Annotated in this window: 57 protein-coding genes, 1 pseudogene and 1 riboswitch (1 of these 59 running past the window's edge); of the genes and pseudogenes, 14 read left to right on the top strand and 44 right to left on the bottom strand. The window is 37.3% G+C overall.

What is annotated here, in order from left to right; all coding sequences use genetic code 11:
* Positions 1-120: 120 nt before the first annotated feature.
* The 3 genes from HNQ85_RS15035 to HNQ85_RS15025 all read right to left on the bottom strand — a co-directional run bounded on the left by HNQ85_RS15035 (position 121) and on the right by HNQ85_RS15025 (position 3,250).
* The gene (locus HNQ85_RS15035; RefSeq protein WP_181538548.1) at positions 121-1,026 is read right to left on the bottom strand and encodes a chemotaxis protein; all 906 of its coding nucleotides are present in this window, start codon (positions 1,024-1,026) and stop codon (positions 121-123) included.
* A 159-nt stretch (positions 1,027-1,185) separates the two neighbouring features.
* Positions 1,186-1,836 carry a glycoside hydrolase domain-containing protein gene (locus tag HNQ85_RS15030; protein ID WP_181538542.1) on the bottom strand — a complete coding sequence of 217 codons (651 nt, stop codon included), beginning with the start codon at positions 1,834-1,836 and terminating at the stop codon, positions 1,186-1,188.
* Between the two features lie 73 nt (positions 1,837-1,909).
* A complete protein-coding gene (locus tag HNQ85_RS15025) occupies positions 1,910-3,250 on the bottom strand; it encodes an MFS transporter (RefSeq protein ID WP_181538541.1) in 1,341 nt (446 codons plus the stop codon).
* A 164-nt stretch (positions 3,251-3,414) separates the two neighbouring features.
* Here HNQ85_RS15025 and HNQ85_RS15020 point away from each other — a divergent pair, with 164 nt between their 5' ends.
* Positions 3,415-4,005 (top strand): TetR/AcrR family transcriptional regulator, encoded by a 591-nt coding sequence (locus HNQ85_RS15020; protein ID WP_181538540.1) that lies wholly within the window; start codon positions 3,415-3,417, stop codon positions 4,003-4,005.
* A 151-nt stretch (positions 4,006-4,156) separates the two neighbouring features.
* Here HNQ85_RS15020 and HNQ85_RS15015 read toward each other — a convergent pair whose 3' ends face one another.
* Positions 4,157-4,633 (bottom strand): GNAT family N-acetyltransferase, encoded by a 477-nt coding sequence (locus HNQ85_RS15015; protein WP_181538539.1) that lies wholly within the window; start codon positions 4,631-4,633, stop codon positions 4,157-4,159.
* 153 nt (positions 4,634-4,786) lie between these two features.
* Positions 4,787-5,269 (bottom strand): DinB family protein, encoded by a 483-nt coding sequence (locus HNQ85_RS15010; protein WP_181538538.1) that lies wholly within the window; start codon positions 5,267-5,269, stop codon positions 4,787-4,789.
* Between the two features lie 186 nt (positions 5,270-5,455).
* Between HNQ85_RS15010 and HNQ85_RS15005 the strand changes: the two genes are divergently transcribed.
* The 3 genes from HNQ85_RS15005 to HNQ85_RS14995 all read left to right on the top strand — a co-directional run bounded on the left by HNQ85_RS15005 (position 5,456) and on the right by HNQ85_RS14995 (position 7,285).
* Entirely contained in the window at positions 5,456-5,713 is a 258-nt protein-coding gene (locus tag HNQ85_RS15005; RefSeq protein ID WP_181538537.1) for an IDEAL domain-containing protein, read from the top strand.
* A complete protein-coding gene (locus tag HNQ85_RS15000) occupies positions 5,710-5,961 on the top strand; it encodes an IDEAL domain-containing protein (RefSeq protein WP_181538536.1) in 252 nt (83 codons plus the stop codon). The genes HNQ85_RS15005 and HNQ85_RS15000 overlap by 4 nt, the downstream gene beginning before the upstream one ends.
* A 169-nt stretch (positions 5,962-6,130) precedes the next feature.
* Positions 6,131-7,285, top strand: a complete 1,155-nt coding sequence (locus tag HNQ85_RS14995) for an aminotransferase A (protein ID WP_181538535.1) — start codon at positions 6,131-6,133, stop codon at positions 7,283-7,285.
* Positions 7,286-7,401: 116 nt separating this feature from the next.
* On the opposite strand, the gene HNQ85_RS14990 is transcribed toward HNQ85_RS14995, so the two are convergent.
* From HNQ85_RS14990 to HNQ85_RS14925, 14 genes and pseudogenes are all read right to left on the bottom strand, one after another.
* Positions 7,402-7,578 (bottom strand): hypothetical protein, encoded by a 177-nt coding sequence (locus HNQ85_RS14990; protein ID WP_181538534.1) that lies wholly within the window; start codon positions 7,576-7,578, stop codon positions 7,402-7,404.
* 64 nt (positions 7,579-7,642) lie between these two features.
* On the bottom strand, positions 7,643-8,632 hold the full coding sequence (locus HNQ85_RS14985; protein ID WP_181538533.1) for a quinone oxidoreductase family protein: 990 nt from the start codon (positions 8,630-8,632) through the stop codon (positions 7,643-7,645).
* Positions 8,633-8,649: 17 nt separating this feature from the next.
* A pseudogene (locus HNQ85_RS14980) lies at positions 8,650-8,856 on the bottom strand (SDR family oxidoreductase); the annotation flags it as partial.
* Between the two features lie 82 nt (positions 8,857-8,938).
* On the bottom strand, positions 8,939-9,697 hold the full coding sequence (locus HNQ85_RS14975; RefSeq protein ID WP_181538531.1) for a 2-phosphosulfolactate phosphatase: 759 nt from the start codon (positions 9,695-9,697) through the stop codon (positions 8,939-8,941).
* A gap of 9 nt (positions 9,698-9,706) precedes the next feature.
* Positions 9,707-10,762, bottom strand: a complete 1,056-nt coding sequence (locus HNQ85_RS14970; protein WP_181538530.1) for a phosphotransferase family protein — start codon at positions 10,760-10,762, stop codon at positions 9,707-9,709.
* 230 nt (positions 10,763-10,992) lie between these two features.
* Positions 10,993-11,214: a hypothetical protein gene (locus HNQ85_RS14965; RefSeq protein WP_220129252.1), complete on the bottom strand. Its 222-nt coding sequence runs from the start codon at positions 11,212-11,214 to the stop codon at positions 10,993-10,995.
* Entirely contained in the window at positions 11,186-11,962 is a 777-nt protein-coding gene (locus HNQ85_RS14960) for an SDR family oxidoreductase (protein WP_181538528.1), read from the bottom strand. Before HNQ85_RS14960 ends, HNQ85_RS14965 begins: the two co-directional genes overlap by 29 nt.
* Before the next feature lie 22 nt (positions 11,963-11,984).
* Positions 11,985-13,190, bottom strand: coding sequence for an acyl-CoA dehydrogenase family protein (locus HNQ85_RS14955; protein WP_181538527.1), 1,206 nt, complete (start codon positions 13,188-13,190; stop codon positions 11,985-11,987).
* A 232-nt stretch (positions 13,191-13,422) separates the two neighbouring features.
* Positions 13,423-14,292, bottom strand: a complete 870-nt coding sequence (locus tag HNQ85_RS14950) for an NAD(P)-dependent oxidoreductase (RefSeq protein ID WP_409994144.1) — start codon at positions 14,290-14,292, stop codon at positions 13,423-13,425.
* Positions 14,293-14,375: 83 nt separating this feature from the next.
* A complete protein-coding gene (locus tag HNQ85_RS14945; RefSeq protein WP_181538525.1) occupies positions 14,376-14,591 on the bottom strand; it encodes a TM2 domain-containing protein in 216 nt (71 codons plus the stop codon).
* A gap of 76 nt (positions 14,592-14,667) precedes the next feature.
* On the bottom strand, positions 14,668-15,453 hold the full coding sequence (locus HNQ85_RS14940) for an SDR family oxidoreductase (protein ID WP_181538524.1): 786 nt from the start codon (positions 15,451-15,453) through the stop codon (positions 14,668-14,670).
* 103 nt (positions 15,454-15,556) lie between these two features.
* Positions 15,557-16,060: a mismatch-specific DNA-glycosylase gene (locus HNQ85_RS14935; protein ID WP_181538523.1), complete on the bottom strand. Its 504-nt coding sequence runs from the start codon at positions 16,058-16,060 to the stop codon at positions 15,557-15,559.
* An 81-nt stretch (positions 16,061-16,141) separates the two neighbouring features.
* Positions 16,142-16,369, bottom strand: coding sequence for a hypothetical protein (locus HNQ85_RS14930; RefSeq protein ID WP_181538522.1), 228 nt, complete (start codon positions 16,367-16,369; stop codon positions 16,142-16,144).
* A 92-nt stretch (positions 16,370-16,461) separates the two neighbouring features.
* Positions 16,462-18,441, bottom strand: coding sequence for a methyl-accepting chemotaxis protein (locus HNQ85_RS14925; RefSeq protein WP_181538521.1), 1,980 nt, complete (start codon positions 18,439-18,441; stop codon positions 16,462-16,464).
* 170 nt (positions 18,442-18,611) lie between these two features.
* Here HNQ85_RS14925 and HNQ85_RS14920 point away from each other — a divergent pair, with 170 nt between their 5' ends.
* Together HNQ85_RS14920 and HNQ85_RS14915 are read left to right on the top strand one after the other, a co-directional pair.
* Positions 18,612-18,728, top strand: a complete 117-nt coding sequence (locus HNQ85_RS14920; protein ID WP_409994143.1) for a DUF5370 family protein — start codon at positions 18,612-18,614, stop codon at positions 18,726-18,728.
* Between the two features lie 163 nt (positions 18,729-18,891).
* The gene (locus tag HNQ85_RS14915) at positions 18,892-19,581 is read left to right on the top strand and encodes a GNAT family N-acetyltransferase (RefSeq protein ID WP_181538519.1); all 690 of its coding nucleotides are present in this window, start codon (positions 18,892-18,894) and stop codon (positions 19,579-19,581) included.
* Between the two features lie 55 nt (positions 19,582-19,636).
* Here the strand turns inward: HNQ85_RS14915 and ptsP are convergent, their stop codons facing one another.
* From ptsP to glcT, 4 genes are all read right to left on the bottom strand, one after another.
* Positions 19,637-21,358 carry a phosphoenolpyruvate--protein phosphotransferase gene (ptsP, locus tag HNQ85_RS14910; RefSeq protein ID WP_181538518.1) on the bottom strand — a complete coding sequence of 574 codons (1,722 nt, stop codon included), beginning with the start codon at positions 21,356-21,358 and terminating at the stop codon, positions 19,637-19,639.
* Positions 21,358-21,624: a phosphocarrier protein HPr gene (locus HNQ85_RS14905; protein WP_181538517.1), complete on the bottom strand. Its 267-nt coding sequence runs from the start codon at positions 21,622-21,624 to the stop codon at positions 21,358-21,360. The genes ptsP and HNQ85_RS14905 overlap by 1 nt, the downstream gene beginning before the upstream one ends.
* A gap of 109 nt (positions 21,625-21,733) precedes the next feature.
* A complete protein-coding gene (gene ptsG / locus HNQ85_RS14900; protein WP_281363476.1) occupies positions 21,734-23,758 on the bottom strand; it encodes a glucose-specific PTS transporter subunit IIBC in 2,025 nt (674 codons plus the stop codon).
* Positions 23,759-24,041: 283 nt separating this feature from the next.
* A complete protein-coding gene (gene glcT, locus HNQ85_RS14895; protein WP_181538515.1) occupies positions 24,042-24,887 on the bottom strand; it encodes a glucose PTS transporter transcription antiterminator GlcT in 846 nt (281 codons plus the stop codon).
* A 179-nt stretch (positions 24,888-25,066) separates the two neighbouring features.
* Here glcT and HNQ85_RS14890 point away from each other — a divergent pair, with 179 nt between their 5' ends.
* Both HNQ85_RS14890 and HNQ85_RS14885 read left to right on the top strand, forming a co-directional pair.
* Positions 25,067-25,831: an alpha/beta fold hydrolase gene (locus HNQ85_RS14890; protein ID WP_181538514.1), complete on the top strand. Its 765-nt coding sequence runs from the start codon at positions 25,067-25,069 to the stop codon at positions 25,829-25,831.
* A 55-nt stretch (positions 25,832-25,886) separates the two neighbouring features.
* A complete protein-coding gene (locus HNQ85_RS14885) occupies positions 25,887-26,024 on the top strand; it encodes a hypothetical protein (protein WP_181538549.1) in 138 nt (45 codons plus the stop codon).
* A gap of 85 nt (positions 26,025-26,109) precedes the next feature.
* Here the strand turns inward: HNQ85_RS14885 and HNQ85_RS14880 are convergent, their stop codons facing one another.
* The 7 genes from HNQ85_RS14880 to HNQ85_RS14850 all read right to left on the bottom strand — a co-directional run bounded on the left by HNQ85_RS14880 (position 26,110) and on the right by HNQ85_RS14850 (position 33,379).
* Positions 26,110-27,258, bottom strand: a complete 1,149-nt coding sequence (locus tag HNQ85_RS14880) for a monovalent cation:proton antiporter-2 (CPA2) family protein (protein WP_181538513.1) — start codon at positions 27,256-27,258, stop codon at positions 26,110-26,112.
* A 159-nt stretch (positions 27,259-27,417) separates the two neighbouring features.
* Complete coding sequence (locus tag HNQ85_RS14875; RefSeq protein ID WP_181538512.1) at positions 27,418-29,853, bottom strand: EAL domain-containing protein; 2,436 nt, start codon at positions 29,851-29,853, stop codon at positions 27,418-27,420.
* Positions 29,854-30,838: 985 nt separating this feature from the next.
* Positions 30,839-30,994 (bottom strand): YvrJ family protein, encoded by a 156-nt coding sequence (locus HNQ85_RS14870; protein ID WP_181538511.1) that lies wholly within the window; start codon positions 30,992-30,994, stop codon positions 30,839-30,841.
* 135 nt (positions 30,995-31,129) lie between these two features.
* Entirely contained in the window at positions 31,130-31,351 is a 222-nt protein-coding gene (locus tag HNQ85_RS14865; protein ID WP_181538510.1) for a DUF2922 domain-containing protein, read from the bottom strand.
* 20 nt (positions 31,352-31,371) lie between these two features.
* Positions 31,372-31,590: a DUF1659 domain-containing protein gene (locus tag HNQ85_RS14860; RefSeq protein ID WP_181538509.1), complete on the bottom strand. Its 219-nt coding sequence runs from the start codon at positions 31,588-31,590 to the stop codon at positions 31,372-31,374.
* Positions 31,591-31,730: 140 nt separating this feature from the next.
* Positions 31,731-32,996: an ATP-binding protein gene (locus HNQ85_RS14855; protein WP_220129251.1), complete on the bottom strand. Its 1,266-nt coding sequence runs from the start codon at positions 32,994-32,996 to the stop codon at positions 31,731-31,733.
* Between the two features lie 137 nt (positions 32,997-33,133).
* Positions 33,134-33,379, bottom strand: a complete 246-nt coding sequence (locus HNQ85_RS14850) for a YueH family protein (RefSeq protein ID WP_181538508.1) — start codon at positions 33,377-33,379, stop codon at positions 33,134-33,136.
* A gap of 224 nt (positions 33,380-33,603) precedes the next feature.
* Between HNQ85_RS14850 and HNQ85_RS17885 the strand changes: the two genes are divergently transcribed.
* Positions 33,604-33,732, top strand: a complete 129-nt coding sequence (locus tag HNQ85_RS17885; RefSeq protein ID WP_281363475.1) for a hypothetical protein — start codon at positions 33,604-33,606, stop codon at positions 33,730-33,732.
* A gap of 136 nt (positions 33,733-33,868) precedes the next feature.
* Here HNQ85_RS17885 and folE read toward each other — a convergent pair whose 3' ends face one another.
* Together folE and HNQ85_RS14840 are read right to left on the bottom strand one after the other, a co-directional pair.
* On the bottom strand, positions 33,869-34,468 hold the full coding sequence (folE, locus tag HNQ85_RS14845; RefSeq protein ID WP_181538507.1) for a GTP cyclohydrolase I FolE: 600 nt from the start codon (positions 34,466-34,468) through the stop codon (positions 33,869-33,871).
* 184 nt (positions 34,469-34,652) lie between these two features.
* Positions 34,653-35,246, bottom strand: coding sequence for a cell wall hydrolase (locus HNQ85_RS14840; protein ID WP_181538506.1), 594 nt, complete (start codon positions 35,244-35,246; stop codon positions 34,653-34,655).
* A gap of 332 nt (positions 35,247-35,578) precedes the next feature.
* Between HNQ85_RS14840 and HNQ85_RS14835 the strand changes: the two genes are divergently transcribed.
* A complete protein-coding gene (locus tag HNQ85_RS14835; RefSeq protein ID WP_181538505.1) occupies positions 35,579-36,088 on the top strand; it encodes a sigma-70 family RNA polymerase sigma factor in 510 nt (169 codons plus the stop codon).
* Between the two features lie 92 nt (positions 36,089-36,180).
* On the opposite strand, the gene HNQ85_RS14830 is transcribed toward HNQ85_RS14835, so the two are convergent.
* Together HNQ85_RS14830 and HNQ85_RS14825 are read right to left on the bottom strand one after the other, a co-directional pair.
* Positions 36,181-36,375 carry a hypothetical protein gene (locus HNQ85_RS14830; RefSeq protein ID WP_181538504.1) on the bottom strand — a complete coding sequence of 65 codons (195 nt, stop codon included), beginning with the start codon at positions 36,373-36,375 and terminating at the stop codon, positions 36,181-36,183.
* A gap of 15 nt (positions 36,376-36,390) precedes the next feature.
* Entirely contained in the window at positions 36,391-37,845 is a 1,455-nt protein-coding gene (locus tag HNQ85_RS14825; RefSeq protein WP_181538503.1) for an ATP-binding protein, read from the bottom strand.
* A 386-nt stretch (positions 37,846-38,231) separates the two neighbouring features.
* Between HNQ85_RS14825 and HNQ85_RS14820 the strand changes: the two genes are divergently transcribed.
* Together HNQ85_RS14820 and HNQ85_RS14815 are read left to right on the top strand one after the other, a co-directional pair.
* Positions 38,232-38,756 carry a hypothetical protein gene (locus HNQ85_RS14820; protein WP_181538502.1) on the top strand — a complete coding sequence of 175 codons (525 nt, stop codon included), beginning with the start codon at positions 38,232-38,234 and terminating at the stop codon, positions 38,754-38,756.
* A 256-nt stretch (positions 38,757-39,012) separates the two neighbouring features.
* A complete protein-coding gene (locus tag HNQ85_RS14815) occupies positions 39,013-39,189 on the top strand; it encodes a YkvS family protein (protein ID WP_111643501.1) in 177 nt (58 codons plus the stop codon).
* A gap of 168 nt (positions 39,190-39,357) precedes the next feature.
* On the opposite strand, the gene queF is transcribed toward HNQ85_RS14815, so the two are convergent.
* Genes queF through queC form a run of 4 tightly spaced genes read right to left on the bottom strand, consistent with a single transcriptional unit; the run spans position 39,358 to position 41,715 of the window.
* Positions 39,358-39,855, bottom strand: a complete 498-nt coding sequence (gene queF / locus HNQ85_RS14810) for a preQ(1) synthase (protein WP_181538501.1) — start codon at positions 39,853-39,855, stop codon at positions 39,358-39,360.
* 29 nt (positions 39,856-39,884) lie between these two features.
* Positions 39,885-40,616 carry a 7-carboxy-7-deazaguanine synthase QueE gene (gene queE, locus HNQ85_RS14805; protein WP_181538500.1) on the bottom strand — a complete coding sequence of 244 codons (732 nt, stop codon included), beginning with the start codon at positions 40,614-40,616 and terminating at the stop codon, positions 39,885-39,887.
* Positions 40,616-41,053, bottom strand: a complete 438-nt coding sequence (gene queD / locus HNQ85_RS14800; protein ID WP_181538499.1) for a 6-carboxytetrahydropterin synthase QueD — start codon at positions 41,051-41,053, stop codon at positions 40,616-40,618. Before queD ends, queE begins: the two co-directional genes overlap by 1 nt.
* The gene (gene queC / locus HNQ85_RS14795) at positions 41,053-41,715 is read right to left on the bottom strand and encodes a 7-cyano-7-deazaguanine synthase QueC (protein ID WP_181538498.1); all 663 of its coding nucleotides are present in this window, start codon (positions 41,713-41,715) and stop codon (positions 41,053-41,055) included. The genes queD and queC overlap by 1 nt, the downstream gene beginning before the upstream one ends.
* 80 nt (positions 41,716-41,795) lie before the next feature.
* Positions 41,796-41,840: riboswitch (PreQ1 riboswitch) on the bottom strand.
* 418 nt (positions 41,841-42,258) lie between these two features.
* On the opposite strand from queC, the gene phoU reads away from it, so the two are divergent.
* Positions 42,259-42,918, top strand: a complete 660-nt coding sequence (gene phoU / locus HNQ85_RS14790; protein ID WP_181538497.1) for a phosphate signaling complex protein PhoU — start codon at positions 42,259-42,261, stop codon at positions 42,916-42,918.
* 38 nt (positions 42,919-42,956) lie between these two features.
* Here phoU and HNQ85_RS14785 read toward each other — a convergent pair whose 3' ends face one another.
* From HNQ85_RS14785 to HNQ85_RS14770, 5 genes are all read right to left on the bottom strand, one after another.
* The gene (locus HNQ85_RS14785) at positions 42,957-43,451 is read right to left on the bottom strand and encodes a ferritin family protein (protein WP_181538496.1); all 495 of its coding nucleotides are present in this window, start codon (positions 43,449-43,451) and stop codon (positions 42,957-42,959) included.
* Positions 43,452-43,682: 231 nt separating this feature from the next.
* Positions 43,683-43,811: a DUF6254 family protein gene (locus HNQ85_RS17455; protein ID WP_220129250.1), complete on the bottom strand. Its 129-nt coding sequence runs from the start codon at positions 43,809-43,811 to the stop codon at positions 43,683-43,685.
* Between the two features lie 261 nt (positions 43,812-44,072).
* On the bottom strand, positions 44,073-44,564 hold the full coding sequence (locus HNQ85_RS17450; RefSeq protein WP_220129249.1) for a LiaI-LiaF-like domain-containing protein: 492 nt from the start codon (positions 44,562-44,564) through the stop codon (positions 44,073-44,075).
* Between the two features lie 246 nt (positions 44,565-44,810).
* On the bottom strand, positions 44,811-45,887 hold the full coding sequence (locus HNQ85_RS14775) for a YkvI family membrane protein (protein ID WP_181538494.1): 1,077 nt from the start codon (positions 45,885-45,887) through the stop codon (positions 44,811-44,813).
* A 154-nt stretch (positions 45,888-46,041) separates the two neighbouring features.
* On the bottom strand, positions 46,042-46,806 hold the full coding sequence (locus HNQ85_RS14770; RefSeq protein ID WP_343046535.1) for a FixH family protein: 765 nt from the start codon (positions 46,804-46,806) through the stop codon (positions 46,042-46,044).
* 208 nt (positions 46,807-47,014) lie between these two features.
* Between HNQ85_RS14770 and HNQ85_RS14765 the strand changes: the two genes are divergently transcribed.
* The gene (locus tag HNQ85_RS14765) at positions 47,015-49,141 is read left to right on the top strand and encodes an ATP-dependent Clp protease ATP-binding subunit (protein WP_181538493.1); all 2,127 of its coding nucleotides are present in this window, start codon (positions 47,015-47,017) and stop codon (positions 49,139-49,141) included.
* 37 nt (positions 49,142-49,178) lie between these two features.
* Here HNQ85_RS14765 and HNQ85_RS14760 read toward each other — a convergent pair whose 3' ends face one another.
* Positions 49,179-49,885, bottom strand: the 3' portion of a protein-coding gene (locus HNQ85_RS14760; RefSeq protein WP_181538492.1) for a GGDEF domain-containing protein. It continues 394 nt past the right edge of the window; 707 of the gene's 1,101 nt are visible here — the last part of the coding sequence; the start codon falls outside the window, past its right edge; the stop codon is at positions 49,179-49,181.

The raw sequence follows: 49,885 nt of genomic DNA, 5'->3' as shown, positions 1-49,885 counted from the left end.
TCCAGAAGAAATTGAACAACCTTTCTCCGGTGGAATATCGGAGAAAGGTTGCATAGACTTTCTTTTATTCTGTCTACTTGACAGGGGTAAGACCAAAGTGGTCAGCCTCTCGATTTTCTTCTATAAAATATTCTCATCAATCGTTTTAACAAGCTCACCGATTTCTGGTTTGCTTACTTGAGCAGTTGCTCCAACCATGTCTCCTCTATGGCGCAAATCATCTGTGATTAACGACGAAAAAATAATCACTGGAAGTTTGTTTAAACGGTCGTCTTCGCGAATGCGTTTTGTTAAATGATGGCCATCCATTTGCGGCATTTCGATATCCGTTATAACAAGCTGAACATCGCTCTCAATACTTCTCCCTGTTTCAACGATGGATTGCAAATAGCGAAGCGCGTCTTCCCCATTTTCAAAAAATTCGACATGCTCATATCCTGCTTCGATCAAAGTATCATGCAGTAATTTTCTTAGTAACGGAGAATCTTCTGCCACAACAAGCTTTTTATTGGACCGCTCACGCTGCCCTAATTTTTTTACTTGGCTAACATTAATTCCAGATTCCGGATTAATATCGAAAATCATTTTTTCAAAGTCTAATAAAAGAATCATTTGGCCATTTAATTTAACGACACCAATAATTTGGCTTTCAAGACCTTGATACATTTGTGAAGGCTTTTCAATTTGCTTCCAAGAAATGCGATGAATTTGCGTCACAGCATGTACATGAAACACAATTTTTTGTTGATTAAACTCCGTTACAATAAACTTATCACCCGCTGGATGATCAGAAGGCGGGAAACTAAGAGCCTTAGCTACATCGACAACCGGAAGAACTTCACCACGCAACTCGATAATTCCCTCAATATAATGATGCGAATGAGGGACCTTTGTTACAGGAAGCGGGTTAATAATTTCTTTTACTTTAATGACATTGATTCCAAACTTGTTATTGCCAACTTCAAATTCAACAATTTCCAATTCATTTGTGCCGCTTTCGAGCAAAATCCCTTTTTGTTGGTCCATAAATAAAATACGCCCTTCCCTCATAAAAGTAATCTACCTTTATTATATTGGTCAGGCTATCAATTTGAAAGTTTAAAAATAACAATATGTAAAAGAGGCTATCCTCTAGCCGATTTATCTTTATAGATTGTCATTGAGAGATTGAGATGAAGCAGCCTCTTAATATAAAAATTCCAATAAGCGACGATCTGCAAGATTGGTATCAATAGAACAAGCTTCTGCATCGCGCCCATATTGCCACGCCCATACATTCGCTTTGCAGTTTGGTGCAGCCGGATTATATCTCGGTGCCCTTTGTTCTTTTGTTGTACCGGGACGAGGAGCAGAACTCCAAATCATTGTTTGTACAGCAACTTGATTATTATTTTTTACAGCTTCACAATACGCTTGCGCAAAATCACCTTTCGTTGGGTCAGCATAGATTCCAGGACGATAGCCAGTTGTGTAAAGCGTCTCCACCCAAGCACGAATCCACTCTTCATCGACTGGAAAATAATCTTCAATATTAGCAAATAGTGCCTTATTTTTCGGAATTCCAAGTCGGCGGGCATGGAATACAGCATTGCGCGCTACCACTTGGCCATTGCTATAACCAACTGCTTCGCGAAACGCATTATAAATCGGTAATATTTTCACACCGTAATTTCGAATTAACGTGATTTCCTCTTTCGTCAACCCATCAGAAACATTCGGAACATCTGTTAAATAACGCCCCCAGAACTTTGGATAACCAAACTCATTTTTTACACAGTAAAATAATTGTTCTGTTACTCTTGCCGCTGAGTCAACACCCCAAACCGTTCTTGCCATATTATCTCTTCCTTTCCTGCAATCATTCTTTTTCATGTATATGACAGTACGGTTTGTCTGAGTTACAGCACAATTAATTTGCAATCGTTGTCTCTTGATGATTTAGGACGGCAAACAAACGCCGATGTATAAAAAGACCGATTGCAACAAGAACAATTAATGAACCTAACGCAACTCGACTTGCAATATCCCCATAATCAGACAATAACCATGTAATGCTACCGTATAGCAGCGGACCGACAATTGATGAAACCTTTCCTGAAAAAGCAAACAAGCCAAAAAACTGCCCTCTTTTTTCCGGAGGCGTAAGTTCGACGATCAGCGTACGGGACACAACCCATATCGCTCCAAGAGCTATACCAAATAAACAACCTGCTATCCAAATCATGAATTGATAAATAGAAGCAGCAGCAATACATAAAGCAATGATGAGAAGAGCACTGACCACAACGACTGCACGTGGAGCTCCAATCTTTTTCGTAACATATCCAAACGCAAAAGAACCGACAATACTCGAAATAGTTGATACCAAATATAAAATGATAAACTGTCCTGCTGTAAAGTCAGTGATTGTTTTGGCGTAAACAGCCATCATTGTTACTGCTGTGGCGATAGCATCATTAATAAAAAAGTACGTAACCATAAATAGAAAAATCGCTTTATACGTTTTCATTTCTTTAAATGTTGTCATTATTTCCCTATACCCACTAATAAACGGGATTCGTTGTGACACTGTCTGATGTTCCTTTTCCTTAAAAACTAAGAACAACGGAAGCGAAAATAGCAAAAACAATATTGCTGTTGGAATAAACGCACGATGAAATCCTGCTTCCCCGACGAAGGGATAAACGGTTAAACCGACAAGCGTGCCTATATAGCCTACTGCGACACCAAAACCAGAAATATAAGGCAAAGATTCTTTTGTTCCTAAATCCGCAATCATCACATCGTAAAAAACGAGACTGGAATGGTAGCAAAATTTTGCAACAACAAAAAGAGAGAGAACAAGAAAAATGGATAACGGCAATTTAAAAATAGTATTTGCTGTATTCCAGGAAGCAAATATTCCCATAAAAATAGTCGCAACTATTGTAACTAATGTAAAAGCCATAATATACCGCTTTTTTCTTCCGGATCGATCAATCAGTACACCATAGAGCGGGGAAAAAATAACAAGCAGCAAACTTGATATGGAATTTGTATATGAGATAAATGTACTCGCGATCTGATTCATTTTTGAATTGCTTGCCAATACTTCCTGTAAATAAAAAGGAAAAAAGATTGTAATAATATTTGAGGAAAAAATCGTATTAGCAAAGTCATATAATGCCCAAGACAGGATTGGTAACGAAAAATACAATTTCCATAAGGACTTAGAGTACATTGAAGAATTCGTCTGGTTCCATTCTCCCATTTATTAAATTCCTCCTTTGTATATATTTATTCTTTAATACACGCTACCACTCCTACCTCCTAATATTTTTTACATAAATTTACCTTTTCTTGAAAAACAGTTTTCTTTTAACATAAAAAACCATTATAATAGGAAATATAGTCTATTGACTTTGGGGGTCTTAAATGAATAGACAGAAACACAAGGAAAAAATAAGGGGATTATTACAGCAAAAAGCACTAGAATTATTTAAATCTCAAGGCTATCACCAAACAACCATTATGCAAATTACAGAAAGCGCCGGTTTGGCAAAAGGGACGTTTTTTAATTACTTTCGCACAAAAGAAGAAATTTTATATGCGATTAACGATTGGCATATACGCTTAATTGAGACGGAAATCCAGCATCTTTCCACCACTAGCAGTTTAACCGATCAGTTTTATACATTGTTAAGGAAGTTGGCAAGCATAACCGAAGAATTAGGTCAAGAATTCACGAAATCCTTTTTTCATATTTCCATCACTGGAAATGGAAAACAAAAAAATGAAAACAATTATACGCAAATGCTTATGAATACATTTTCTCCTTTATTTGCTCAAGGGCAAGCATCGGGAGAATTTCGCGATGATTTGCCTACAGATATCATCGCATCTACCTTTTCACACGTTTATTTCGGAACATTGTATTATTGGTGCACAAATACTGCTTCGCCACCACTAAAAGAACTTCTTGAAAAGACGTTTATGATCTTTTTCAACGGCATTCGAAAAAACTAGCTGAAAAATAAAAAAGGGACGGCTCTCTCGAAGGCAATGAGTTCATGCAGAGAAAGCCAGCTCCCTTTTATTTTTTGCAAAGCGGCAAAGTAATTTCGACTATTGTTCTTTTGTTAAGACGGCTTGAGTAGTGTATCGTTCCCCCATTACACTATAATTCTTTTTGCAGTAGAATTTCATCACGAATCGGAATTCCATTTTCAGCAACAAAAGGAATTTGCGGTTTTATCGTCCGCGCCTTTTCTACCGCATTTACAATAATTCCAGCAATTGTATATCCTCTCTTTTGATAAAATTGCAACGCTCGCAAATTATCATTCGTTGTAATTAACTTAATGATTATTCCACCATCCTCTTTCACTTTTTTCTCAAAAAATTGTAATAATAAACTGCCAATTCCTTTATTTTCAATAACGCTGTCTAAAGAAATAATTTCCCACTCTTCTCCGCGCTTTACATATGTAAGCAATCCGATGATTTCACCATTATCATCGAACACGGCGCATCCATCTATCTCGTCACAATGGTAAACTCCTGTAGAAATAACCATTTGTGGACTTCCCCATTGCTTTTTAAAAAACTCCTGCACTTTCGGCCGATCTGCATTCGTCAGTAAACGTATAATCATATTCCCTTCCCTTTTCTATGAATTATTTCTATTTTAAAAATAGGCATTGTTATAATGCTACGTTTCTTTCATTTAATTTCGATATGAATCAGCATATTCCTTCTCCAACAAAAGCAAATGAACTATAGTTGAGATGCACGTAAAATCAGGCACTTATTCATTTTCTTTTAAAAAGTGTATATAGTCTGTGGCAATTGAATCATATCCCGCTTGATGTAACATTACAGAAATATTTCCACGATGATATGCCCCTTGATTAACGATATGATAAATAATCTCTAATATCGTATTAGTCCCTTTTTCTCCTTTACCGTTCATATATGAGACAACAGCATTCACATCTCCCGCATGACTGACAAAGTTTCGTAAATCCTCTAAAAATCGATCATATGCTAATATAAACTGTTTAACGGGCCAACCATATTTTTCTTCGATCTCACTTTGTTCATTTCCTTTCATACGCTCAAGCCAAAGTTCATCAACTGCCAACATATGTACAAGAACAGACTCAATATTAGGAAATACATTGTTGATTGGCAATGTCAAAACATTGCGCGGTAACACTTGCAAATAGCTCAATATTTTTTTCGTTGCCCAACAATGATATTCAACAAGTCCTATTGCAGATTGTTTCATGGCACTCCCTCCGCACCGTTTTTTATTATTATACGTTACCTAATTTATGATCAGAAGCAACATGAAAACACCCTTCATTTTCACAAAAATTTCCTTGTTCAGATTTATCTAAATATTCTTTACTTTTATACAAAAAACAACGATAATATAAAAAAGGGGAACTTTCCCGAAAAGGAGGAATGACCAATGTATGAAAAACAATATCCTCATGAAGGCATGATCGTCTTTGTTAAAAAGGAAGAGCCTAACGGCTACGAACATGTAGCTCAACTTATTATTGAGCAATCCATTTTCCAATACCAAAAGAACAAACTGATGGAACAAATTGACGAGTCTTTAATAGCCGGAAATAAATCATTATTCTTTGAATTATCATCTCAGTACAATAAATTGCTCGAAAAATATGGATACTTGCAGACAAAGCCAACGGGGGAATCAGCATGAAAACGCATAAAAAACGCTATAAACTTGTAAAAAACTCAAAAAAGCAGATTGCAACCTTTGGTTTATCCCCTGAGCAATGGTTTACTCTTCAGCTAGAAGCACAGCTGTTTTTAGATGAAATGTGCTACCGCTTCAATAAACAACGCCTTGAGATGTTAGTTAACGATGCGATTGATAATAAGGACAAAAAACGATTTATGGAAATAACAGCAATATATTCGCAATATGTAGGGGCCGAGAATCGATGATGGAATGTGAAACCTGTTATCTCTGCTCCACAGCAACAATAAAGTGAGTGGCTTCTTCAAATAAACTAAGAAGGAGACACTCACTTTTCATTTTCTTTTTCACTAGTGACAATGAACCGAAACATTGTAAAATATACACTATAAATGACAATGGAAGGATGAACAAATTGTGGAACATCTCGTTAATTCGCGTGTAAAAGACATTGAAATCTCTGGGATTCGTAAATTTTTCAATATGGTCGCTAACTCTCCTAACCTTATTTCTTTAACAATTGGTCAACCTGACTTTCCAACTCCTGAACACGTGAAAGAAGCTGGCAGTCGAGCGATTGCTGACAATTTTACGACTTATACTCATAATGCCGGCTTTCTTGAACTGCGAAAAGCAGCATGTGAATTTGTCCAGAAAAAATATGGTCTTACATACGATTTTGAGCAGGAAGTGATTGTGACCGTCGGAGCAAGTCAAGCGATTGATATTGCCTTCCGGACGATTTTAGAAGAAGGTGTCGAAGTCATTTTGCCTGGTCCCGTTTATCCTGGATATGAACCGATTATAAAAATGTGTGGAGCAAAACCCGTTTATGTCGATACGCGTGAAAACGGGTTTCGCCTCACAGCCGGCTTGATAGAGCCATTTATTAATGAGAATACTCGCTGTATCGTATTGCCATATCCGTCTAATCCAACAGGAGTGACACTATCTGAACAAGAGATTCTAGAGCTTGTCAATTTATTAAAAGACAAGCCGATTTGGATTTTATCTGACGAAATTTACAGCGAACTTGTTTATGCGGGTACGCACCAATCGATTGCTAAGTGGCTGCGTGAGAAAACGATAGTCATTAACGGTTTAAGCAAATCACACTCAATGACCGGATGGCGCATCGGCTTTTTGTTTGCTCCGGCATTTTTGGCCACCCATATGTTAAAAGTGCATCAATATAGCGTTTCCTGTACATCGTCCATTTCCCAAAAAGCGGCCTTTGAAGCGTTGACAACGGGATTTAACGATGCCGATTATATGCGTAAGCAATATCAAAAAAGGCTCGATTATGTATACAAACGGTTAATCGAAATGGGACTTGAGGTTGAAAAACCGACAGGTGCATTTTATATGTTCCCTTCCATAAAAAAATTTGGCAAAACTTCCTTTGATTTCGCTCTTGACTTAGTCAAGCAGGAGGGAGTTGCGGTTGTCCCGGGAAGCGCCTTTTCCAAATACGGCGAAGGTTATGTGCGCCTTTCCTACGCCTATTCTCTTGAAACATTAGAAAAAGGGTTAGATCGACTCGAACGATATATCAAGACGATCTCTAAATGACGAAAAAACGAGGCTGACTTTAAAGCAAAGTGTCAGACCCTACACCACAATATAAGTGCATGATATATGATGTATTGTGGATAAGGTCAGACACTTATATGTCAGCCTTGACTATATTATCCTTTATATTCTCCATCATTCTTCGATGCTTTTTCTTTTTTTGCTTTATCTTTATGAATTTTATTTGTGGCCGCACTGCCAAATTCGTGGCTGAACTCTGAGTCAATAGCACTCGAATCAAAGCCTTTTTTATTTTTTTGCTGTGGATCGTTTTTTTTCGTCCGCTTTGCCATAATAAAGTCACACTCCTTGAACTAATTGAAAGCGCGACTTTATTTTTTGATAAACCGATACCAATTATTCATTTGGTACAAGAATCAGTTTTCCGATGGTTTTTCGCCCCTGCAATAGTTGATGAACGTTTACCGCTTCTTCAAGCGGATAAATGCCGCCAATATTTAACTTTAATACCCCTGTTTGAACATAAGAAAGCAATTCTTGAAGACTTGATTGATATAATTGCCGTTTTCTCATAATTTGAGGAAGGAAGAAACCGATGACAGACAAGTTTTTTGCCATCAAAGCCGAAGGAGTCATTTTCGTCAATTGACCGCTGGCCACACCATAAATAATAAGCCTGCCAAATGGCGCTAAGCAAGATAGCGTTTGATGAAAGATTTCTCCTCCCGCCATCTCAAGCGCAACATCTACCCCCAGCCCGTCCGTATGTGCTAATACTTCATTCACCCAGTCTTTTTTTGTGTAATTAACTAATATATCAGCACCATATCTTTTGGCAACTTCCAGCTTCTCGTTGGTACTCGCTGTTGCAATAATTTTTCCTGCTCCGAAAATTTTCGCTAATTGTACAGCGATTGTTCCTACACCTCCTGCCGCTGCATGAATAAGCACTGTCTCATCTTTCTCTAGCCGTCCCATTGTTTTTAAAATATGGTATGCGCTTAACCCTTGTAAAGGAAGTGCTGCAGCCTGATAAAAGTCAATTTCATCCGGAATACGAATTAAACCTCGCTCATCTGCGATCGTATATTCCGCGTAACCCGTTGCGTTATTTGAGCCAAGTAACGTAACAACTCGCTGGCCAATTTGAACAGAAGTAACTTCTTCACCAACTTCACAAACAATTCCGGCAACTTCTGCACCAGGAACAAATGGCAATGGTGTTGGTATTACATATCGTCCTTCACGCCGTGCTGTATCTGCATAGTTTACGCCAATTGCCTTAATTTCAATTAATACTTGACGTCCAGTAGGCTTCGGCTTCTCTAATTCTACTAATTTTAGTACTTCTGGCCCGCCATATTCAGTAAACTGGATTGCTTTCATAAACTCCCTCCATTCCTTTACATAATTAACCATCCACCGGCTGCCAATATATCACTTCCCGTCATATAGGAAGCTTCCGGAGAGGCAACAAACGCAATCACATTAGCGATTTCCTCGGTTTTCCCGACTCTCCGAAGTGCTGTGTTTCGACGAATCGCTTCTGCAAACTTTTCATTTTCCAGACCTTTTTCTGTTAACGGAGTCTCAATAAATCCTGGAGAAACGAACTGCTTTGCCGTCTCAGCAATCATTCTATGTTCATCATTTAATCGTTCCGGTGTAAAAATATCATTTATTTGGCATTGTTTATAAATAAAACTTCCCCCTGCTCACATCGTAAACCTCTCCCTCCGGTTGAAATAGGGGCACAACATTAGCAATTCCTTGTTGGCTAACGTAATCGATTTCCCTCTCAAAGCCGTGGGCTGCTAACATTTGACCAACTTGGGATAACTTTAAAATTTCTTTACCTTCTTTTTGTTGTGAATAACGTTCGTAAAATAGCAAAGCTGCTTTTGCTGAATCCGATAATCTCTCTTTTAAAAATCCATTTTCTAATAAATGGTGCAAAATATACCCTGCTCCATAAAAATCCTCAAGACTAAAATGGCCGGAAGAACCTGAACAAATGAGAACAATCGTGTCACTGCTATGATGCTCGCTGACATATTCAGCGACAGCTGAACCATTGAGCAAGCTTCCGATATAAACTTTTTTTGCTGATGCTGATCTTCGGATTGCAACCGTTCCATTCGTCGTAGACAAAACGACTGTTTTACCAACCATTTTTTCTTTTAGCATAAGAGGAACTGGCGGTAAAAATCCTTCAATGGTTAGTCCTTCATGCTCGCCAACTAATTCATAGCTGCCTTTTGGAAGCGAAACAGCTACCTCCTTTGCTTCCGCATCGTTTAATACAGGAATAATTGTCTTGGCAGAAAAAGAGATAGCAGCAGTAATCATAGATGTTGCCATTAAAACATCGAGCACAATCGCTATCTTATTATTATTCATTTTCTGTTCATCTATCTCTTCCTTGCGCAATATAAGGTGAATTTTTTGCATATCTTCACCTCATTTTTCGATAAGATGCCAAGCATATTGAACAAGCGACTTTACAAATTGATCAAAATTTTTAAACCGTTCATCATTCGTTTGCCCCCGCTTGTAGCGATAATAGATTTGCTGACAAATGACCGCCAATTTAAAATAAGCAAAAGTTAGGTAAAAATGAATGTTTGAAACATCACGTCCGCTTTTTTCCGCATAACGTTCAATAAACTCTTTCCGCGTGTAAAAACCTTCATAAACAGTAACAGGAGGTTTTCCAAAACCAAATTTCAAAATAGCTGGGTCATTATCTTGAATCCAATAACTCATCGCCGCGGCCAAGTCCACGAGCGGGTCGCCAACCGTTGTCATCTCCCAATCAAATAAACCTACTATTCTTGAAATATCATCTAAGGCAAAAAGAGCATTGTTTAATTTGTAATCATAATGAATAACCGTTGCTTCACACGATGAAGGAATATGTTCACTCAACCACTTTGTAAGCGCCTCAACTTCCCTAATATCTTCTGTTTTTGCCCGCTCATAACGGTGAATCCAGCCATGTACTTGCCTTTCCATAAATCCATCCGGCTGCGTCATATAAACTAGTTTTGTCTTTTTATAATCAAGCCGATGCAGTTCAACAAGCGTATCAACCATTGTTTCGGAAATATTTCGACATATCTCCGGTGTCGGTTCTATATTTGGCGGAAACTCGCTATCCAGTACAATACCTTTTCGCAGTTCCATAAGAAAAAATGGACTGCCTATAATAGACTCATCAGATGAAAACAGCAGCGGTTTTGGTGCAAGCGGGAAAATAGGGTGAATTTCTGTTAGCCATTCATACTCTCGCTTCATATCGTGTGCTTTCGGCGCTACAGGACCAAGGGGAGGACGCCGCAACACTGCTTCCCAGTCTCCTATTCTTAATAAATATGTCAAATTCGAATGTCCTGCGGAAAATTGTTCTATTTCGAGTGATTCATGTGGAAGATCAGGAAATGATTTACGCAAAAATCGTAAAAGACTCTCCATGTTCAACTCTTCGCCTTGGCGTACCGGAATCGTTCCTCCCATAAGCTACTCCCCCTTTGCTATCGGTTTCGGAATATTGGCTGACGCTTTTCAATAAATGGGTTCACACCTTCGCGGATATCCTTGGTTTGGAACGCTTCCTCAAATAGATCTTCTTCCCGTACTAACCCTTACTCTAATGAAAGGTGCATCCCTATCAACAGCTTGCTTTATTATAGAGAATGCTTGTAATGAGTGAGTTGTAATTTTCTTCGACCATTCTTACGCATATTTTATCCTTGTCGGCTCGGAACAACCTTGTTAATTTCCTTATGATAAAAAGTCAGCGCTATTTTATCACCGTATTGTGCGGCACATTCCTGTAAAATGCCATTCAATGTAATATTCGGAATCTCAAAATGAGAAGCAATTGTGTTTGGATATAGCGAAAACGTTTTCTTATAAACCGTTGTTTTCACTCCCTTTTTAACAATATGCAGAGGTACCGCCATCAACAACCAATAAAGCACCGGTGACAAAATCGGAAGCACTTGAAGCGAGAAAGACTGCGGCACCTTTTAAATCATTTTCCGTACCAAATCGCCGCAGCGGCGTATTTGCGAGAATCGCTTTATTTCCTTGTTCAATAATAACCTTTGACATTTTCGTAGGGAAAAACCCTGGTGCAATTGCGTTGACATTAATTCCATATTCTCCCCACTTTACAGCTAAATCTTTTGTAAACGTAATGACTGCCCCTTTGCTTGTGTTATAGCCAATTGTATTCATTAACTTTGGATTCGTCCCACCTAACCCCGCAACGGAGGCAATATTGATAATTTTCCCGCGGCGCTGTTCAATCATTACTTTCCCGATTGCCTGACTCATTAAAAACGTTCCTGTAACATTTACATCCATTACCTTCTGCCATGCTTCAAGCGGCATTTCCTCTGTCGGTGCCCCCCATGTTGCACCGCTGTTATTCACTAAAATATCGATTTGTCCAAATTCATCCACCGTTTTTTGAACTGCAGTACTGACATCATCTGGATTAGTGACATCACACTTCAATGCAAGGGATCTTATCCCTAGGCTTTTCAGCTTTTCGCTTACTTCTTCGCACGCTTCAATTTTTCTCGAACAGATAACGACATTGGCCCCCGCCTCTGCCAAACCAACAGCAATTTGTTCGCCAAGGCCCCGTCCTCCACCAGTGACAATGGCTGTTTTTCCCGTTAACTTAAATAAATCAAGAACATGCATAAAACTCCCTCCTCTTTTAAGACTAATATTTTCGCAGCTCCAGCTTGGCAATTTGCGCCTTATGAACTTCATCTGGTCCATCCGCTAATCTTAATGTTCGCGCATTTGCCCAATAGGCTGCCAATGGAAAATCATCGCTGACTCCTGCCGCTCCAAATGCTTGAATCGCCCTGTCAATGACTTTTAAAGCAACGTTAGGCGCAACAACCTTAATCATCGCAATTTCCGTTTTCGCTTCTTTATTGCCGACCGTATCCATCATGTAAGCAGCCTTCAATGTTAATAAACGGGCTTGCTCAATTTCAATGCGTGACTGGGCAATCCAGTCTTGAATAACTCCTTGCTGGGAAAGCTTTTTCCCAAATGCTTCTCTTTTTTGAACGCGCTGGCACATTAACTCAAGCGCTCGTTCAGCCGTACCAATGAGACGCATGCAATGGTGAATTCTTCCCGGTCCTAATCTTCCTTGGGCGATGGCAAATCCTTTTCCTTCTTCCCATATGATGTTTTCCTTTGGCACGCGAACATGCTCATAAGTAATTTCCGCATGCCCATGTGGCGCATGATCATAGCCGAACACAGGGAGCATACGCTCAATTTTGACTCCAGGTGTATCAAGTGGGACAAGAATCATTGATTGCTGCTCATGCTTTGGCGCATCTGGATTTGTTTTTCCCATAACTATCGCGATTTTGCAGCGCGGGTCGCCCGCCCCTGAGGACCACCATTTTTTCCCGTGAATGACATATTCATCTCCATCACGAACAATACTTGCTTGAATATTTGTAGCATCGCTTGAAGCGACGTCAGGCTCTGTCATTGAAAAACATGATCGAATCTCGCCGTTTAACAGCGGCAGAAGCCATTTACGCTTTTGCTCCTCTGTACCGTAGCGAACAAGCACTTCCATATTCCCTGTGTCAGGAGCGCTGCAATTAAATACTTCGGGTGCAATCAAAGATCGTCCCATAATTTCACAAAGAGGAGCATATTCTAAATTCGTAAGTCCTACTCCATATTCACTATCAGGTAAAAATAGATTCCACAATCCTTCTTTTCTCGCTTTTTCTTTTAATTCTTCGATGATAGGCGGTACTGCTGACCAACGGCTCTTTTGTGCGTTCAGTTGTTCCACGTATACTTTTTCATTTGGATAAATGTATTCTTCCATGAAAGCGTTTAACTTTTTCCTTAGTTCATTCACTTTATCGGAATATGAAAAATTCACGTTTCTCCCCCTTTTTTATACTGACTAGTTAGTATGTAATACGTTAGATTTAGTATAGCTACATTTATATAAATATTCAATATTTTTAGAAAAAACAACAAATAAAAAACTGTCTGCTTAAAGGAAGAATTCCCTAAACTATTTACGGTGCTAACAAGTATCTGAACGGATTTGCCGATCAGCACTCTAGTGAAAGGGATCGCCCTTTTTCAGACAGTTTCAAGTGGTTGCATTAATCTAGATACTTTTTATATAGCGCTTGTGTGCCGCTATTTTCTTCACCTTTTGCCGCTAGTTCCTCATACATGGATTTGGCAAGTTCAAGGCCTGGCAGTTGTAGCCCAAGTCTTTCTGCTTCCTCTAACGCAATTTTCATATCTTTAATAAAATGCTTAATATAAAAGCCTGGTTCAAAATCTCCAGCCATCATCCGCGGTGCCAAGTTGCTTAACGACCAACTTCCTGCTGCTCCAGTGGAAATGCTCTCTAATACTTTCACAAGATCTAATCCTGCACGTTTCGCATAGGCTAACGCTTCACACACACCAATCATATTGGTGGCAATCGCAATTTGATTACACATTTTTGTATGCTGGCCAGCTCCAGCTTTCCCTTGTAAAACAATATTTTTTCCTAAAACCTCAAAAATGGGTTTACATTCATGAAAAGCTGCTTCGTCTCCCCCAACCATAATCGCCAACCGCGCCTCTCTTGCGCCAATGTCCCCGCCTGAAACAGGAGCATCTAATGCATACATCTTCTTTGCTTTAGCCGCTTCATAAATACGCTCAGCAAGCGATGGTGTTGAAGTCGTCATATCAATCAAATATGTACCTTCTCTGGCATGTTCAATAATTCCGTTGTCTCCAAAGTACACCTCTTCTACATCACGTGGATAGCCAACCATTGTAATAATCACGTCCACTTCTTTAGCAAGAGCAGCAACCGTTTCTTTCCAAACAGCCCCTTCATTCAGTAAATCGCCTGCCTTTTCTTTCGTACGTGTATAAACAATGATTGGATAACCTGCCTTTAATAGATTTCGAGCCATGCTTTTCCCCATTACTCCAAGACCGATAAAACCTATTGTTTTCTTGTTCATTTCCATCCCCTACCAATTGTATGATTTCAAGAATTTTCTTCTCCATTTTAATATAAAAATAAAGCCTTGTTTGTTACAAGGCTCTACTCTCTCATATAATAATTGTACTTTTGATTGAATTCCTCATCAGATTGGACTAAATACAGAATTCCTTCAATCAAGCCGATGATACTCGGTATCCCCGTCCAGGCAAATATGAAATAAAGAATCCCCTGTCCGAGTTTTCCTAAATAAAATTTATGAATGCCAAGACCACCTAATAAAATGGCTAAAACCCCTGCCACTACTTTATTTTTCAAAGCTGTTGCTCCTTTCTCTTTGAGGATGTATATTTCATTTTATTCCCTCAAAAGAGAAAGTAGCACATTCATTTCATCAAATCGCCTTCACCATTCCCCCATCAACAATAAACGACTGTCCCGTCATATAGGAATTCGCATCAGAAAGCAGGAACATAACAACTTTGGCAAATTCTTCAGGTGTTCCATAACGCCCAAGCGGAATGTTCTTTTTCACTCTTTCTTCCATTTCTTCTTTTGTAATACCAAGCTTTTCGGCATTCAGCTTATCAAGAAAAGCAACACGCTCTGTTGCGATTCTTCCTGGAGCAACTGTATTAATCAAGATATTATATGGCGCAAACTCCTGTGCTAACGTCTTTGTTAAGCCAACAATGCCTGTACGGAACGTATTGGAAAGAAGAAGCCCAGGAATTGGCTCTTTAATAGACGAGGAAGCAATATTAATAATCTTTCCACCATTTTTCTTTAAGTGCGGCAACGCTTCTCGAATGATGCGGATATAACTTAATAAATTCAGTTCAAATGCTTTGTACCAGTCCTCATCGCTAATAGTTTCAAACGTTCCCGCCGGTGGTCCACCTGCATTGTTAACAAGCAAATCAATGGAATGAAACGTTTCTACTGTTTTTTGAATCAAATTTTCAATATCTTCTTTTCTAGTAATATCAGCTTTTACATAGGCAACTTTTCCTTTATTGTAGGATTGTAATTGTTCGGCTACTTCTTTTAATTTCTCCTCGCTTCGGCTAGTAATCATCACATTTGCGCCTTCAAGAACAAGCTGCTCAGCGATGGCTTTACCTAATCCTTGACTGGAGGCAACAACAAGTGCCGTTTTTCCAGTTAAATTCAGTTCCATTTTCTCCACTCCTACTTTATGTAATATAACTTACACTTATTATAAGATATTTTTATGATAAAATGGAGAAGATTGCATAACAAAATTTAGAAAATTATGATATCTAATCTTTTAATGTTTTTAACTGTTTATAAATCTCAATAACTTCATCTAGTTTCATCCGTACGAGCCCGCTTGAAGAGGGGGCAACAAAATCAATCACTCCAGGCACAACAGCAGGTTGTTGTACTCCCCACAAAACATGTTTTTTTAAACTATATTGAATATAGACTTCTTTTCCAACAAAGCAAACGATTTTAGGCATGTACATCTCTATTTTTTTACGCAATAGCTGTCTTCCTACTTTATATTCTTCCTTTGTAATATCCGCAGCACTTTTCGTAGGCCGTTCAACAATATTTGTAAGCCCATATCCTAATTCTAATAATTTATAGTCTTCTTCAGGTTTATATAGTCGTGGTGTTAGCCCTGAACGATATAGTATCATCCAAAATCGGTTTCGTGGATTAGCATAATGGTGACCGATTTCACTGGAACGAAGACTCGGATTAAAGCCAACAAACAAAATGGATAATTCTTTTTGAATGTAATCAGGAATATGTATCATTCTATTTCCTTCCCCTTTAATTGATGTGTTTACTAAGAAAAACAACCAATTCTGTTATTGAATTGGCTGTTTGCCCACAAGTTATTTCGTTTCTTTTCCTTTCATAAGCGAACGAAACCGTTTCATTTCTAGATCTACTTCAGGCTGTGCCTGAAATGGATTTTTTCTTTGTGAAATTTCAAAGGGAGCAATATCGACGCGTACTCCGATAGCCTCTCCTTCCCTTGCCAGTCCATCATTAATAATTCCTTCATATTCTCCATCAAAATGAGCGTCACGTTCATGATAATCTCTTCTACGGTCAGGCATATTGTTTCCTCCTTTTCTATTAGTTTTTTTAAAATTTCTTTTTTTATACAAAAAACATCTGTTCTCCAACTGAGAACAGATGTTTTTTGTTTTTACACTTTAAATCTTTCAATTAACTCTTGAAGCTGTCTGCTCATTTGATTAAGAGTTTCTGCAGATTCAGTGACAGTGCTTAATGCACGGAGCTGGTCGTCAGCAGAAGCAGCAACTTCCTCAGCTGCAGCTGCTGATTGTTCAGAAATAGCCGAAATACTTTGAATCGCTTCCATCACTTTGTTTTTATTTTCATTCATACTTTTTACCTCATTTGTAATATGAGAAATCGATGCTGACAACTCTTCCATTACTGAAACAATTTTCATAAAGGAATCTGCCGTTGTCTGTACAGCTGCCTGCTGCTCATTATACATTGCTTTTGAACGGTCAACAGCTTGCGTTGCTAAGTCCGCCTGCTGCTGAATTGTCGCAATCGTTCCACGAATTAATTCTGTCGCTTGTGCCGACTGCTCAGCTAATTTTCGAACCTCTTCAGCAACGACGGCAAACCCTTTTCCGTGCTCTCCTGCGCGCGCCGCTTCAATACTGGCATTAAGTGCTAATAAATTCGTTTGTGCAGAAATAGCCGTAATGGTTTGAATCACTTCATCAATTTTCTTCATTTTTTCCACTAAATCACCTATCACCTTTTCAACAGCTTGTAACTCTCCTTTCGCCTCATTCGATTTCATTTGCAATTCATTCAGTTTTTCCAAACCATTATAGCTTACTTCTTTCGTGTTATTGGACAACATGTGCATTTCCGTTGCAGATTGAGCTACTGTCTCCATCTGTTTGGATAACTCCGCTGTTTGATGATTCATCGCATCAAGGTCACTTGCCTGTTCAGTTGCTCCTTTCGCGATATCGTTAATCGCGCCTGTTACTTGTTCGCTTGTCGCCATCGTTTCTTCAGAAACAGCACTTAAATGATCGGCCGATGCCGCCAGTTCATTAATCGAATCATTGACTTGATGAATAAGGGTGCGCATTTCACTTACCATATGGTTAAAATGCTTAGAAAGCTGCCCAATTTCATCTTTTGCCTTACTTCTCACATGTACAGTTAAATCTCCATCCGCAACTTTTTGAACCTGTTCTTTTAAAGAAACAAGAGGTTTAACAATAGAACGTGATAATAAATACACAACAATAATCGCAATAATAATTGCAAAAATTGAAATTACTAACATTTTTGTTGTGATTGATTTACTTACTGCAAGAAGGTCACTTTCCTTGTAAACTGCCCCGACTTTCCAGCCTAATTTCGGAATGGTAGTGAAATGTACAATGCGTTTTTCATCTTCGGCTTTATACTCAATAACTCCGGAAGCTTTCTCTAACATTTTCTTTACAGTTGGATGATCAGACGCATCTTTTCCTTTAAGTTCTGGATGAACAATACCGAAACCGTTTTGGTCAAATAAAAATGGATATCCTTTATAACCAACATCTAAGCTGTTTACCATTTTCGCAACTGTATCTAAAGACATGTCAATACCAACAACACCTAAAATGCGATCTCCTTCTTTCACTGCTTTTGCAAGTGTAACGGTATGTTTATTTGTTACTACGTCAACATAGGGCTCTGTCCAGACTACTTCCCCAGGATTTTCTATTGCTTTTTTATACCATGGACGCGATGTTGGGTCATAATCAGCCGGAAATTGAGCTGCAGGTGTTGCATACATTTTTTTATTTTCGGTTCCAACATAGATTAATTGAACATCTTTATGATTCGTTATAAACGTACGAAATTCTTGATTAACAGACGGCCATTCTTTATTCTCAGGATTTTTTAACATTTGCAGCATAAACAACGATTCACTAAATTGCCGTAATCCGTTTTCTTCACTTTCAAAACCGTTTTCAATATCAGCTACTAATCCGTCAACAAGAGAGGCTGCACGTTTGTTTACATCCTTTTTTATAATCTTTGTCGTTTCCACTACCCCTACTATTTGTGTGATGACGAGTGAAATGACAAGCAACGCTGTCATTAACACAATCAACTTCGTTTTCAACGTTTTAAACACTTTTCTGTCTTCCCCTTTCGAGTCTGTTGTTAACTATCTCATTTTTTGTCGAAAATAGCCAAAATTTATTATAAGGTGTGTCATGACTATCGTCTATAGGATTGTTTTCTCATTAATAATTAAAAACTGAATATTCTATTTTATAGCAACAAAGACAAATATCGAAAGAGGTGAACAAACATGGATGCCATCAAATGAAACGCGAATATAGTATTATGTATCAAAAAGGAGCGATTCATACATATTTTCGAGGAACGTTTGTTGAAGCAACACCTTTTACTTTTTAGCGGAACAAAACCAAACGATGAGCAAATCTCTCATCGTTCATCTCCTTTATTCTCAAACTATTAATCCAGAAAAAAGTGTAGTTAGAATGTAAACTTGAATATTTTTAACATGTTTATTAACCTAATAACTATACGTACCATATATAGTGAGGTGAGTAAAACATTGTACAAAAAAGAAATATATGTTTTCGATGGAGATGTGCCTAAAAAAGCAATAATTCGCAACTATACAAAAGAAGACTTCCATGACTTAATCCGCATTCAACAGGAAAGCTTTCCACCGCCATTTCCATCTGAGCTTTGGTGGAATGAAGAACAGCTGACAAACCATGTTACATTATTTCCAGAAGGGGCTTTATGTGTAGAAGTAGATGGACGTATTTGCGGCTCCATGACTGGATTACTTGTTGATTTTGATCCTTTACATCCAGCGCATACATGGGAAGAAATTACAGACAACGGTTATATTCGCAATCATAATCCACAAGGAAATACGCTATATGTTGTTGACATTTGTGTTTCTCCACCATATCGAAAGCTCGGCTTAGGCAAATGGTTAATGCAATCGATGTATGAGCTTGTCGTGCAACTAAATCTTGATCGTTTGCTCGGTGGCGGACGGATGCCAGGATATCATAAACACGCCCATACTTTAACCGCTCATCAATATATTGAAAAAGTTCTAGCAGGTGAGTTAAAAGACCCTGTGATTACGTTTTTACTTCGCTGTGGGCGCACTCCTGTCCAAATCGTGGAGAATTATTTAGAAGATGAAGAGTCATTAAATCACGCTGTATTAATGGAATGGCGAAATCCATTTAAGAAAAGCGGAGGCGAGCGTCTAACGCCGTAGGAAATAGTAGAAAAATATATAAAACTAAAACCGGTCATCTGACCGGTTTTAGTGTTTATTCAATATGAAACGTTTCCTTGACAAACGCAACTACTTCTTCAGCTGTACGCATACTTAAAATGGTTTCTTTAAATCTTGCTGCCTCTTCTTTTGACAGCTTTTTCATCTGTGAACGCGCCCGCAATATCGAAGTTGCACTCATGCTAAACTCATCCAATCCTAAACCAAGCAAAATTGGGATTGCTATTGCATCCCCAGCCATTTCACCGCACATTCCTGCCCACTTTCCTTCTTTATGAGCAGCGTCAATAACATTGCTAATAAGACGTAAAATCGCTGGATTATACGGCTGATACAAATACGAAACTCTTTCATTCATGCGGTCAGCTGCCATTGTATATTGGATTAAATCGTTTGTTCCAATACTAAAGAAATCGACTTCTTTTGCAAACTGATCAGCTAAAATAGCAGCAGCTGGAATTTCAACCATCATACCAACTTCGATATTGTCAGACACTTGTACTCCTTCTGCTTGAAGCTTTGCTTTCTCCTCTAACAAAATCGCTTTCGCTTGACGGAATTCATCAAGTGTTGCAATCATCGGAAACATAATTTTTAAGTTGCCATACACGCTTGCTCGCAACAAAGCACGAAGCTGCGTACGGAACATATCTTGCATTTCTAAGCAAAGACGAATCGCCCGGAATCCTAAGAATGGATTCATTTCTTTTGGAAGATCAAGATATGGAAGCTCTTTATCTCCACCAATATCAAGTGTTCGGACGACAACAGGTTTTCCTTCCATGCGTTCTAATACGGTTTTGTATGCTTCAAATTGCTCTTCTTCTGTCGGTAAGTGGTCTCGTCCCATATAAAGGAATTCTGTACGATATAAACCGATTCCTTCTGCACCGTTTTCCAGCACACCTTTGACATCATCTGGAGTTCCAATGTTTGCTGCTAATTCGACATGATGGCCATCTTTTGTTATTGTGCGTTCATTCACAAGTTTTGCCCACTCAGCCTTTTGCGCTTCAAAATGAGCAAGCTTTTTCTCATATTCAGCAACAACTTCAACAGATGGATTCACAATCACTTTTCCATGCAAACCATCTACAATCACAAGGTCACCATTTTGAATTTCTGCCGTAACTGACTGTGTTCCAACAACGGCTGGAATTTCCATCGAGCGAGCCATAATCGCTGAATGAGATGTGCGCCCCCCGATGTCAGTTGTGAACCCCTTCACATATTTACGGTTCAATTGAGCTGTATCAGAAGGTGTTAAGTCTTCAGCAATAATAATCACTTCTTCAGAAATCATACTCGGATTAGAAACGCTGACTCCAAGCAAATGGGCAAGCACCCTTGTCGTTACATCGCGAATATCAGCAGCACGTTCCTTCATATATTCATTATCCATTGATTCAAACATTGTAATAAACATGTTAGCTGTTTCGCGCAATGCATATTCTGCATTTACACTTTCTGTTTCAATTTTTTCTTTAATAGGATTCAACAACTCAGGATCGCTTAGAACAAGAAGGTGCGCAGAAAAAATCGCAGCTTTATCTTCCCCTAATTCTTCAAGTGCACGAGCTCTAATCGTTTCAAGCTCTGCTTTTGCTTTGGTGATTGCCGCTTCAAATCGGGCAACCTCCTCCGCAACGTTTGCAATAGCTTTCTTCTCAACGGTTAAATCGGGATTTTCTAAGCGGTACGCCTTGGCAATGGCGATACCGCTTGATGCAGCAATCCCTTCAAGTACTTTCATCATTATTGTGCTAAACCTTCTTTTGTTAAAGTTTCTGTTAAAGAGGCGATAGCTTCTGCTGCATCGCTTCCTTCAGCTACGATTTTAATTTCCGCACCTTGAGGAATCCCTAAAGACATAACACCCATAATGGATTTTAAATTTACTGTCTTACCGTTATATTCTAAATTAATGTCGCTATCAAATTTGCTTGCCGCTTGCACAAGCATTGTTGCTGGACGAGCATGAATACCAGATTCAGCAGTTACTTTAAAGATTTTTTCAGCCATTATAATCATTCTCCTTTATCTATATTTTTTATATCATGATACCAAATAGGTATCTTATAAGACAATTGAACTAACTCAAACATACTACTTTGTTCTATTTTAAGCAGTGTTATTGTTTCTCAATTGTCACAATATGCTCTTCAGACTTAGAAACTTTTCCTTGTTTTTCAATCTTTACATACTCACTCGGCTGTAAGTTTGTAAAGATAATAGGCGTAATAATGGAAGGTGCATTATTTTTTACATACTCGAGATCGACTTTTAATAATTCCTGTCCTTTCTTCACTTCATCGCCTTGCGCGACAAGAGCTTCAAATCCCTCGCCGTTTAGTTTCACTGTATCGATACCAAAGTGAATTAAAATTTCACGTCCATTCGTAGATTCAATGCCGATTGCATGTTTTGTCGGGAACACATTAACAATTTTTCCATCGACTGGGGATACGACTGTTCCCTCTGTCGGCATAATCGCAAATCCATCACCCATCATTTTTTGTGAAAACACTTGATCTGGCACTTCGGAAAGCGGAAGTACTTCACCGCTTAATGGTGCTACGATTACTTCTGTTCCGTCTTCCACTTGAGGAGTTGATTTTTTCGGCTCCTCTTTTGCTTTTGCTGGAACGCGTCCTTCCATAATATCTTTAATTTGTCCTTTTAAAATATCAGATTTAGGACCGAAAATCGCTTGAACGTTGTTTCCTACTTCAAGAACACCCGCAGCACCTAATGCTTTTAGTCGGTCTTTGTCAACGTTCTTAATATCGTTAACAGAGACGCGCAAACGTGTAATACAAGCATCTAAGTGAGCAATATTCTCTTTTCCACCCAGTGCCGCCAATACTTCATACGGAAGATCTCCAGCACTAGCAGCTGCCTCTGTTGTTTCCTCTGTTATCACTTCACGACCAGGAGTTGCTAAGTTCCATTTGCGAATCGCAAAGCGGAAGCCAAAGTAATAAATAACAGCAAATACTAATCCAACTGGAATAACAAGCCACCAATCAGTGCGGTTTGGCAATACACCGAATAATAAGAAGTCGATTACACCACCTGAGAATGTCATCCCAATTTTAACATTTAACATGTGCATAAGCATGAATGAAAGCCCTGCAAAAACCGTATGAATCGCAAACAAAACTGGTGCAACGAATAAGAATGAGAATTCAATTGGTTCAGTAATACCCGTTAAGAAAGATGTCAATGCCGCTGAACCCATAATACCGGCAACGACTTTTTTGTTTTCTGGACGTGCTTCATGATAAATCGCTAAAGCCGCTGCTGGAAGACCGAACATCATAAACGGGAATTTACCTGTCATAAATGTACCAGCTGTTAATTCTACTCCATCTTTCAATTGCTCAAAGAAGATTTTTTGGTCACCGCGTACCACTTCGCCTGCTTTATTGATATACTCACCGAATTCAAACCAGAATGGCGAATAAAAAATGTGATGAAGGCCAAACGGAATTAAAGCGCGTTCAATGACACCGAAAATAAATGCAGCCGCTGTCTTATTGGCATCAATCATATTATGCGAAAACGCGTTCAAACCATGTTGAATTGGCGGCCAAACGAAAACCATAATAATTCCTAACACAAGTGCTGATACCGCTGTAATAATTGGAACAAAGCGTTTACCCGCAAAGAACCCAAGATATTGTGGCAATTCAATGTTAAAGTATTTGTTATACATGTATGCAGCTAAAATACCGACAATAATCCCACCAAAAACACCTGTTTGTAATGTCGGAATACCTAATACATTCGCATACGATGGGTCTGTTCCAATCATTTCAGGAGTTACTCCTAAAATGACGCTCATTGTAACGTTCATTACAAGATATCCAATAATCGCTGCCAATCCAGCAACACCATCTCCACCTGCTAAACCAACAGCAACCCCGACTGCAAATAGCAAGGAAAGATTTGCAAACACGATGCCGCCAGATTGTTCCATCACCTGAGCAACCATCGTAATCCACTCAGCTTTTAATGCTGGAACTTTGTCCGTCAATGCCGGGTTCTGCAAAGCATTTCCTAAAGCCAGTAAAATACCGGCAGCCGGTAAAATCGCTACAGGCAGCATCAGCGCTTTACCGACTTTTTGCAATGTACCAAACGCTTTTTTCATCAAAACTCCCTCCTTATTATTTACTGTTATTCTTTGCAACAAACTTCATTTATTTTCATACAACCTTTGTGAATGAAGCAGCACGGTATCCATCCCAGTTATTGACTATAAGTCAGACATCTGACGAATGTAAGCATTTGCATTTTTGAAAAATAAAAGGCACGAGTAAAAAAGAGCAAAACAAAGCCTACCAAAAACTCAGCAAAGAGTTTTCGGTTATTGCCTATTTTGTCTTCTTTACTCATGCCTGATCGAATCAGTAACACGTAAAGACGTGACAAACTTATTCACTTTTTGTTGCAAGCCTTTGCAAATGTAGCGTCAAATAAATGACTTCAGCTTCATCCACCGGCATTTGCAATGTTTGTTGCATAACCTTTACTAGTTTCCAAGAGACATTATAGCAGAATGGATACTCTTTTTTCAAGATTTTCGACAATGTTTTTGGCTCTTCTACCCTCTCTCCTTTTTTTACCCGCTCAATCGCATAGCGAAGGTGACGAATGAATCTTAAGTAATGGACACTCTCGCGGTCGATAACAATATTTAGCTGATTTTCTGCAATCTCGATTAGTTTTGCGATTAATTGCGAATGTTGATTTACTTCAGAAAGACTATGTTCAGAAATACCGCTATGAATATGTAAAGCAATAAAACCAACTTCTCCTTCTGGCAGTTCGACACCCAGCTTTTCGTTTAATATTGCAACTACTTCTTTGGCGATTTCATATTCAAGCGGATATAAACTTTTTGTTTCTATTAAAAACGGATTTTTCAAGTCAAGCCCTTGTTTAATCCGTTTAATCGTAAAGGAAATATGGTCTGTTAAAGCTACATGGATATGCTCGTTTAGTGGGGCGTTCACACGGCTTTTAATATGCTGCATAACATCATTCATTACGCCAATGAATTCTTCATCAAGTTCCGGAAGCATTCTTTTATATTGCTCTTGTTCCCGTTCATTTTTCAAGATAAACCATTTTTCCACAGCTGCTTGTTCGATAATATCCCCTTTTTTCTTGCCAAAACCGATTCCTTTTCCGATCAATACAACTTCATCATAATCTGGATGTGATGCAATAAGAACATTATTATTCAATACTTTCTTTATTTGAAAGGACTCCCGCACAAAAGCCCAGCTCCTTTAATTTAAACGTTTACAATAATATCATCTTACGCAATGAACAATCAATCGTCAATGGAAGAAAAAGAAATATATCTCAAAGAGGCCTCATCCTTTTTTTAATATACATAAAAATTGAAAAAGAACATGAATACTATAACTATCATTGCAATGGAGGTAAAAAGATGCCTTACATATTTGTTGAAAATTTTGTCCGCCTATATTACGAAGATGAAGGTTCAGGGAGACCGCTTATATTTGTTCATCCTCCCGGTATGGGCAGCATTACGTTTTCCAATCAAAAAAATCTAGCTGAGCATTTTCGCGTCATCACTTACGATATGCGTGGTAACGGAAAAAGCAGTCCATCTAATAAACCGATAACCATTCATTTACTTGCCAATGACTTAAAAATACTGCTTGATCATCTTGACATTGACAAAGCAGTTATTTGCGGCTATTCAAACGGTGGAGCGATTGCACTGGAATTTGCACTTTCTTATCCAAAACGCATTGAAAAATTAATGCTAATTGGCGGATTTTCCGAAGTTTGTACAACATTATTACGTTTGGAGTTTTTATTAGGGATTTATACCGTAAAAAACCATGGCATTCCACTATTAGCTAAAGTGCTAGGTCTAGCTCATGGGAAACACTATGCGGAAAAAAAAGCAATTGAACAATACGCACGTCTAACTAATGAAGGAGATTTATACCAAATGTATACCGAAGGATTGCGATATAATTGTACAGAGCGCTTATCTCAGCTACAAATTCCACTTCTTCTTATATATGGTGCCCGCGATTATTATGTTCACTATTATGAGAACATCTTTAAAAAATACGTTCCACATGCGGATATTATTTATATTTCAAAAGCCAAACATCAAATCCCATCTAAGTATTCTAATGAATTAAATGCCATTATTAAGGCATACTGTTTAACGTAACAGCAAGTGCTGAAGCATTTAATTCGATCAAACGGATGAAAAAGGAGAGATATTCATGGCGAAAAAAGGAAGACAAAACAAAGTAAGCCAGGAAGTAGCAAATCCAACTGTTTCAAGCGCTGACGCTGAATGGCAAAAGACAGCATCGATACAGCAAAACAATCCAAAAAATAGAAAAGCGGAGGCGCCGTAGCTAGACAATCAGAAAAGCGGAGACGAGCGCTTACGCTGAATTAAAGAAGGTACTTACTAAAAATAGTAGGTACCTTTTGTGTAAATTATGCTACTTTCTCTTCCATTTGTTGGTCTTTAAAAATGACTTTCATAAGCGGCGGGGTAACAATGGTTGTAACAAGAACAACAACAACTAGCACGGTAAAGAGCTCATTGCTTAACAATTTTGTTTCTAATCCAATTCCCGCGATAATTAAGGCGACCTCTCCACGTGAAACCATGCCTGCTCCAACCCCTAATGAACTTCTCCAATTAAATCCAGCCAGTTTTGCCCCCAACGCTGCACCGAATAGTTTCGTTAAAATCGCTAAAATACTTAGAGCGACAATGACCCAGATGTACTGTCCGACACCTGAAAACTTGACCGCTACTCCGATCGAAGTAAAAAAGACAGGCACAAAAATGGAGTAACTAATCGTCTCGATTTTTTCAAATACTTCATGCTTATAATCCGTGAAACTAATCGCTACACCGGCGATATATGCACCAATAATGGCAGCAACTCCGGTAAATTCAGCTAAATAGGCGAATGAAAAACATACGATTAATGCAGCGGAAATCACTGTTTCCGTTACTCTTAACGGCGCAAATTTTCTTAACATAATTGGAACAACTTTCCATGCTAATAAAATCGCAACCGCAAAGAAAATCACTTTCTTAATAATCACTGTTCCAAGATGTACGTCTTCGCCTGCCATGCTCATTAAAAATGCTAAAGCGATAATGACAAGAATATCATCAATAACAGCCGCACCGAGAATCGCAGAACCTTCTTTTGACTTTAGCTTATTCATTTCTTTCAATGCTTGAACAGAAATACTTACGCTCGTTGCTGATAATAGTAGCCCGAGAAAAACAGCTTGTATCGCAGATAACTCCATAACCAATCCAGCGAGATAACCCATGGATAATGGAACGATGATTCCTAATACTCCAACAAAAGCCGCGGCCTTTCCTGACTTCTTAAACTCATCCATATCCGTCTCTAATCCGGCGATAAACATTAACAATATAACACCTATTTGACTAATTTCTTTCAAAATATCCGTATCGTTTACAATCCCTAACACCGCTGGACCGAGAACAATCCCGATTAGTAGTTTACCAAGTACAGACGGCTGACCGAGTCGAACACTTATATCCCCTGCAATTTTTGATGCAAATAAAATCACTGCTAATTCAAGAATCAGCACTTTCCTCTCTCCTTTCTCTTTCAGCCATGATGTTATAGACGACACAAATTACGTTTACGTATAGAGTACACAAAAAGTTTCGTTTTTAAATAAAACCTTCATCAATGATGATTTTTTCATCGCCACTATTGTAGCTAAATAACGTAAAAAGAGGCTGACCTACGTCAGCCTCTTTTTATTTTCGTTATACCGGTTTAACATTTTTCTCATCTTCAACAAGGTGGAAGGCAACTCATCAAAAGGAATCGGCTTACTGAAATAATAGCCTTGCATTTCGTCACAACCTTTTTCTAACAAATAACGAACTTGTTCCTCTGTTTCTACCCCTTCTGCCGTTACCCGCAAATTTAACTTATGAGCAAGCAAAATCATCATTTCAACAATTTCTGTTCCTTTACTATTTTCACTTAAATCGCGAATAAACGAACGATCAATTTTAACCGCATCAATTGGAAAACGATTTAAGTAGTTTAAAGAAGAGTAACTGACGCCAAAATCATCAATGGCAATTGTGATATTTTTTTGTTTTAATTTTTGCAATATCTCAATCGCCTCTGTCGGGTCTTTCATAATCGTTGTTTCTGTAATCTCCAACTCAAAACAACACGTATTCGTGCCCATTTTCCCAAAAATTTCAGAAACAACCTTCTCTAAATCACCTTCATTAAATTGTTTGGCTGATAAATTCACAGCCATTTTTATATTTGGAAATCCCATTTGTTCTAATTTCTTTACATCGTTGCACGCTTGCTCGAGTACCCATTTGCCAATATCAACAATTAAATTGGTTTCTTCCGCAATCGGAATAAATTCAGCAGGACTGACCATACCTAATTGCGGATGTTTCCATCTTAGTAGAGCTTCTAAACTAATTGAGTTTGAGCGAAAGTTTATTTTTGGCTGATAGAAAAGAGAAAATTCGTTTTTCTCTAAAGCAGTTTGCAAATCGTTTTCAAGACGAAGTTTTTTAGCGAAAATATCATGAATTTTTGAATTATACTCAATAACAAGGTTCGTCCCATTCATTTTCGCATAATAAACCGCTTTATCTGCATTGCTTAATAACGTCTCAACTGACAAATTTGCATCTGAAGAGCGGCTGATTGCAATACTCGTTGTAATATTTAGCTTTTCCCCGGCAATAAAATAAGGTTCATTTAAAACAGCGCTAACACGATTTAACAGATTCTCTAGCTCTTCTTCATTTACATAAGTGTATGCCACGACGAATTCATCGCTGCCAATACGTGATAAAAATACATCTTCTGAATAAAACGTCTTCAACCGTTCAGCCACTTCACATAAAATCAAATCTCCATTAGAATGACCGAGCAAATCGTTAATAAACTTAAAACGATCAATATCGATTAATAAAATCGCTAACTGTTTTCCGCTGTAAGAAAACAGCCGCTCATTTAATTTTTCTTTTAAAAAGGTGCGGTTAGGAAGCCCTGTTAATGCATCATATTGTGCCATAAATTTGATTTTTTGATCTTTCGTTCTTTGTTCCGTGAGATCACGAATCACAAGAAATTCCGCCTGTTTATCATTATATTGAATCTTTGTCCCTTTTACTTGAACCTCTTTAAATTCTCCTTCTAACGTCCTCAATAGCCATTCATCATCGACGCCATCAACTTTTTTAATAAATTCGCTTAGCCGTCGTCCTTGAACGACATTTTGATTGGCAGCTCTAATCATATCGATTCCTGCTGGATTCATATACAAAATAGTGCCATTCACATGAATAACAACCATTTCAGGGAAAAATTCAATAACTTTTCGATATAACTCTTCGCTTCGACACAATTGTTCGTGTACTTTCATAAAGTCAGTCAAATCCCGAAGCATGGAAAGCCCGGCAACTACATCTCCATTTTTATCAAAGATCGGGGTAATATTCGCTGACACATAAACGATGCTTCCATCTTTACAAATTTGCCGCATTTGAATGGATGTGACACTTTCGCCATTTGCTATTTTTTTTATACTATTTTTAAACTTTGAACGATACTCTGATGGAAGGGAAGGAATTTCTTTTCCAATTAATTCTTCCTCTTTCCAGCCTAAAAGACGTTCCCACTCTCGATTGACACGAAGAATGCGTCCGTTTAAATCAAATAAAACGAGAGCATCATGAGAATGCTCCATAAACGAATGAAATAGCTGGTTAATTTCCTGCAGGCGTTCCTCTTGCTGGACAATTTCTGTCACATCTCTCGTAAAGCAAATAATGTAACTAACATTTCCATTCCCATCGGTAATCGGAACAAGAGTCGATTCAGCGACGCTGAAAGAATCAGCTGTACTTATTTGATCTCGGTAAACAACAACACTTTTGGTCTCAAGCACTTTTCGATATTGATTATTTAAATGCTCAGCAATTTCAGTGGGATAAATATCTTCAATGCACTTTCCCATATCTTCTTCAACTAAACTCGCTAAATGAAGAGCGCTATTGCTTACACGAACATACCGAAATCGCGGTCCATCTTCTACTTTCATTAAAAATACAATATCAAATAACTTATTCATAATCATAAATAATAGGTGTTCATCAACAGTAAGCTCACTTGTAAAATTGTTCCACCTCATGCTATCAATTCCTTTGTAAGTAAATATGCTAGAGTGAAGCTCTACAACAACTTCTCGATTTCAATTTATGTTAAATATTCCAATATCATAATAAATTTGCTTATTAGTACTATATTTAACAAAATTATCTTACTAAAATTTGTATAAAAACTTCAATAAGCTGATTTACCTAACGAAAACCCATAAAATAGAACAAATGGATTACGTTCCCCTTCCATTTCTTTTATTGATGTAAATGATGTAAATATTGAAGCTGCACATCAAAATAAGCTTTAATTTCCATAATTTTTATGTTCACCTTTACTTCGAATCATTTTTTTAACCTAGAATATAGTACATATGTATACCTTCAATGTCTTTTTCCCTCATAAAACAGTTCTAAAAAATCGCTTTTCCTACAAATTAAGAATCCTCTTGTCCCTGCTTCTTGGTTAATGAACGGAATAAAAACATCATCTTTTACAACGGTTCATGATATAACATTGCTAGAAAAGGAAAATATCCCCTCATCCAACTTAAAGTGAACCGCTTGTAATCACTAGAAGAATCGTTATGAAAATAAAATATATTTGTATTTTCATAGTCTCATCAATAAAAATAACGAGCCAATGATAAAAGCATGATAACAGCCACAATTGCCATTACAATAGCAAGTCTTTTTTCTTGTTTATCGAACAATATACTCCCTCACTTTCACACAGTTTATTCACCTTCATAACAAACTCGAATGAATCAGAAAGAAACATATACACCCTTTTTCGTTAAATCATAGATATGATTATAATATTAAAATAACATGCTTGTTTTTAATAAAAAAAATCCTTTCCTAAAATGTTAGGAAAGGATTTATAAGTTATTTTTTCTAACTCATTGGCTAACACAGTAACTTGAGAAATCACTTCGTTAACGTCTGCTACAACACCCACATCCCCTTTTATTTCCTTATCAATTTTTCCCTTATGTTTCTCTCTTTCATGCTACACCTTTACTGTAATATATTTCTCTGTTCGGCTAATTGTTGTGGCAAATTTTGAATGGAATCAATAATAGAATCTAATTTTGCTTCAATTCGATGCAAGAGATAAAAGGTAACAACAATTGGAAATCCAACATCTGATATAAAAGAGACATACGGTTCCAATTTTTCTCTCCTTTTACATAAATATTATAATCCAAACATAAGCAATATAGAAAAATATTCCTTCAATCCTTGAAAAGAATTTAGAACATGATATTAAGAAGGTCAGCTCAAATCCTCGAGCTGACCCTTTTTCGCTTAGGCTAATACCAATTCTGTTACTTCACTTGCAAGCAATCTTGCACCTTTTTTAGCAACCAAATCACCGCCGCTCGATACAAAGACATTTGCCGTAATAATTGCATCCATGACTGTCGAAACGGCTGCTGCATTAATGGGTTCAATCGGATTTTCAATTAAAATGCGAACAATTTTTCCTGCTTGATTAAGAAACTGAAGTTCCAGAGCCTTCTCCACCATCCCGCTACCTTACCTCCTTTTTAGTTCGTTACTAAATGTTTGTCATTTCGCTCAACTTGTGTTAATGGGTAGATTTGCAATGATGCAATAGCTTGAGCTACAGAGAGAAGCTGTTCAGCTGTTGCGCTCGTTTTAATGTTGTTGAAATTTTTATTCTTATATTTCATTTTGCCGTTCTCGTCTGTGCCAAGCTCAAATACTAAACGAAGCTGTGAATTTTGAATCAATGTTTGCGCCACTCCCTCTTCACCTCCTTTCACCTTAACTATCGCTGTGAAACGGAAAAAGGATACCCACAATTTTCAAAAAGTTTTTTATTCTACGTTCTTTCCATACAAAGGCATAGAAAAAGCCAAACGCTTTTGCGTTTGGCTTTTCTTTAAACTTCATCCTTATGGAGCGGCAGTGTCACATACACCGTTGTGCCTTTACCAACCTCGCTGTCAATATTTAATGTTCCTTTATGCTCCTGGACAATTTTTGTACTTGTTGTCAGCCCCAGTCCCATCCCTTTCTCTTTTAATGTAAAAAACGGTTCGCCAATTTTTGCGAGACGCTCTTTTGAAATGCCAACACCCGTATCCTTTATACAAATTTTACTATCATTCTCTTCTTCACTGATTGTTATATCAATAAAGCCGCCTTTTGGCATCGCTTCGATTGAGTTTTTAATAATATTAATAAATACTTGAATAAGTTGATTTTTATCCCCATAGATTATTGAATTTAAACCATTGTTATTTAATCTAATGGTTACATTATTCAGCATTGCCTCATGCCCGATTAAATTGATAACATAATCCATTACTTCGTTTAGCGGGAACGGTTTATAACAATAACTTTGTGGCTTTCCTAATACTAACAACTCACTAATAATTTGATTAATCCGTTCCAGTTCGTCCAAAACAATTTGAATATACGACTCTTCCACCCGTTTTGTCTCTTTCATTATTTGTATAAATCCTTTGATAGAAGTGAGCGGATTACGTACTTCATGAGCAATGCCAGCCGCTAATTCCCCTAAAACAGAAAGTTTTTCTTTTTTTAAGAGAAGAGATTCTGCGAGCTTTTGTTGCGTAATATCCCGTCCAATCGTTAAAATCCCTTTCCGTTCACCATTTTCATAAAAAAATGGTACTTTAATCACATCGAATGTTTTCATTTCTCCTTCTGGCGTCACAAACGATTCTTCAAATCTTGACAATTCTCTAGCTTTCCATGTCTCTTCGTCTGTTATCACACAGCAATCGAAAACTTCACTAAAAAACGGTACGATTTCTCCTAGTTCTTTATCGTTTTTTCCAAAGTAATCGACGTTCTCCAATTTATAAAGTTTTTTACCAAAATCGTTTACTTTCAGCCAACGGCCTTTACTATCTTTCAAACAAACGAAATCAGGCATTGAATTAATTAACGTAGACATCAGCTGTTTTTCCTCAGTCAATTTCCGTAGCTGCTCTCTTTTTTTTAACATCATACAAAGAAAAAACACTGAAACAACAATAAATATACTGCCTTTTCCTATTTCAATTATTAATCGTACAACTCCATCAACATTCAAAAAATAAACAAGTATGTCTGTTAACACAATCCAAGCCACACTAAAAATAATATATATCGGCACAATATTGGGCTTCGTAAACAATTCGTCATCGAGCTCCTAACGTGTTTTATATGATTAATCAACAGAGAGTTTGCCTCTTTTCTTCACAAAACTCAGTAATGAGAAAAGCGGTGAAACCATGAAAAGCTTCACCGCTTTTTCATCTGCGTCAGACACCATTACATTTCGCGAATCCAAGATAAGATTTTCCTAGATAACTGTTCTGCCTTTTCATTCGGTAACATTCTACCCAATGAAACAAGAAGGCGTCTTTTCAGTTCTTCCGTCTCTTCCTCATAACCGATTAGCAACGACCACTCTATATCTGGAATCGCGACAACTCTATATTCTTCTTTCTTATTTTCATAAATATAAATGTTTGTAACTGCTTTCTCATCTAAAATATTAGCCTTTCGTATCTTCATGTTTATTCTCCCTCTTAAAACTCAATGGAGCAAAACAAAGTTATACATTTTCATTTTAGCAACTTTTAATAAAATGTTCAATTACCAAAATATGGAAACTATTATTCTGTGGATATAACCAAAATATTTCCAATTATAATAAAACCAACCAAGTTTTTTTCCGAAAATTCCGTTGATTTATAGCAATGAAAGTGCGAAAATATAATAAAAAGGAAGTGAGTACGATGAAAATCATAAAAAATATGCTTATGTCTTATTTAACCGTCATTATGATTCTTATGTTGCTTCCTGCTTTTTTAATTACAAATGATATTAGTTTAATCGAAGAACTAATCTCTTCCATGAATCGATAAAATATACAATATCATCTCATTATGCAAAAGCAGCCATTTTATAAAGGCTGCTTTTGTATGAATAAATAATATATTACGAAGACCCTATTTCTTACAAATTAAGCTGACGCAAATCTGTAATCATACACATCCTCTTCTATATTTCCTTATTTAACATTTTAAAGAATCGTTCTTCATAATAATTTGGAAGTTCATCTGAATGGAATACACCACTTTTCGCAATCGTTCTTGTTAAGCTTCCAGGCTTCTTAATCCCTCGCATCGTCATGCACATATGCTCCGCTTCGACTACGCAAATGACACCAAGAGGATTAACGACTTTTTGAATGGTATTCACTATTTCGTTAGTGATGCGCTCTTGAACTTGCGGACGGCGTGCAAATACATCGACTAATCGCGCAAATTTACTTAAACCAACGATTCGTTCATTCGGAATATATCCAATATGTACCTTCCCAAAAAACGGAACAAAATGGTGTTCACAAACACTGTAAAAAGGAATATCTTGAACAATCACAATATCTTTCGTTCCTTCTGCCGGAAACGTTTTTTGCAAAATTTCTTCCGGATTTTCATGTAAGCCGCTAAAAATTTCCCGATACATTTTTGCGATGCGTTTCGGCGTTTCAATCAATCCTTCACGCTCAGGGTCTTCACCGATTAATTGAATAATTTCGTAAAAGTGATGTTCTATTGGATCAGCAGCTACAAACGGCTCCTTTAATTTTTTACTCATAAATCTTTTCTCTCCTATTCTAATGTTTCAATTTTGTACAAACATGTTATCATAATATGTCATTTTTCGCCAAGTATTAAGATGCTTATCATAAAAATACTTAATAACATGCAACATAATGAAGAAAGGGGCTAACCTAAAGTAAATGTCAGCCCCCACAATCATTTAATAAGTGGATGTCCTCTTACTTTGCAAATACATGATTTCCAATAACAATCGTTACTTGTTTAGAGCGCAGCCACTGGCTTTTCGCCGTTTTTGGATTATAGAAATAGAGTGAACCGTTTCCTAAACCGCGAAAAGCAAGAGCTTCTTCAACAGCACGATATGCTTCACGGTCTGCTGGTTTATTAATTTCCCCGTTTTGCACTGGAGTGAAAGCATAATGACCGCCAGAGCGCTCATAAATTACCTCTTTAATCGTATTCGGAAAATCAGGATGGTCAACGCGATTTAATACAACCGTTGCTACTGCCACTTTTCCGGCAAATGGCTCCCCTTTTGCCTCAGCATGTACAAGTCGTGCAAGTAAATCTTTTTCAGCAGCTGAAATTGTATCAGGTACACGCAAAGTTTGTCCAACTAATAACAAGTCGCTTCTTTTATTATTTACTCTCTTTAACTCTACTAAAGAAACTCCGTAATCTTTTGAAATCGTCCAAAGCGTTTCTCCTTGCCTCACTGTATGAACGGTTGTTTTCGCCTCAGCCTCTTGTTGAGTAAACATCATAGTAGTGAAACATACCGAAGCTAATGCTAGTGCTTTTAACTTTTTCATAAAATTCCCTCCTAGTCATTCGCTCTCTACTAGACTAGCAAGGATTTTTTATCCTATCATTATCTAAATATTGGAAAAATGTGATATACCTTGATATTGCAAGTTTTATAGACCGGCTGGAAATTTTTCCGGAGCATCTAAAATAATGATAAATTCCATTTTTTACATTACATAAGCAAGTAAATAAGCTATTTTCCATTCACTTTTTCCTGTTTTTTGTAAATTGAATCCATCATTTCTTGAATTCCTTTATTTGCTCTGTTTATTTTTCTTTTTTATGTTAATAGTACCGCGGAATACACAAAAGCGCGCTTTTAGAAAGGAATTTAGAGGTGAAGCAAGCTTTTGAAGAACTAGTAACCGCCTATCATCCGATGATTATTAGCATCATTAAAAGACTTCATATCACAAAAGATTTTGATGAATATTATCAAATAGGGCTCATCGCCTTATGGGAAGCTTATGAACAATTTCAAAACGAAAAAGGAAATTTGTCATCATTTATTTATAAAAAAATATATTGGAAAATCGTTTCTCATTTACGGAAACAACTAAATACCAAGGCAAGTGAATGCACATTTACACATGAAATGACCGAAATTTTAGCTGCTTCTCCTATTCAGCGGGAATTTAGCGAAAAACAACTAGAAACGATATTCAAAGATTTAAGTCCGTATCAACGAAAATGGTTAATTGCTAATATATTTCAAGGGAAAAATTTAAAAGAAATCGCCTCTGAGGAAGGAGTGTCTATCGGTGCAGTCAAACAATGGCGCGTTAAAGCATTACGAAAACTGCGGCGAAGATGGCGTGTGTATGAAGATTTATTTATAACCCCTTAGCATACACGCAGAAAGCTTCAATTAGACATCTATTGTTTATATTTATAAAAAACCGACTCTATTTTAAATGAACAGAGTCGGTTTTTTGGTGTCTAGCTGCGCGGCTCCTTTAAGTATTGATAAATGATATCTCCGCCTTGCTGGGCAATGCCACGAAAATGTTTAAAATCCTCTCGCTTTACAAGCACGGAACGAAACGCCATAAAATCCTCTTTTTTGATTCGCAACTCAGAAATTTCACCATCCCGCAGCTTGTTTAACAGCTCAGTTGCCAACTTTTCATCCATAGTTACCCCACCTTATCATTTTGCTATATATTGTGTCTCATCAAATAAAGGAAGAGTAATTGTAAAAGTTGTTCCTACATTCACCTGGCTGGAAACGGAAATGGTGCCGTGATGATTCTGGACAATGTTATACGTAATCATTAACCCAAGTCCTGTTCCTTCCTTCTTTGTACTAAAGAAAGGCTGACCGATTTTTTCCAGATGTTCTTCCGGTATGCCACATCCTTGGTCGATAACAGAAATATTCACAAAACCCCCATCTTTTTCCATATTAATAAAGATATGTCCGCCATTCGGCATCACTTCAATGGCATTTTTAATTAAATTAACAAACACTTGTTTTATTTGTACTTCATTACCGTAAATAACAATTTCCTCATTCGGAAAATGTTTATTGATAATAATATTATGCATGATTGCCTGTGTCTCAAGCAATAACGATACTTCCTGAATTAATTTTTTCAATGAAATTGGCTTCAATTCCGTGGAACGAGGTTTAGCAAGAAATAACAATTCATTCGAAATCGTTTCAATCCGCTCAAGCTCCGATTCCATAATATCCCAATAATCACTTTTCGTTTTCAAATCTAATTTCATCAGCTGCAAAAATCCTTTTAACGCCGTCAGCGGATTGCGGATTTCATGGGCAATTCCAGCTGCTAACTGTCCAGCCATTGAAAGCTTTTCAGCTTCAATTAATGTTCTTTCTGTTTTTTTTCGTTCTGTAACATCTCTAATGAGCAATTGAAATGCTTGTTCTCCCTTATAATTCGTAGGAATGATCATCACTTCTGATTGGAACGTATTACCGCATACCGTTTTCCACACGAACTCCATCGGTCCAACGGTTTGTGCGCTTTTCATATATTCACTTTTCCATATTTCATAATGAGCAGAGTGTAAAAAATCATAAATAGATTTTCCGATAATTTCTTTTACATGATTCGCCTTAAATAAACACGTGCTTGCTTGATTGGCAAATACAATTTTTTCTCCACATACAATAACCACAGCTTCTAATAAGTGATTGACCAAAGCCTCATATTGACCTAATTTCTCATTATACAATACCTCTAATTCACTTTCTTGAACGGTTGTTTCCCTCATAATAAGAAGTATCCCTTCTATTTTACGATGAAACGAGCTTCGCAAGACAGTAGCAGCTACTTGCATATATTGAAACTTACCAGTCTTATTACGAATTCTCATCTCTAATTCAAAATAATCCTCATTTGTTGCTATAACACTTTCTAATTTCTGTATAAAATGATCATAATCTCTAAAATAACAATAATCTTTAAAAGAAGTCTGCACTACTTCATTTTGATGATAGCCAAGGAGTTCATGGATATATATAGAAGCATATGTAATATAGCCATCATTTGTTAGACGAAGTAAATATGGGGGATTAGCTGTCAATAGAAATGATTGTTTGTTATTGTGCGTAAACATTGTAAGCCTGTCTTGCATATGGTTCCCTTCTTTAAATGAGATGCTCATTTTTCACATTTGTATTGTAACTTATGAAAAAAATTCACGCTAGTATTTTCTGACAATTTTTTATTTTATCTCTATAAATCAAACTTGATTTTTCAATATAATTTAAAGACTCACATTTTTGATCTCTATCACTTCTAATCAGAGCAAAAGCTCGACTCCACAATGTTATTCATATGTCAAAAATTTAAGTTGGATTTACATCTTTATATTAAATACACTGTTTCCTTTTGTCCATAAGTGGATAGATACCCAATTTTTCCATTTAAAACACCATTTTCATTTGTAAACATACAATATGGGTGGGTATGTGCCATAGGCCATATTCACTAAAGAGTATAAAAGGAAGGAAGATAAACATGAATAGTTGGAATCCTTATATGTATCATCAAATGTCTTATAACGAAAACTTTCATATCGATGAAGAGGGGGATACACCTCGCAACGCTAACGAATCAGCACAAAATATAGAGCCAGTGATGGAGAACGTTCCAATGCCGGCGAACATTCCAATGCCGACAATGCCAGCAACTTATTCCCACATGGTACCAACGATAACAATGCCAGCTGCTTACCCGCATACGGCTCCGATGATGCCAACAGATTGTGGCTGTTATTATCCAACTGGATATCACTATCCAATGTTCACATGTGAAGAAAGCGTAATACCGTGGGTTACTCCGACGTTTCCAATGATGGGTATGGCTGGAACGATACCAAGTATGACGTCTCCGATGGTGGAAACAACGGGGCCTATGATGGGAACAAACATGCCAGCGCCGACAACAAGTTATCCTACAGCACCTTTCATGCATGATCAGTTTACTCCAAGTCCTTCTCCTACAATGGAATACAGATACGATTCTTACTATCCGTATCGATGAAATAAAGCTGCATTAGTGGGGCTCCCCCACTAATGTTCATTAATCATTTAATGATGATTGCATACTGATGATTGGAAAAATTAACTATATTTTATGATAATGACATGAAACTCTTGACTACATAGATACAAGAGGTTTAGCAAAAAGAAAATACCGAAAAATTTTAAAAAAATAGGAATAATCCCTCTTTACGAATAGGGAAAAATAGGGCAGACTATAAAAAAGAGTTTTTTATAAAAAGTAAAGGAGAGAACCAATGAAAAAAGCAGAAGTAGGAAACATTATCGAATTTAAAAACGGGTTGCGAGGAATCGTTGAAAAAGTAAATGAAAACTCCGTCATTGTTGATTTAACGTATATGGAAAACTACAGAGAACTAGATTTACAGGAACGCACTGTAGTCAATCACAAAAATTATAAAATTATTGAGTAAGCAAAAAGAGACTGGCCCGCAAGCAAAGTGTCAGACCCCACAACACAATATAGATAAATGATCATATATTGTGGAATGCGCGTGAGGTCAGACACTTATGGGTCAGGTCAGCCCCTTCGATACAAATACGCAAACAAATCTAATCTATACCCACTAGTTTTAAGCCTCTTATCTGTTATCTACTTTTTCTGGATATAAATCATGGTTCATCAGACGATATTCCGCCATCTTTTCATATTTTGTCCCAGGACGTCCCCAATTACAATAAGGGTCGATGGAAATGCCGCCGCGCGGTGTAAATTTGCCCCATACTTCAATATAGCGCGGTTCCATCACTTTAATTAAATCGTTCATGATAATGTTGACACAATCTTCATGGAAATCACCATGATTGCGGAAACTAAATAAATAAAGTTTTAATGACTTGCTTTCAACACACTTTTTATCAGGGATGTAGCTGATATAAATCGTCGCGAAGTCCGGTTGTCCAGTTTTTGGACAAAGGCTTGTAAACTCCGGACAATTAAACTTCACGAAATAATCACGATCAGGATGTTTGTTATCAAATACTTCTAAAATTTCTGGGCTATATTCAAACAAATATTTCGTTCCTTGATTTCCTAATAAAGTAACACCTTGCAATTCTTCATCTTTTCTTCCTGCCATATCCCTCTTCCTTTCTTGAAATCATTTATTTAAACACCGCGTTTGTTGCCCCACACAAGCGCATGCAGCTGCGGCAAAACGCGTGCGTCGTTCATTTCCTTTGTTTGTACTGTTTTTTCAATAAGCCATTCTAATTTCTCGAGTAACTTTGTTCTTAATGTAAAATCATCCAATTCGGCAACATCCTCATTTCCTACTTGCAAATAAAACGGGATATTCGGATAACGGGCATGAACAAATTTCGCATAAGCAAAATCTTTTTCGTCAAATACGACGACTTTTAAGCTGACATTTGCCACACGTTCCCTCTTGCTTAACCGCTCAATAATATCATCGAGAACAGCAAAGTCCGTATTCATCCCTGAGCTTGGCGGCTTTGGGGAAATCGTTAAATCATCAATATCATAAAACCAGTCTTGCCAACGGCTTCCCTGCGTCTCTAAAGCAACGCGAATCTTATTTTCCTTTAAAAGAGAAATCAACTCATCCAACGCTTTAATTAATGCCGGGTTGCCGCCGGAAATTGTTACATGATTAAAACGGTCCCCACCAAGCTCTACAAGACGGTTCCAAATTTCTTCCGCTGTCATTTGACGAATTTCCTCTTTTGCTGAGCCGTCCCATGTAAAAGCGGAATCACACCAGCGGCACGAATAGTCGCATCCTGCTGTTCTCACAAACATCGTTTTTTGTCCGATGACCATTCCTTCTCCTTGAATCGTCGGACCAAAAATTTCAAGAACCGGGATTGTTTTTGCCATTATTGTTTCCCCGCTTTCGGACGATACACGACATAGCTTGTCGGTGTTTCCCTAACAAACACTTGCAAGCACTTCGGTTGATTCGGCAGCGTATCAAGATAATTTTGTACGATTTCCCAAATCTTCCGAGCAACAACCTCTGTCGTCGGAAAATCATTGCTGTTTTCATCATTAAACATATCTTTATGATCATTCATTAATGTATGATCAAACTTGTCATGCACTAACTTTTTTAAATGCTGAAAGTTAACGAGAAAGCCTGAATCATCTAATTCATCACCGGCAACAGTAATGTTAACAAAATACGTATGCCCATGAATGTTTGCACATTTTCCTGCCGCTTCATGCGGAATAAAGTGCGCAGCAGCAATTTGCATATCTTTGTTTAATTCATATTGAAAATGATGGGGCACTTGTGGATAAATTTGCTGAAGCATTATACATTCGCCCCTTCCTTTTCAGCTAAATATTGTTCTAAGCCACGTTTACGCAATAAACATGCCGGACATTCACCGCAACCATCAGCGATAATGCCGTTATAGCATGTTAACGTTCTATTTCTTACAAACTCAAAAGCCCCGAGCTCGTCTGCCAATTTCCACGTTTCTGCTTTATTGAGCCACATTAATGGCGTGTGAATGACAAACTGATAGTCCATTGCTAAATTAAGTGTCACGTTCAACGATTTAATAAACACATCGCGGCAATCAGGATAACCGCTGAAATCTGTCTCACACACACCCGTAACTAGATGACGTGCACCGCTTTGCTTGGCTAACACAGCAGCAAATGATAAGAACAATAAATTTCGCCCGTCGACGAATGTCGATGGAAGCTCTCCTTCTTTATGTGCGATTTGTATATCATTTCTCGTTAGTGCGTTTGGAGCTAATTGGTTTAATAATGACATATCAAGAACCGTATGCTTAATACCTAAATCTTTTGCAATGGAAGCAGCAACTTCAATTTCTAGCTTATGGCGCTGGTTATAATTAAACGTGACTGCTTCCACTTCTTTAAATGTTTTTAACGCCCAAAACAAGCATGTTGTACTATCTTGGCCGCCACTGAAGACAACAACAGCTTTTTCATTTTTCACAGCAATCGCTCTCCTTTCTTTTTTTGTAAAAGAAGAAAGAGCGTTCTAAAACAAAAAAGCTATACCCTCTAAGGATATAGCATTCCCTAGTTTTTTATAGAGGGTTGTTCTAGAACCTCTCGGGGCTGACTTCAGTAAAGTGTCAGCCTCCACCACTACAATATATGATGCTTAATGCACGCTTAGTGCATTACATATTGTGTGAGGTTAGACACTTATCGTCAACCCCATTTCTTCTTCAATTTTCCTAAGCTAATATATCATACTTCTTACTATATGCACTAGTAAAAAGCGATATTCACAAAAAATTCCTCCCAAACATTTTTCAGTCCACCTTATAAGAAAAGCAACGTAAGCTCTCTTTCCTATTGCGAAAACTTCCAGTGTAAAAAATGTAAACAAATTTAATCGAAATTTAACAAAAATTATAAATATTTTTTATATATCCATATAAATTATTTATTATAATGATGATAATTATTTTATATTCTTTTAGACGAAAAACAATCGTAACAAGTTACTTACAACAAGGAGGGATGGCGGATGAATAATCGCTCAAGTTTCGATGCCGCTTTACAAAATCTAAAAGAAAAGTTAATGCAAATGGTTTCATTGTCACAAGAAGCGCTTGATGCATCAATTGAAGCATTACAGCAGCAAAATCTAGAAAAAGCAGATGAAATCATTGCAAATGATAAAAGAATTAATCAAATGGAAAAAGAGATTAATGATCTTGCTATTACCATGATTTTACGTCAACAACCTGTTGCTTCTGACTTGCGCCGCTTAATTGTTGCCTTAAAAATTTCATCGGATATTGAACGTATTGGCGACATCGCTGTAAATATCGCGAAATCAGTGAAATTTATCGGCAAGGATCCTCATGTTAAGCCCATTGTTCATATTCCGAAGATGGCAAACATCGTTCAGCAAATGCTTCACGATGCTCTTCATGCTTTTAATGCAGAGGATATTCAAGAAGCACATCGTATCGCAAAAGTCGATGATCGCGTTGATGAACTACAAGGACAAATCATTCAAGAACTAATTGAACTAATGAGCCAAAAGCCTGAAGCTATTCAGCAAGTTACGCAACTATCATTTATTACGCGAAATTTAGAAAGAGCAGGAGACCACATTACAAACATTGCCGAAAACATTTTCTACATTGTCAAAGGAGAACGTGTCGACTTAAATTACTAAACGCGTTCATAAAAAGAGTCAGGAATTCCTGACTCTTTTTATCGCAATTCGCTAAGTAAAAAACTAAAGCGCAAAGCATGCTCAATCTCATCTGTCATTGCAAGAAAAAATACATCGCGAATCGTTTGATCCTGTGTTGCTAAATAAGCATTACGGTAATCTTCATACGCTTCTAACTCATCTTTTCGAGCAAGCTCCAGTCCCTCTTTAAACGTATCAAAAAAGACTTCTTCTGTTTTGTATACAGGGTGTTTTCCTGTAATCATTACATATAAGTTAATAAATTGCTTTAAATGATTTTTCTCATCCTCTAATGCATGCAAAACATCTTCTCTTATCTTTTCATTTGGCGCCTTCTTCGCAAGTTGCTGATAAAATTGAACGGCAGATGCCTCTCCTTTAATTCCGTTCAAAATCATATCAGTCATTTTCCGGTATTGTCCATTATTTCGATATAATAATGTTGGTTGAAAAGAAACTACATGCTGGCTTTGATGCGGATAGTAGCTAGGAAACGAATAGGAATAGTACATAGAAAAACACCTCACCCATTTTTAGTCGTAACATTATATGTTTCAATAAAAAATGGGTGTTTAGCTGGAAAATATAAAAAAACCATAATAACCCGAACAATATCTAATCTAGTTGCCCTAAATCAAATAGCTCCAACTCCTAGGTTAGCCATTCATTCTGTTCTTTTATTAATAAATATTATTGATGATGTTAAAAATAAAAAACATGCAGAAAAACTCTGCATGCTGTTTTCATTCTTCTTTCTTCTTTACTCCCGTATCTTCGGCTAATTCAGCAAATGATTTTACTTTTCCATGAGGATTTTGTGATTGCTTTCGGACAGTCCATTGTCGTTCTTCCTGACGCTTCGATTGAGTCATCATTCATTCTCCTTTAATTATAGTAGTCAATATTTAGAATGACGCACTTTTATCATTTTATCCTCTAACCCAACACAGTTGTTAATTCTGAAGATTCAATATATATATTAAAGAAGTTAATATAATTGCTCAAAACTTTACAAATACCATTCACGAAACAACAGCAGGATGGGAAAATACATGAGGCTACAGCTCTCTCAAACGCTGTTTTTCCCCTTCGGAAGCTTTGTATCGCTTTCATTTATAAATAAAACCGACTTTCTATCGAGTCGGTTTTATTATCTTCAATAAACTTGACACATATTGCTTCTTATAATAAATCAAATAAACACAACCGCCGACGAAAAGAAACGGCCATAAATAAATGTATGAGAAACCATCGGAAAACATGATCAAAACGGCAAGAGCTGCCGATAACATAACCGGAGTAGAAAAATCTTCATTTTCTCCGAATATTTGCCACTCGAATAAACCTAATGCCATTCCAAGAAGATAAAGTGACCATACAAAATGATAGTTGTCATCACTTAACACTAAATTTCCTAACGAAAGAGACATTCCTCCCGGTAACAAAAGAAAAGCCAAATTTTTTCGGGAACCGCTGAGAAAATAAAAAACATGAATAGTAACACCTAGCGCAAACATGAGTAAGGGCCATAAATTGGTCCAATAGACATCAATTATATGAAACGTTTCTAAAGTAAAGAACACTCCTATTGCTAAAAAAATAAGATATTTACTAAATTTCCCCACAAACATTTACCCTCCAACACCGCAAAGTTTCTATATCACCAATATATTAGCAAAACATTAACTGTGTCATTTAGCTGTTTTATGATTATGTAAACATTTCATTAAGTAATACTAAAACGGAGTGTTCTGACAACAAGAACAAGTAATCATTAACATTAAAACCATTTATTTAAATATATGTTTCATCTTTGATTATGTGAGAAATTTTTCACAAGGTCAATACACTTTCTAAAATACAACAGCGCATTATTTTCTTTCAGGAACTTTGCGGTATACTAACAAAATAAGAAAGATAAGACTTGTATAACCGAAAAGCGGATATAAAAACGACAACAAAGCACTATAATCAACCAGGCTAATAAAATAGATAATCATCAAAAGAATGCAAAGGAGGAAAATGTTTGGAATCGAAAAGAAACTACGCAGCTGCCTTTGCAGTCCGAATATTCCTCCGATAAGCGAAGTGAAAATTTCACCGTAAATCACAAATATATACACCCAATAAAAAGATATGAAAAATGTTTTTACGACTTCAGCCATCGGAATATCATACAGCAACAAATTAGGTATTGCTAGTAACGAAATATGGCTGCTTACTAACACTATAGATAATACCACTCCGCCTAATATAGCTCCTCTTTTTATAATCTGTTCATTGTTTATTTCACTCGCCAACGGAACAAGTACAATTTGCGCCATCGCTAAGTTAAACGCAACATAAGCAAATGGAGAAAGCAGCCACTTTAAAGAGTAATCATAGAAAAAGGAAAAAGTGCTTACTTCCAAATCAGGCAAAACAATGCATGAAACGATGATACTAAATAAGATCATCATTGGAACAATAACAAGGTTGACACTGAATAGTCCTTTTAATCCAAAAATCATTACAATAAATGCAAGCAAAATGGTTACAAATATCCCAAGCTGCTTAGACAATCCGAGCTGTTCCTCAAAAACCGCTCCAGCCCCTGACAACATTACAGATGAGACTCCTAACGCAATTAACGTCATCATCAATGTAATAAATGAACTAATTGTTTTTCCAAACAAATAATCGTTTAACTCTTTATAAGAAGAAGCGTTTATTCTTCCGGCGATAATCATCATTCTAGTGCCAAGCCAAATAAATAGCAAACCGCTGATCAATATACCGATAAGTCCAAACAAGCCGTATTGCGTAAAAAATTCTACTATTTCCTTTCCAGTAGCAAATCCCGCCCCAATTACCGTACCAACATAAACCGCTGCTACTTGTACAGCTCCAGACCATTTTGCTGTCTCCAATTTGTTCCCCCCTGTCTTCCTTGTCCTACATATAGTCATATATATGAAAAAAAAGACACGGAAAGACGAACATAATAAAAAACTGTCTCAAAAACAAAGGGACCGACACCTCCAACGACAATATTTATGGACAATAAGAGCAGACAGCCATAAATATTGTAAGCATCGAAGAAGTCAGTCCCTTACGAGATCATTATTGTACAACGATTTTTTCAACTTGATGTTCGTGAATATCTCCTTTTTGTACATGAATTTTTACAAAATAAATTCCCGGTTCAGTGAACTTTTTTACTGCTTTATATTCTCCATTTCCTCCCTCTTTCGCGTCAATAAATTCATGTTTTTGCGCATTTTCCTTCCAAACTTCAAATTTTACTTGTGCTTCCGATAAAGGTTGATGATCCGTCTGAACGTTGGCGATCAAAGCGATATCAGTATTGATTTGATAAGTTTGCTCGTTTCGAAATGCAATCATAACATGCGAATGATGATGACCATGATGTTCACCTTCATGCTCATTTTTATCCTTTGAACGATTTTCAGAATTAGCTGTTTGGTTTTCGCCTACCGTAATTTCTTTCTTTGGCATATTATGCATGCTTCTAGCAGTAACATGTGCAACGATTGAATAAGTTCCCGGCTCGGTAAATGTTTTTTTAACAGAATATTTCCCTTCTCCGCGATGCTCACCTAATAGCATTTCATGATTTTCCTCGCCATTTTTCCAAATTTCAAATTTCACTTCATCCGCATCAGTTACTTTCTCTTTTCCATATGTAACAAGACAAGCGATTTCTGTTTCTTTGTTTAGCTCAATTTTCTCTTCTGTTTGAATTTTTACATCAAGAAACGCCAATTCTTCCGCTTCTTCATTTTCTTCATTCTTTTGTGCGCAAGAAGATAAAATCCCAATGATGATCATCAAAACAAGTGCTGCAAGAAAACTTTTTCTGTTCACGATTTTCTCTCCTTTATATATTTTTCTACTCCTCACTATATCATATTGTCCTTCTTTGTATTTCCATTTTCACAAATCGGTCAAAATAATTTCTCATCTTTTTCATAAAAAAATTTACATAAGGTACTTGAAAGTCAAAAAAGGTCAAAGTATAATAAAGTCGAAAAGGTCAAATATAGTCAAAGTCAAACAAAGGAGGTTGAGAATTATGCTTTGTCAATCTTGTCAGCAAAGCCCAGCTACAGTGTTTGTAAATATGCAATTCAACAACGAGAAAAAACAATTGCACCTTTGCCGCACATGTTATGAAAAACAAAATATCGAAATTCCATCCAGCTTTGGTTTCGACAACCTTTCACACTTTCCATTTGACGAATTATTGAACGGGTTTGCTGAACCAAACTTATTTGAAGTAAAACAGCCAACTTCTCCACAAATGCAGCGTGGAAAAGGCGGTGGCTTTTTAGATAGATTCGGCCGCAACTTAACACAGCTTGCCAAAGCCGGTCTCATCGACCCTGTTATCGGCCGTGATAAAGAAATTGAACGTGTGATTGAAATTTTAAACCGGAGAAATAAAAATAACCCTGTGTTAATCGGTGAACCAGGTGTAGGTAAAACCGCGATCGTTGAAGGGCTTGCATTAAGAATTGCCGAAGGAAATGTGCCAGCGAAGCTTTTAAACAAAGAAGTATATTTACTCGATGTTGCTTCCCTTGTGGCCAATACCGGTATCCGTGGTCAATTTGAAGAACGAATGAAACAATTAATTGCTGAATTGCAACATCGTAAAAATATTATCTTATTTATCGATGAAATCCATCTGCTTGTCGGTGCTGGCTCTGCCGAAGGTTCTATGGACGCGGGCAATATTTTGAAACCTGCATTAGCGCGCGGCGAGCTTCAAGTTGTCGGTGCAACGACATTAAAAGAATATCGTCAAATCGAGAAAGACGCGGCGCTTGAACGACGCTTCCAACCAGTAATGGTACATGAGCCAACAATCGAACAAGCCATTGAAATTTTAAAAGGCATTCAAGAAAAATATGAACAATTCCATCAAGTGAAATATACAGATGAAGCGATTAAAGCGTGTGTCACATTATCCCATCGCTATATTCAAGACCGCTTCCTACCTGACAAAGCAATCGATTTATTAGATGAAGCAGGTTCTAAAGTAAACTTGCGTACCGGTCCAACTGATGAAAAACAAATTCAAGAGCGCCTTGCTCAGCTAGCAAAAGAAAAAGAAAAAGCTGCAAAAGAAGAAAACTACGAATTAGCAGCAAAACTTCGTGCTGAAGAATTGAAACTGGAAAAACAATTAGAAAATAAAACAGAAAAAGCAATTGTAGACGTAGCTGACATTCAAAAAATTATTGAAGAAAAAACAGGCATTCCAGTTGGTAAACTTCAAGCAAGTGAACAAGCAAAAATGAAAAACTTAGAAGAAAATCTCGCCAAGAAAGTAATCGGACAAGCAGAAGCGGTGAAAAAAGTGGCAAAAGCGATTCGTCGCAGCCGTGCTGGATTGAAAGCAAAAAACCGCCCAATCGCTTCATTCTTATTCGTTGGACCAACTGGTGTTGGTAAAACAGAATTAACGAAAACACTTGCCGAAGAATTATTCGGTTCTAAAGACGCAATGATTCGTCTAGATATGAGCGAATATATGGAAAAGCACTCTGTGTCTAAATTAATCGGTTCACCTCCAGGCTATGTAGGCCATGAGGAAGCTGGTCAATTAACAGAAAAAGTACGCCGTAATCCTTACAGCATTATCTTGTTAGACGAAATTGAAAAAGCGCATCCTGATGTGCAGCACATGTTCTTGCAGATTTTAGAGGACGGTCGCTTAACGGACAGCCAAGGCCGTACGGTAAGCTTTAAAGATACCGTTATTATTATGACAAGCAATGCGGGAGTAACTGACAAAAAGATTACTGTTGGTTTCGGCAAAGAAAACAGCCGAACAAGCATCCTTGATTCATTAAGTTCTTACTTTAAACCTGAATTCCTAAACCGCTTCGACGCGATTATCGAATTTCAACCGCTTGAAAAAGAACACATGTTACAAATTGTAGAACTTATGCTTGACGAACTAAAAGCAACATTAAAAGAAGAAGGCATTCAAGTTGACATTTCTCAAGAAGCGAAGGAAAAACTCGCGGAAATCGGCTATCATCCTGCATTCGGCGCTCGTCCGCTTCGCCGTGCGATCCAGGAACACGTAGAAGATCAAATTGCTGATTTGCTTCTTGATGAAGAAGAAGTAAAAAATATTTATATTACTATTGAAAATGACCGCATTGTTGCTAAATCAGAGGCAAAATAACAATCCCAATCTCTTTTTGAGAGATTGGGTTATTTTTTTAAATCGTGATTTTAGTTTGTATATTATAATTTTCTATTCGTTTAGTAACTGGATTTACAAAAATAGATTGATCATCAAATACTGCACGGTTTCTACCCTGATTTTTTGCTTTATATAGCAAACTGTCGGCCCGCTCCAACCATTCATGTTCCCTTTCACCCGTCTGCCATCTTGCAACACCGAAGCTCATTGTCACTTTTAGAGTGTTATCCCTAAATGTTTGTCCCGCTAATTCTTTGTAAATTTTTTCAATTACTCGTTTAATACACGGATGATTTGCATTAGGAAACAAAAACGCAAATTCTTCACCGCCATAACGAAAAGCTCTGCCTTTTTCTTTTCGTACACACTCGGCAAGAATTTTGCCAATTTCTTTTAATACAAGGTCTCCCATTACATGCCCGTATTGATCATTAATTAATTTAAAATGATCGACATCCGCCATGACAAGTATACAAGATTTTGTTTCACGTACAATACGCCGAAGCGATTCATGAAAACAACGACGATTGTATAATCCTGTTAAATAATCGATTCTTACCTGTTTTCTTGCTGTGGCTTTTTCATAGAAATGTTTTCTCTCGCGCGCAACAATAAGACCTCCGAATAAACCGACAATCGCTGTCAATCCGATGTGTAAGAAAAAATAAAAAAGCATACTCTCAGAAGCAGGCTGTCCCTTTAACAAAAAAATAATAATAAACC

The sequence above is a fragment of the [Anoxybacillus] calidus genome, from assembly GCF_013760845.1.
Classification (GTDB): domain Bacteria; phylum Bacillota; class Bacilli; order Bacillales; family Anoxybacillaceae; genus Paranoxybacillus; species Paranoxybacillus calidus.
The sequence above is the reverse complement of the archived record's forward strand: the minus strand, read 5'-3'. Positions and strand labels throughout refer to the sequence as shown.

Bases quoted from the DNA above. Each gene is read 5' to 3' on its own strand.
- HNQ85_RS15035 (WP_181538548.1), bottom strand. From the start codon at position 1,026: ATGGACCAACAAAAAGGGATTTTGCTCGAAAGCGGCACAAATGAATTG.
- HNQ85_RS15030 (WP_181538542.1), bottom strand. From the start codon at position 1,836: ATGGCAAGAACGGTTTGGGGTGTTGACTCAGCGGCAAGAGTAACAGAA.
- HNQ85_RS15025 (WP_181538541.1), bottom strand. From the start codon at position 3,250: ATGGGAGAATGGAACCAGACGAATTCTTCAATGTACTCTAAGTCCTTA.
- HNQ85_RS15020 (WP_181538540.1), top strand. From the start codon at position 3,415: ATGAATAGACAGAAACACAAGGAAAAAATAAGGGGATTATTACAGCAA.
- HNQ85_RS15015 (WP_181538539.1), bottom strand. From the start codon at position 4,633: ATGATTATACGTTTACTGACGAATGCAGATCGGCCGAAAGTGCAGGAG.
- HNQ85_RS15010 (WP_181538538.1), bottom strand. From the start codon at position 5,269: ATGAAACAATCTGCAATAGGACTTGTTGAATATCATTGTTGGGCAACG.
- HNQ85_RS15005 (WP_181538537.1), top strand. From the start codon at position 5,456: ATGTATGAAAAACAATATCCTCATGAAGGCATGATCGTCTTTGTTAAA.
- HNQ85_RS15000 (WP_181538536.1), top strand. From the start codon at position 5,710: ATGAAAACGCATAAAAAACGCTATAAACTTGTAAAAAACTCAAAAAAG.
- HNQ85_RS14990 (WP_181538534.1), bottom strand. From the start codon at position 7,578: ATGGCAAAGCGGACGAAAAAAAACGATCCACAGCAAAAAAATAAAAAA.
- HNQ85_RS14985 (WP_181538533.1), bottom strand. From the start codon at position 8,632: ATGAAAGCAATCCAGTTTACTGAATATGGCGGGCCAGAAGTACTAAAA.
- HNQ85_RS14975 (WP_181538531.1), bottom strand. From the start codon at position 9,697: ATGCAAAAAATTCACCTTATATTGCGCAAGGAAGAGATAGATGAACAG.
- HNQ85_RS14970 (WP_181538530.1), bottom strand. From the start codon at position 10,762: ATGGGAGGAACGATTCCGGTACGCCAAGGCGAAGAGTTGAACATGGAG.
- HNQ85_RS14960 (WP_181538528.1), bottom strand. From the start codon at position 11,962: ATGCATGTTCTTGATTTATTTAAGTTAACGGGAAAAACAGCCATTGTC.
- HNQ85_RS14950 (WP_409994144.1), bottom strand. From the start codon at position 14,292: ATGAACAAGAAAACAATAGGTTTTATCGGTCTTGGAGTAATGGGGAAA.
- HNQ85_RS14940 (WP_181538524.1), bottom strand. From the start codon at position 15,453: ATGGAACTGAATTTAACTGGAAAAACGGCACTTGTTGTTGCCTCCAGT.
- HNQ85_RS14935 (WP_181538523.1), bottom strand. From the start codon at position 16,060: ATGATACATATTCCTGATTACATTCAAAAAGAATTATCCATTTTGTTT.
- HNQ85_RS14930 (WP_181538522.1), bottom strand. From the start codon at position 16,369: ATGCCTGACCGTAGAAGAGATTATCATGAACGTGACGCTCATTTTGAT.
- ptsP (WP_181538518.1), bottom strand. From the start codon at position 21,358: ATGATGAAAGTACTTGAAGGGATTGCTGCATCAAGCGGTATCGCCATT.
- HNQ85_RS14905 (WP_181538517.1), bottom strand. From the start codon at position 21,624: ATGGCTGAAAAAATCTTTAAAGTAACTGCTGAATCTGGTATTCATGCT.
- ptsG (WP_281363476.1), bottom strand. From the start codon at position 23,758: ATGAAAAAAGCGTTTGGTACATTGCAAAAAGTCGGTAAAGCGCTGATG.
- HNQ85_RS14890 (WP_181538514.1), top strand. From the start codon at position 25,067: ATGCCTTACATATTTGTTGAAAATTTTGTCCGCCTATATTACGAAGAT.
- HNQ85_RS14885 (WP_181538549.1), top strand. From the start codon at position 25,887: ATGGCGAAAAAAGGAAGACAAAACAAAGTAAGCCAGGAAGTAGCAAAT.
- HNQ85_RS14875 (WP_181538512.1), bottom strand. From the start codon at position 29,853: ATGAGGTGGAACAATTTTACAAGTGAGCTTACTGTTGATGAACACCTA.
- HNQ85_RS14865 (WP_181538510.1), bottom strand. From the start codon at position 31,351: ATGGTGGAGAAGGCTCTGGAACTTCAGTTTCTTAATCAAGCAGGAAAA.
- HNQ85_RS14850 (WP_181538508.1), bottom strand. From the start codon at position 33,379: ATGAAGATACGAAAGGCTAATATTTTAGATGAGAAAGCAGTTACAAAC.
- HNQ85_RS17885 (WP_281363475.1), top strand. From the start codon at position 33,604: ATGAAAATCATAAAAAATATGCTTATGTCTTATTTAACCGTCATTATG.
- folE (WP_181538507.1), bottom strand. From the start codon at position 34,468: ATGAGTAAAAAATTAAAGGAGCCGTTTGTAGCTGCTGATCCAATAGAA.
- HNQ85_RS14840 (WP_181538506.1), bottom strand. From the start codon at position 35,246: ATGAAAAAGTTAAAAGCACTAGCATTAGCTTCGGTATGTTTCACTACT.
- HNQ85_RS14830 (WP_181538504.1), bottom strand. From the start codon at position 36,375: ATGGATGAAAAGTTGGCAACTGAGCTGTTAAACAAGCTGCGGGATGGT.
- HNQ85_RS14825 (WP_181538503.1), bottom strand. From the start codon at position 37,845: ATGCAAGACAGGCTTACAATGTTTACGCACAATAACAAACAATCATTT.
- HNQ85_RS14820 (WP_181538502.1), top strand. From the start codon at position 38,232: ATGAATAGTTGGAATCCTTATATGTATCATCAAATGTCTTATAACGAA.
- HNQ85_RS14815 (WP_111643501.1), top strand. From the start codon at position 39,013: ATGAAAAAAGCAGAAGTAGGAAACATTATCGAATTTAAAAACGGGTTG.
- queF (WP_181538501.1), bottom strand. From the start codon at position 39,855: ATGGCAGGAAGAAAAGATGAAGAATTGCAAGGTGTTACTTTATTAGGA.
- queE (WP_181538500.1), bottom strand. From the start codon at position 40,616: ATGGCAAAAACAATCCCGGTTCTTGAAATTTTTGGTCCGACGATTCAA.
- queD (WP_181538499.1), bottom strand. From the start codon at position 41,053: ATGCTTCAGCAAATTTATCCACAAGTGCCCCATCATTTTCAATATGAA.
- phoU (WP_181538497.1), top strand. From the start codon at position 42,259: ATGAATAATCGCTCAAGTTTCGATGCCGCTTTACAAAATCTAAAAGAA.
- HNQ85_RS14785 (WP_181538496.1), bottom strand. From the start codon at position 43,451: ATGTACTATTCCTATTCGTTTCCTAGCTACTATCCGCATCAAAGCCAG.
- HNQ85_RS17455 (WP_220129250.1), bottom strand. From the start codon at position 43,811: ATGACTCAATCGAAGCGTCAGGAAGAACGACAATGGACTGTCCGAAAG.
- HNQ85_RS14775 (WP_181538494.1), bottom strand. From the start codon at position 45,887: ATGACTATATGTAGGACAAGGAAGACAGGGGGGAACAAATTGGAGACA.
- HNQ85_RS14765 (WP_181538493.1), top strand. From the start codon at position 47,015: ATGCTTTGTCAATCTTGTCAGCAAAGCCCAGCTACAGTGTTTGTAAAT.